Genomic DNA, 43375 nt, shown 5'->3' on the forward strand with positions numbered 1-43375 from the left:
CGCAGTGATGAGTGCGGTTATCACGGTCCGGCTGTCGCGGATGAATATGATCAGCCGACGTCCGATATCACGAAGGATAAATGCAGCAAATGCCTGAGTGGCTGTAAGTTCCGCAATAATGTCGGCAACTTTGGCGGCTTCCTTTCCATTAACAAACTTTCGCAGTAAATCCCATGACAGAGACAGAATCAGCGATTCTGGCGCACGCCCGGCGATGTGCGCCAGCGGAGTCGTGCGGCTTCGTGGTGAGAACGCCGGAAGGGGAAAGATATTTTCCCTGCGTGAATATCTCCGGTGAGCCGGAGGAGTATTTCCGGATGTCGCCGGAGGACTGGCTGCGGGCAGAGATGCAGGGTGAGATTGTGGCGCTGGTCCACAGCCACCCCGGTGGTCTGCCCTGGCTGAGTGAGGCTGACCGGCGGCTGCAGGTGCAGAGTGATTTGCCGTGGTGGCTGGTCTGCCGGGGTGAGATTCATAAATTCCGCTGTGTGCCGCATCTCACCGGGCGGCGCTTTGAGCACGGGGTGACGGACTGTTACACGCTGTTCCGGGATGCTTACCATCTGGCGTGGATTGAGATGCCGGATTTTCATCGTGAGGATGACTGGTGGCGTCACGGTCAGAATCTCTATCTGGATAATCTGGAGGCAACTGGGTTATATCAGGTGCCGTTGTCAGCGGCGCAGCCGGGCGATGTGCTGCTGTGCTGTTTTGGTTCATCGGTGCCGAATCATGCCGCTATTTACTGCGGCGACGGCGAGCTGCTGCACCATATTCCTGAACAACTGAGCAAACGAGAGAGGTATACCGACAAATGGCAGCGACGCACACACTCCCTCTGGCGTCACCGGGCATGGCACGCATCTGCCTTTACGGGGATTTGCAACGATTTGGCCGCCGCATCGACCTTCGTGTGAAAACGGGGGCCGAAGCCATCCGGGCGCTGGCCACACAGCTCCCGGCGTTTCGTCAGAAACTGAATGAGGGCTGGTATCAGGTGCGCATTGCCGGGCGTGATGCAGGCGAAAATGAATTATCTGCCCGTCTTAATGAGCCGCTGGCAAATGGTGCCGTGATCCACATCGTGCCGCGTCTGGCGGGAGCTAAAAGTGGCGGTGTGTTTCAGGTGGTGCTTGGGGCGGCGCTGATTGCGGTGGCATGGTGGAATCCTGTGGGTTGGCTGGGTGCCGCGGCTGTATCGGGCATGTATGCGGCAGGGGCCAGTATGATCCTGGGCGGAGTGGCGCAGATGCTGGCACCGAAAGCCAGGACGCCCACGGCAGCCAGTACAGATAACGGCAAACAGAACACGTATTTCTCCTCACTGGATAACATGGTTGCCCAGGGCAATGTTCTGCCCGTTCTGTACGGTGAAATGCGCGTGGGGTCGCGGGTGGTTTCTCAGGAGATCAGCACGGCAGACGAAGGGGATGGTGGTCAGGTTGTGGTGATTGGTCGCTGATACAAAATGTTTTATGTGAAACCGCCTGCGGGCGGTTTTGTCGTTTATGGAGCGTGAGGAATGGGTAAAGGCAGCAGTAAGGGGCATACCCCGCGCGAAGCGAAGGACAACCTGAAGTCCACGCAGTTGCTGAGTGTGATCGATGCCATCAGCGAAGGGCCGATTGAAGGTCCTGTGGAGGGATTAAAAAGTGTGCTGCTGAACAGTACACCGGTGCTGGACAATGAGGGGAATACCAACATCTCCGGCGTCACGGTGGTGTTCCGGGCCGGTGAGCAGGAGCAGTCACCGCCTGAGGGATTTGAATCCTCCGGCTCCGAGACGGTGCTGGGTACGGAAGTGAAATATGACACGCCGATCACCCGGACCATCACGTCGGCAAATATCGACCGTCTGCGCTTTACCTTCGGTGTACAGGCACTGGTGGAAACCACCTCAAAGGGAGACAGGAATCCGTCGGAAGTCCGCCTGCTGGTTCAGATACAGCGTAACGGTGGATGGGTGACGGAAAAAGACATCACCATTAAGGGCAAAACCACCTCGCAGTATCTGGCATCGGTAGTGGTGGATAACCTGCCGCCGCGCCCGTTTAATATCCGGATGCGCAGGATGACGCCGGACAGCACCACAGACCAGCTGCAGAACAAAACGCTCTGGTCGTCATACACCGAAATTATCGATGTGAAACAGTGCTACCCGAACACGGCACTGGTCGGCGTGCAGGTGGATTCGGAGCAGTTCGGCAGCCAGCAGGTGAGCCGTAATTATCATCTGCGCGGGCGCATTCTGCAGGTGCCGTCGAACTATAACCCGCAGACGCGGCAATACAGCGGTATCTGGGATGGAACGTTTAAGCCAGCATACAGCAACAACATGGCCTGGTGTCTGTGGGATATGCTGACCCATCCGCGCTACGGCATGGGGAAACGTCTTGGTGCGGCAGATGTGGATAAATGGGCGCTGTATGTCATCGGCCAGTACTGCGACCAGTCAGTGCCGGACGGCTTTGGCGGCACGGAGCCGCGCATCACCTGTAATGCGTACCTGACCACACAGCGCAAGGCGTGGGATGTGCTCAGTGATTTCTGCTCGGCGATGCGCTGTATGCCGGTATGGAACGGGCAGACGCTGACGTTCGTGCAGGACCGGCCATCGGATAAGGTGTGGACCTATAACCGCAGTAATGTGGTGATGCCGGATGATGGCGCGCCGTTCCGCTACAGCTTCAGCGCCCTGAAGGACCGTCATAATGCCGTTGAGGTGAACTGGATTGACCCGAATAACGGCTGGGAGACGGCGACAGAGCTTGTGGAAGATACGCAGGCCATTGTCCGTTACGGTCGTAACGTCACGAAGATGGATGCCTTTGGCTGTACCAGCCGGGGGCAGGTACACCGCGCCGGGCTGTGGCTGATTAAAACAGAACTGCTGGAAACGCAGACTGTGGATTTCAGCGTGGGGGCCGAAGGCCTTCGCCATGTGCCGGGCGATGTTATTGAAATCTGCGATGATGACTATGCGGGGATCAGCATCGGCGGGCGCGTGCTGGCGGTGAACAGCCAGACCCGGACGCTGACGCTCGACCGTGAAATCACGCTGCCATCCTCCGGCACCACGCTGATAAGCCTGGTTGACGGTCAGGGTAATCCGGTCAGCGTGGAAGTTAAGTCCGTCACCGACGGCGTGAAGGTGAAAGTGAGCCGTGTTCCTGACGGCGTTGCAGAATACAGCGTGTGGGGGCTGAAGCTACCGACGCTGCGCCAGCGCCTGTTCCGCTGCGTGAGTATCCGTGAGAACGACGACGGCACGTATGCCATCACCGCCGTGCAGCATATACCGGAAAAAGAAGCCATCGTGGATAACGGGGCGCACTTTGACGGCGACCAGAGCGGCACGGTGAATGGTGTCACGCCGCCAGCGGTGCAGCACCTGACTGCCGAAGTCACCGCAGACAGCGGGGAATATCAGGTGCTGGCGCGCTGGGATACGCCGAAGGTGGTGAAGGGCGTGAGCTTCCTGCTTCGTCTGACCGTGACAGCGGAAGACGGCAGTGAGCGGCTGGTCAGCACAGCCCGGACGACGGAAACCACATACCGCTTCACGCAACTGGCGCTGGGAAACTACAGGCTGACAGTCCGGGCGGCAAATGCCTGGGAGCAGCAGGGCGATCCGGCATCGGTATCGTTCCGGATTGCCGCACCGGCAGCACCGTCGCGGATTGAGCTGACGCCGGGTTATTTTCAGATCACCGCCACGCCGCATCTTGCGGTTTATGATCCGACGGTACAGTTTGAGTTCTGGTTTTCGGAAAAGCGGATTACCGATATCAGGCAGGTTGAAACCAGCGCGCGTTATCTTGGTACGGCGCAGTGCTGGATAGCTGCCAGTATCAATATCAGGCCGGGCCATGATTATTATTTTTATGTTCGCAGTGTGAACACCGTCGGCAAATCGGTATTTGTGGAAGCTGTTGGCCAGCCGAGTAATGATGCGTCCGGCTATCTGGATTTTTTCAAAGGAGAGATAGGGAAAACACATCTGGCCCAGGAGCTGTGGACACAAATTGATAACGGTCAGCTTGCCCCGGATCTGGCTGAAATCAGGACATCCATTACGAATGTCAGCAATGAAATCACCGAGACCGTTAACAAGACACTGAAAGACCAGAGCGCAGCAATCCAGCAGATACAGAAGGTTCAGGTTGACACCAGTAATAACCTGAACAGTATGTGGGCTGTGAAGCTGCAACAGATGAAGGATGGACGCCTTTATATTGCGGGTATCGGTGCCGGTATTGAGAATACCCCGGACGGCATGCAGAGTCAGGTGCTTCTGGCTGCAGACCGGGTGGCATTTATTAACCCGGCGAATGGTAACACCACTCCTGCACTGGTCACACAGGGCGGACAGACGTTTATTAATGAGGCGCTGATCAAGTTCCTTATTGCTCCCACGATTACCAGTGGTGGTAATCCTCCGGCATTCTCCCTGACACCTGACGGAAAGCTGACTGCTAAAAATGCGGATATCAGTGGCAGTGTGAATGCGAACGCCGGGACGCTCAACAATGTCACGATTAATGAGAACTGTCTGATAAAAGGAAAACTGTCTGCCAGTCAGATTGAGGGCGATATTGTCAAAGCGGTGGGAAAGGCTTTTCCACATGATCCGCGCGAATCAGAATTTAAACCGTGGCCGTCAGGTACGATTACTGTGAGGATAGATGATGATCAAAAATATGACAGACAAATTGTCATTCCTGCTGTTGCGTTTCGTGGGGCGAAGCACCGGCAGGCATCCACAAACAGTGAATATTATTCATCCTGTCGTCTTGTTGTAAAAAAGAATGGTTCTGTAATTTATGACAAATCGACCAACGATGTTACAGCCATTTACACAGGCATCATGGATATGCCAGCCGGTTCTGGAGGAATAACTCTTGAGTTTTCAGTTTCTGCGTCAAACGGGAATTATTATCCTTCAGCGACTATCAGCGATTTGCTTGTGGTCATTATGAAAAAATCCACAGCTGGTATCAGTATCAGCTGAATGTTTAAAACCCAAACCGGGCGCCAGAAATGGCGCCTTTTTTATTGCAGAAAAGTGAGAGGTAATTATGCGTAAAGTATGTGCAATTCTTTTGTCCGCAGCAGTATTCCTGACCGTATCGGGTACGACAGTGAGTGCAGCAGAACACCATAGCACATTAAGCGCAGGATATATTCATGCTCATACGAAAATGCCAGGCGGTGATGATCTGAATGGTATTAACGTGAAATACCGTTATGAATTTACGGACACGCTTGGGATGGTGACGTCATTCAGTTATGCCAACGCCGAAGATGAGCAAAAAACGCATTACAGCGATACCCGCTGGCATGAAGATTCCGTTCGTAACCGCTGGTTCAGCGTGATGGCGGGGCCGTCTGTACGCGTGAATGAATGGTTCAGCGCATATGCGATGGCGGGTGTGGCTTACAGCCGTGTTTCGACTTTCTCCGGGGATTATCTCCGCGTAACTGACAACAAGGGGAAAACGCACGATGTGCTGACCGGAAGTGATGATGGTCGCCACAGTAACACGTCTCTGACGTGGGGGGCTGGCGTGCAGTTTAACCCGACCGAATCCGTGGCCATTGATATTGCTTATGAAGGCTCCGGCAGTGGTGACTGGCGCACTGACGGTTTCATCGTGGGTGTCGGTTATAAATTCTGATTAGCCAGGTAACACAGTGTTATGACAGCCCGCCGGTTCAGGCGGGCTTTTTTGTGGGGTGAATATGGCAGTAAAGATTTCAGGTGTACTGAAAGACGGAACAGGGAAACCGGTACAGAACTGCACCATTCAGCTGAAGGCAAAACGTAACAGTACCACGGTCGTGGTGAACACGCTGGCCTCAGAAAATCCGGATGAAGCCGGGCGTTACAGCATGGACGTTGAGTACGGTCAGTACAGCGTTATTCTGATGGTGGAAGGATTCCCGCCGTCACATGCCGGGACCATCACCGTGTATGAGGATTCAAAGCCGGGGACGCTGAATGATTTTCTCGGTGCCATGACGGAGGATGATGCCCGTCCGGAGGCACTGCGCCGTTTTGAACTGATGGTGGAAGAGGTGGCGCGTAACGCGTCCGTAGTGGCACAGAACACGGCAGCCGCGAAGAAGTCAGCCAGCGATGCCAGCACATCTGCCAGTGAGGCGGCAACCCATGCGACTGATGCCGCAGGCTCAGCACGCGCAGCCAGCACGTCCGCCGAACAGGCCGCATCGTCTGCTCAGTCAGCATCTTCCAGCGCAGGAACGGCATCAACAAAGGCCACGGAAGCGTCAAAAAGTGCTGCCGCTGCAGAGTCCTCAAAAAGCGCGGCGGCCACCAGTGCCGGTGCCGCGAAAACGTCAGAAACGAATGCGGCAGCGTCACAACAATCAGCAGCCACTTCTGCATCCACTGCGACGACGAAAGCGTCAGAAGCCGCCACTTCAGCCAGAGATGCGGCTGCCTCCAAAGAGGCGGCAAAATCATCAGAAACGAACGCCTCCACAAGCGCCAGCAGTGCAGCCTCCTCGGCAACGGCGGCAGGAAATTCCGCGAAGGCGGCAAAAACGTCAGAGACGAATGCTAAGTCTTCTGAAACGGCAGCGGAACAGAGCGCCTCAGCTGCGGCAGGCTCTGAGACAGTAGCTGCATCATCGGCCCGTGAAGCATCCATTAAGGCAGAGGAGGCAGCCGCCAGTGCCACCGCCGCCGGGAAATCGGCAGAAAGCGCCGCATCGTCCGCTTCAACAGCTACAACGAAGGTTACTGAAGCCACTGAACAGGCCAGCGCAGCAGCGAGGTCTGCTTCCGCAGCGAAGACATCCGAGACGAACGCGAAAGCGTCGGAAACCAGTGCAGAATCCTCAAAAACGGCAGCCGCATCGTCAGCCAGTTCGGCGGCGTCATCGGCATCATCTGCGTCTGCTTCAAAAGATGAGGCGACCAGACAGGCGTCAGCGGCGGGAGAGAGTGCGTCAACGGCATCCACGAAGGCGACAGAGGCGGCAGGAAGTGCGACGGAGGCAGCTCAGAGCAAAAATGCGGCAGAATCCGCGGCAACGCGCGCCGAGACAGCTGCAAAACGGGCAGAGGATGTTGCATCTGCCGTGGCGCTTGAGGATGCGAGCACGACGAAAAAGGGGATAGTACAGCTCAGCAGTGAGACCAGCAGCGAATCTGAGACGCTTGCAGCAACACCGAAAGCGGTCAAGTCTGCATACGACAACGCTGAAACACGCCTTCGGAAAGACCAGAACGGCGCAGATATACCTGATAAAGATAGGTTCCTGAGCAACATTAACGTCTACAGCAAAGGTGAAGTTGATCAAAAAAGGGGGATGCGTAAGTATTCCTTTTCTGCGCCAGCGAATGTTGTTGACGGGAAATGGTATCCGATTGTATTGCGCCGTTCAGCCGGATATAACGATGAACTTGCCAGCCGGGTGGTCATATCAACAAGACAGAATGCTGGTAATGATCCCATGAATAACTGCGAATTTAATGGCATCGTTACAAGTGGTGGTTGGTCGGACAGAGGATCATATGCTGCGGGTTATTTCTGGGCATATCAGTCTGAGGAACGGTCTATTCACTCAATTATCGCAAGCACTAAAGATGATGATGTTTGCAGTGTATTTTATGTTGAGGCCAGAGCTTTTCCGATTAAAGTATTTGCTGAGGAAGGGTTAAGTGTCATTGTACCGACAACTGATTATACAGCAGGTCAAACTACATATAAGTGGGGTGTAACAGAACCTGCTACTGAATGTATAAATGCCCGTACTGTAATTGATTTTAACCAGGGGCGTGGTTATTACTGCTCGCATCAGTTTATTGGTGCCTTGCCTCTGTCTGGGGGGCAAATGTCCGGTGCATTGACTTTAGCAAATATGGCGCAACCATTAAGAACTCCAGGTGGTGGCATATTTGCCAATGATGGCAACTTGTATATCAATAAACCGGGTTTCGCTGGATGGATTGATGCACTCTTTTTGAAATTAACAGGAGGCACAATAACCGGGTCGCTTACCGTTAATGGCGGCATTAAGGGTAATGCTTCAACGGCTACGAAGCTTCAAACGCCAGTAAATATTAATGGTGTTAAGTTTGATGGCTCAGGTGACATCAACATTAATACCTTAGTGTCCAGAGGTATGGTGGCCGCATTAAGTGGCAATACACAAGGCACCCCAGGCGTTCAGATGTATGAAGCGTATAAAAATGGCTACCCCACGACTTACGGCAATGTGCTTCATATGAAAGGTGCGAATGCTGCAGGAGAGGGTGAATTGCTTATCGGCTGGAGTGGTACAAGCGGTGCCCATGCTCCGGCATTTATTCGTTCACGACGGGATGCTACCGACGCAAACTGGTCGCTATGGGATCAGCTTTACACAACGGCTTATCCTCCTTCAGAGCTTTATCCTGCAGGGGCACCGATACCGTGGCCATCAGACACAATTCCATCTGGTTATGCTCTGATGCAGGGGCAGACTTTTGATAAATCAGCATATCCGAAACTTGCAACCGCTTACCCATCTGGTGTGATCCCTGATCTGCGTGGATGGACAATTAAGGGCAAACCCGCCAGTGGTCGCGCTGTATTGTCTCAGGAACAGGATGGTATTAAATCGCATACCCACAGTGCCAGTGCATCCAGTACGGATTTGGGGACGAAAACAACCAGTTCGTTTGATTATGGTACTAAGTCCACGAATAACACCGGGGCGCATACACATAGTATTAGCGGGACAGCAAATAGTGCAGGTGGGCACCAACACCAGAGTTCTGGACCATATGCGAATTCTAATAGAACTGCACTCTTTCCTAACGGTTATACCCAGGTTTCAGTCACAAACGTACCAGTTGTACCACAGGAATCTGGCTCAGGTACGAGCCGTATATCAGGGAAGACATCATCAGATGGAGCACATACCCACTCATTGTCTGGTACTGCCGCATCTGCAGGGGCACACGCACATACTGTCGGTATTGGTGCCCATGCACACACTGTGGCGCTGGGTGCACATGGACACACCATCACCGTTAACGCTGTTGGTAACGCGGAAAACACCGTCAAAAACATCGCATTTAACTATATTGTGAGGCTTGCATAATGGCATTCATAATGAGTGAACATCCACAGACCATAAAAATTTATAATCTGCTGGCCGGAACCGGCGAATTTATTGGTGAAGGTGATGCATATATTCCACCCCATACAGGTCTGCCTGCAAACAGTACCGATATTGCACCGCCAGATATTCCGGCTGGCTTCGTGGCTGTTTTTAACAATGAGGATACATCATGGCATCTCGTTGAAGACCACAGGGGAAAAACGGTCTATGACGTGGCATCAGGGGACGCGTTATTTATTTCTGAACTCGGCCCGTTACCAGAAAATGTCACCTGGTTGTCGCCGGATGGGGAATATCAGAAGTGGAACGGCACAACCTGGGTGAAGGATGCGGAAGCAGAAAAACTGTTTCGGATACGGGAAGCGGAAGAAACAAAAAATAGCCTCATGCGGGTAGCCAGTGAGCATATTGCGCCACTTCAGGATGCTGCAGATCTGGAAATTGCAACGGAGGAAGAAATCTCGTTGCTGGAAGCATGGAAAAAGTATCGGGTATTGCTGAACCGTGTTGATACGTCAACTGCACAGGATATTGAATGGCCAGCACTGCCGTAGGGTAAAACATATAAATTCTATAATTAGATGTATCTTTCCATTTACGGCAAGGAAGGGGGCTTGGAAGACGTAAAGCATCTCACACCGAGATTATTTTTTATATGTCAGGTGTCTGAAGTTTTGCTTTGGCTCTTAAAATGGTTTGCCGCGAGGTTTTGAATTCCCGGGCAATGGCACTTATACTTACACCTGACTTAATTCGTTCGAATACCACCTGTTTCTGTTCTTCATTTAACACAGGTGGTCGACCAAAACGTTTCCCTGCGCCCCGGGCTCTTACTATCCCGGAATGAGTGCGTTCAAGTAAAAGGTCTCGTTCAAATTCAGCGACTGCTGAAATTACTTGCATCATCATTTTTCCTGTTGGACTGGTCAGGTCAATGCCCCCCAATGCTAAGCAATGCACTCTGATACCTGTTTCGGTCAGTTGTTCCACTGTTTTCCTGATATCCATTGCATTACAACCAAGGCGATCCAGTTTTGTCACAATCAATTGATCACCACATTTCAGGCGAGCAAGCAACCGGTTAAAACCAGGACGCTCACTGGTTGCTGCTGAGCCGCTAATGTGTTCTTCGATTATTTGCTGAGGTTTGATTTTAAAACCTGCACTTTCGATTTCCCGGCGTTGATTTTCGGGGGGCTGATCCAGCGTTGATATCCGACAGTAAGCAAAAATTCGAGACATAGTGAGACTCTATACGAAATTGGTGTACATATCATAATGCATATCCAAAAATTATTTCGCTTATTATTGTACATATTTGTATGTATACGTTCGAAAATAAACGAATTCGGATGCAGTCCCGTAATTTTGGTGTAACCAAAAATCGATTTTTTGAAAAATGGCTTTAACTCGGTTTGTTTTTCGAACTCCGGGCGGACTCGAGGAAGACGAATAATAGTGTTGTATGTTATTTTAACCAGATTTTAAGTTGTTTGGTCGTGGAAAAGTGGAGCAAAATGTTGTTAAAGTGGAAAAATGGTAAAAAAAGTAGGTTGTTGCGGAATAACGTAGTTGTTGATATTTTTTTAATGCATTGAAAAATTATTTTTCAGGGGAGGTATTACACTTTACCATTTAAATTTTGGTTGTCTTTAAGAACTGATATCGCTGTTTGTAATAATTCTTTGTTATCCAGCCATGACTTTTTCTTTATGTTTCCTTCAATGTAATCAAGCAATGTTCTGGTATTGATAGGTCTTCCCTGTTTTGCTACTTCCACGACAGCATCTCCCAGGATAATTCTGACTTCAGGAAGCTGCGCAGGGAACCACTTTAGGGTGTCTTTTGATTTCATGAAGATATTCCTTAAAATATTATTGGTTTTCATTGCAATATTGTATGTCTGATTCAGGATATGTTGACTTATACATCGGTTTTGTCCGGGTTATTGGATATGCCAATCCCTAATTTTATTAGAGCATGACCAAAAATGCTGAATATGATAAGTAGTGAAGTGATTATCAGTATGCTGTTCATATAGCCTCGAATTAGTATGGTGTTATATATAATATAGTTGACAATTTTTATCCTGGGTGTTCTTAAAGTTCGTAGATGAACACTGTAGTTTCAGGTATACAGGAATGCTTACAGATAGAGGCAAAAGTCAGGAGGTTAATGGCGCAAACTGAAGGGGTAGCTGCGAACTAACTTAGGTAGAGACTCTACACGGATTCGGTTTAAAAGTATACATAGATAACAATTTTTATCTGAAGAAGAAAAATATTAAGGTGATATGGTCATATATACTTTAATGCGGAAGAATGAATGTGATGAGAGTGCTGTATCTGAATGGTTGAAAAACCGCAGACACGTCGTATGCAAGAACGTGCTGCGGTTGGCTGGTGAACTTCCGATAGTGCGAGTATTGAATGATTTCCAGCCGTTACCGATTTTACGTGTTAATTAGTGAACAAACCACTCGTCAGCAGACTCCCAGGTATCTTTCAGAGTTTCCTGAACAAAAGTTTTAGCTGAATCTTTATCGGCGGTGCGCGTAACAGAAAGGCCATCGTTGCTGGTGGCTTTTACGATCACCTCTACATCGTCATAACGCTTACTGATGCGTCGAGTTAATTCTTCCTTTAACGCATCCACAGCACCGTTTGGCATTTTAGTCATTTTCTCTTTGGCTATGCAGATCTCAATACGCATAAAAATCCCTCTACACTGTGTTTGTATACAGTGTTATTTTTAACTGTATGAATAAACAGTGTCAATAGAACAAAGATTGCTGCATGTACAAATGTTCTTTGGCTACAAATACACCTACTGATCATGTTCTGCTATGCTCTGATACCTCCAAAATGTACAATCAGCGGCATGAATTTTTCTTTGTACATATGATTGTACATAATCAAAGAGACAACAATTATGACAAGCCTTTTGGCCGCAGAGGTAGCGAAAAGAAGAACCTTTGCAATTATTTCTCACCCGGACGCCGGTAAAACGACCATCACCGAGAAGGTGCTGCTGTTCGGACAGGCCATTCAGACTGCCGGTACAGTAAAAGGCCGTGGTTCCAACCAGCACGCTAAGTCGGACTGGATGGAGATGGAAAAGCAGCGTGGGATCTCCATTACCACCTCTGTGATGCAGTTTCCGTATCACGACTGCCTGGTTAACCTGCTCGACACCCCCGGGCACGAAGACTTCTCGGAAGATACCTATCGTACCCTGACGGCGGTGGACTGCTGCCTGATGGTTATCGACGCTGCAAAAGGTGTTGAAGATCGTACCCGTAAGCTGATGGAAGTTACCCGTCTGCGCGATACGCCGATCCTTACCTTTATGAACAAACTTGACCGTGATATCCGCGATCCGATGGAGCTGCTCGATGAAGTTGAGAACGAGCTGAAAATCGGCTGCGCACCGATCACCTGGCCGATTGGCTGCGGCAAGCTGTTTAAAGGCGTTTACCACCTTTATAAAGACGAAACCTATCTCTATCAGAGCGGTAAAGGTCACACCATTCAGGAAGTCCGTATTGTTAAAGGGCTGAATAACCCGGATCTCGATGCTGCGGTTGGTGAAGATCTGGCACAGCAGCTGCGTGACGAACTGGAACTGGTGAAAGGCGCGTCTAACGAGTTCGACAAAGAATTGTTCCTTGCGGGCGAAATTACTCCAGTGTTCTTTGGTACTGCGCTGGGTAACTTCGGCGTCGATCATATGCTGGATGGCCTGGTAGAGTGGGCACCTGCGCCGATGCCGCGTCAGACTGATACCCGTACCGTAGAGGCGAGCGAAGATAAATTTACCGGCTTCGTATTTAAAATTCAGGCCAACATGGACCCGAAACACCGCGACCGCGTGGCGTTTATGCGCGTGGTATCCGGTAAATATGAAAAAGGCATGAAGCTGCGCCAGGTGCGCACCGCGAAAGATGTGGTGATCTCCGACGCGCTGACCTTTATGGCGGGCGACCGTTCGCATGTTGAAGAAGCGTATCCGGGCGACATCCTTGGTCTGCACAACCACGGCACTATTCAGATCGGCGACACCTTTACCCAGGGTGAGATGATGAAGTTCACCGGTATCCCGAACTTTGCGCCGGAACTGTTCCGTCGTATCCGCCTGAAAGATCCGCTGAAGCAAAAACAGCTGCTCAAAGGGCTGGTACAGCTTTCCGAAGAGGGCGCGGTGCAGGTGTTCCGTCCGATCTCCAACAACGACCTGATCGTTGGTGCGGTTGGTGTGCTGCAGTTTGATGTGGTGGTAGCGCGCCTGAAGAGCGAATACAACGTTGAAGCAGTGTATGAGTCAGTCAACGTTGCCACTGCACGCTGGGTAGAATGTGCGGACGCGAAGAAATTCGAAGAGTTCAAGCGTAAGAACGAAAGCCAACTGGCGCTTGATGGCGGCGATAACCTCGCTTACATCGCTACCAGCATGGTCAACCTGCGCCTGGCGCAGGAACGTTATCCGGACGTTCAGTTCCACCAGACTCGCGAGCATTAATTCTTGCCTCCAGGGTGCGGCAGCCGCTGCGCCCTGTCAATTTCCCTTCCTTATTAGCCGCTTACGGAATGTTCTTAAAACATTCACTTTTGCTTATGTTTTAGCGGATATCCCGAGCGGTTTCAAAATTGTGATCTATATTTAACAAAGTAATGACATTTCTGACGGCGTTAAATACCGTTCAATGCGTAGATATCAGTATCTAAAGCCGTCAATTGTCATTCTACCGATATTAATAACTGATTCAGAGGCTGTAATGGTCGTTATTCATCACCCATCGCTTTTGTGATGGCGACCATTGACTTCTGTAGAGGGTGAAGTCTCTCCCTATTCAGCAATGCAACCTCGTGTTGCCAGGCTCAAATTACGAGCAAACATACAGGAATAAATCGATGACTATGACAAGACTGAAGATTTCGAAAACTCTGCTGGCTGTAATGTTGACCTCTGCCGTCGCGACCGGCTCTGCCTACGCGGAAAACAACGCGCAGACTACCAATGAAAGCGCAGGGCAAAAAGTCGATAGCTCTATGAATAAAGTCGGTAATTTCATGGATGACAGCGCCATCACCGCGAAAGTGAAGGCGGCCCTGGTGGATCATGACAACATCAAGAGCACCGATATCTCTGTCAAAACCGATCAAAAAGTCGTGACTCTGAGCGGTTTCGTTGAAAGCCAGGCTCAGGCCGAAGAGGCAGTGAAAGTGGCGAAAGGCGTTGAAGGCGTGACCTCTGTCAGCGACAAACTGCACGTTCGCGACGCTAAAGAAGGCTCTGTGAAGGGCTACGCGGGTGACACCGCCACCACCAGTGAAATCAAAGCCAAACTGCTGGCGGACGATATCGTCCCTTCACGTAAAGTGAAAGTTGAAACTACCGATGGTGTGGTTCAGCTCTCCGGTACCGTAGATTCTCAGGCACAGAGCGACCGTGCTGAAAGTATCGCCAAAGCGGTAGACGGTGTGAAAAGCGTTAAAAATGATCTGAAAACTAAGTAATTCGTCGTAATTCGACCTCCCGAACTTTGTCGGGAGGCGCGATGTGCACCACACTAAAAATATCGCATTGAGTGATTTTCACGCTCATATCAAGCGGTGACATTAACTATGGTAAAGGAGACGCTTATGTTTCGTTGGGGCATCATATTTCTGGTTATCGCGTTAATCGCCGCCGCACTTGGGTTTGGTGGTCTGGCCGGTACTGCTGCAGGCGCAGCTAAAATTGTCTTTGTCGTCGGGATTATTCTGTTCCTGGTGAGTTTGTTCATGGGCCGAAAACGACCCTAGATTTCAGACCATTAAGAAAATTTTATCCAAAGCCAGTCCAACGGACTGGCTTTTGCGGTTTTAGCGAATAATAAATTGCGTTACTTTGTCATTCTTTCACAACAAAAACAGGAAGGCAGAGGTGGGGCAGCGAATACCTGTAACGCTTGGTAATATTGCGCCGTTGTCGCTAAGGCCGTTCCAGCCTGGACGGATTGCTCTTGTGTGCGAAGGCGGCGGACAGCGTGGAATTTTCACAGCTGGCGTGCTGGATGAGTTTATGCGCGCGCAGTTTAATCCTTTCGATCTTTATCTTGGCACATCTGCCGGAGCGCAGAACCTCTCGGCGTATATCTGCAATCAGCCCGGTTACGCGCGCAAAGTCATCATGCGTTACACCACAAAACGCGAATTTTTCGATCCATTGCGCTTTGTCCGTGGAGGAAATCTTATCGATCTCGACTGGCTGGTGGAGGCCACCGCAAGCCAGATGCCGTTGCAAATGGACACCGCAGCGCGGCTATTTGACAGCGGCAAATCGTTTTATATGTGCGCTTGTCGTCAGGATGACTATGCGCCGAATTACTTTTTGCCAACCAAACAGAACTGGCTGGATGTGATTCGCGCCTCCAGTGCAATACCTGGCTTTTATCGTAGCGGAGTGTCGCTGGAAGGCATTAATTACCTGGATGGCGGGATCAGTGATGCGATCCCGGTTAAAGAGGCGGCAAGGCAGGGAGCAAAAACGTTGGTCGTCATCCGCACTGTGCCGTCACAAATGTACTATACGCCGCAGTGGTTCAAACGCATGGAACGCTGGTTGGGTGACAGTAGCCTGCAGCCGCTGGTCAATCTGGTGCAGCATCATGAAACCAGCTATCGTGAGATTCAGCAATTTATTGAGAAACCACCGGGCAAGCTGCGGATATTCGAAATTTATCCGCCGAAGCCATTACATAGTATCGCGCTCGGCAGTCGGATTCCGGCGCTGCGTGAAGACTATAAGCTTGGGCGTTTATGCGGGCGTTATTTTCTGGCAACGGTCGGTAAGTTATTGACTGAAAAAGCGCCGCTGAGCCGCCATCTGGTGCCAGTGGTGACGCCGGAGTCGATTGTTATTCCTCCTGCACCAGTCGCCAACGATACGCTGGTTGCCGAAGTGAGCGACGCTCCGCAGGCGAATGACCCGACATTTAACAATGAGGATTTGGCTTGATTTGCCGTTATATCGACACCCACTGCCATTTTGATTTCCCGCCGTTTAGTGGCGATGAAGAGGCCAGCCTGCAACGCGCGGCACAAGCGGGCGTAGGCAAGATCATTGTTCCGGCCACCGAGGCGGCAAATTTTGCCCGCGTGCAGGCGTTAGCGGAAAATTATCAACCGCTGTATGCCGCTTTAGGGTTGCATCCGGGGATGTTGGAAAAACATAACGATGCATCGCTGGATCAGTTACAGCAGGCGTTGGGAAGACGTCCGACGAAGGTGGTGGCGGTGGGGGAGATCGGCCTGGATCTCTTTGGTGACGATCCGCAATTTGAGAGGCAGCAGTGGTTGCTTGATGAACAACTGAAACTGGCGAAACGCTACGATCTGCCGGTGATCCTTCATTCACGGCGCACGCACGACAAACTGGCGATGCATCTTAAACGCCAAAATTTGCCACGCACTGGTGTGGTTCATGGTTTTTCTGGCAGCCTGCAACAGGCCGAACGGTTTGTGCAGCTGGGCTACAAAATTGGCGTAGGCGGTACTATCACCTACCCACGCGCCAGTAAAACCCGCGATGTCATCGCAAAATTACCGTTGGCATCGTTGTTGTTGGAAACCGACGCACCGGATATGCCGCTCAATGGTTTTCAGGGGCAGCCTAATCGCCCTGAACAGGCCGCCCGTGTGTTTGCCGTGCTGTGCGAGTTACGCCCGGAACCCGCGGATGAGATTGCCGAAGTGTTGCTTAATAACACGTATGCGGTGTTTAACGTTCGTGGGTAGTCTGCCCTTCGTAAGCCGGATAAGGCGTTCACACCGCATCCGGCAGTCGGCGCACAATGCCTGATGCGACGCTGACGCGTCTTATCATGCCTACAAGTCTGTGCCGAACCGTAGGCTGCATCCGCCATGTCACAAATACAGCGCCGGAAATATTAATCGGCTCACCCCGTGCTCCCGTAACGCATCAGCCAATTGCTCAACGTCTTCCGGCGTGGCGCTCGCCCAGCTTTGCGCCTCGCCATACACGCCGTGAGCATGAAACGCGTTCAGGCGTACCGGAACATCGCCAAGTTGCCTGATAAACTCCGCCAGCTCATCGATATGCTGCAAATAATCCACGTGGCCTGGGATTACCAGCAAACGCAGTTCTGCCAGTTTGCCGCGCTCGGCAAGCAGACTAATGCTGCGCTTGATCTGCTGATTATCGCGTCCGGTTAGCTGTTGATGACATTCGCTTCCCCACGCTTTGAGGTCGAGCATCGCGCCGTCGCACACCGGGAGTAATTTTTCCCAGCCGGTTTCGCTCAACATGCCGTTACTGTCCACCAGACAGGTGAGATGACACAGTTGTGGATCATTTTTGATAGCAGTAAACAGCGCCACCACAAACGGTAACTGGGTCGTGGCTTCGCCGCCGCTTACCGTTATCCCTTCAATAAACAGCACCGCTTTGCGGACGTGACTAAGCACCTCGTCCACGTTCATGGATTGCGCCATCGGCGTAGCGTGTTGTGGACACATCTTCAGGCAGGTATCACACTGCTCGCAGACGGCTGCATTCCACACTACTTTGCTGTTAACAATCTGCAACGCCTGATGCGGACACTGTGGCACGCACTCACCGCAATCATTACAGCGCCCCATTGTCCACGGATTGTGACAGTTTTTGCAGCGCAGATTACAGCCCTGTAAAAACAGAGCCAGACGACTGCCTGGCCCGTCAACGCAGGAGAAGGGGATAATCTTACTGACTAAAGCGCATCTGCTGTTCATGGCTTATAACGCGCGGCTGGCGTTCCAGAATACGAGTGTTGCGTGCGGCTTCTTCTCCCAGCCAGGTGGTATTGGTACGTGAACCTTCGGCACGATATTTTTCTAAATCCGACAAACGCACCATATAACCGGTAACGCGAACCAGATCGCTACCGCTGACATTGGCGGTAAATTCACGCATTCCGGCTTTAAAGGCACCGAGGCAAAGCTGTACCAGCGCCTGCGGATTACGTTTGATGGTTTCGTCGAGCGTCAAAATGTCGCTGATGCCGGAATAATAATAAGCATGATGCGGGGCGACAGTTTGCAGATGGGTGATCGGATCTGGCTCATCGCCATATGGCAAACGTGCGCCCGGCGTGGTGCCGATATCGGAACTTATCCCCGACTGTGCGTGTAACATGGCGCGTTTTTGCCAGCCATATTTCACGGGGGTATTGGCGACAAACTCCGCCAGTTGCGCGCTAATGCGATAACCCACTTCATTTGCGGCGGCTTCTTTACCGTAACGCGCGGCAACTCCTTCTTTTTCACACAGCAAGTTAACCGCTTCCGCCAGCCCATACATGCCAAACATTGGCACAAAACGTTCAGGGTTAATCAGCCCTTCTTTCACCAGGAAGCTATTCTCAAAGAAGTGTGATTGTTGATAGAGGAATTCACACCGCGCATCGATGATGGCGATCTGCTGTTGGCAGTAGTGCGGTAGAGTGCGCGTAAAGAAGTCATCCAGCGATTCGCTGCGCTCGGCAATGGCTTTCAGGTTAAGGCGTACCAGCGTGCTGCCACCACCCGCCAGCGGCAGTGAGTTGTAACAGCTCACAATCCCGTAGCCCCCTTTTGTGAAAATTTTATCATGCACGGGACCGTTGGCGATGTGCGGTTTGCTACATTCACAGATGTTTTTCGCCACTTCCAGCAGCAGGTCATCAGGGGTGATTTCAGGATCGTAGATAAAAGTCAGGTTCGGTGAAACCTGCTTCAGCTCTGCGTCTGCGCGTAAAATCGCACGGGTAATGGGTGAATCAGATGGGCCAATATTGGCGTGCATAAAGGCGTCTGGCAGGGTTCTGTCGAGATAACGCCAGAAACGTTTTATTCGAATATCGATCTCGTCTTGTGTTAGAATTCTAACATACGGTTGCAACAACGCATCCAGTTGCCCCAGGTAGACCGGCATCGATGTGACCGAAGGAACGTGGTGGTAAAGAATGGTCAGCAGAGAGAGTGCGTCATCAAGATCTTTTGCGCCTTCCAGCTCCAGCCATTCTGAACCGTTGGCCAAAAAACGGGCGTAATCGGGTAAGACATAGCGCGGTTTATACGGCGCATGACCTTCAAACATATCGCAGATTACACCTTCATCCAGCGCGCGGCGGGCTTCGGCAGGCAACGCCGGGTAAGGCAGATTGTTTTCTGCTTCCAGTGCCAGAAAATGGCGTTTCTGCTCCGGGCTAAGTACCGGGCTGGTGACAATTTGCTGGCAACGTTGTTGCAGTGCATTTTCATGAGAAGTGGGCATCTTCTGTTCCTTTTATGCCGAAGGTGATGCGCCATTGTAAGAAGTTTCGTGATGTTCACTTTGATCCTGATGCGTTTGCCACCACTGACGCATTCATTTGAAAGTGAATTATTTGAACCAGATCGCATTACAGTGATGCAAACTTGTAAGTAGATTTCCTTAATTGTGATGTATATCGAAGTGTGTTGCGGAGTAGATGTTAGAATACTAACAAACTCGCAAGGTGAATTTTATTGGCGACAAGCCAGGAGAATGAAATGACTGATCTGAAAGCAAGCAGCCTGCGTGCACTGAAATTGATGGACCTGACCACCCTGAATGACGACGACACCGACGAGAAAGTGATCGCTCTGTGTCATCAGGCCAAAACTCCGGTCGGCAATACCGCCGCTATCTGTATCTACCCTCGCTTTATCCCGATTGCTCGCAAAACGCTGAAAGAGCAGGGCACCCCGGAAATCCGTATCGCTACGGTAACTAACTTCCCACACGGTAACGACGACATCGAAATCGCGCTGGCAGAAACCCGTGCGGCAATCGCCTACGGTGCCGATGAAGTTGACGTAGTGTTCCCGTACCGTGCACTGATGGCGGGTAACGAGCAGGTTGGTTTTGATCTGGTGAAAGCCTGTAAAGAGGCTTGCGCGGCAGCGAACGTACTGCTGAAAGTGATCATCGAAACTGGCGAACTGAAAGACGAAGCGCTGATCCGTAAAGCGTCTGAAATATCCATCAAAGCGGGTGCTGATTTCATCAAAACCTCTACCGGTAAAGTGGCTGTGAATGCGACGCCGGAAAGCGCGCGCATCATGATGGAAGTGATTCGCGACATGGGCGTAGAAAAAACCGTTGGTTTCAAACCGGCGGGCGGCGTGCGTACTGCGGAAGATGCGCAGAAATATCTTGCCATCGCAGATGAACTGTTCGGTGCTGACTGGGCTGATGCGCGTCACTACCGCTTTGGTGCTTCCAGCCTGCTGGCAAGCCTGCTGAAAGCGCTGGGCCACGGCGACGGTAAGAGCGCCAGCAGCTACTAAGGCTTGATTTGCCGGATGACGCAGCGATGCTCATCCGGTTCCCCGATTACCTCGTCTCTTTTCCACGGGAGGTTACCTTGTTTCTCGCACAAGAAATTATTCGTAAAAAACGTGATGGTCATGCGCTGAGCGATGAAGAAATTCGCTTCTTTATCAACGGTATTCGCGACAACACTATCTCCGAAGGGCAGATTGCCGCCCTCGCGATGACCATTTTCTTCCACGATATGACAATGCCGGAGCGTGTCTCGCTGACGATGGCGATGCGAGATTCAGGAACCGTTCTCGACTGGAAAAGCCTGCATCTGAATGGCCCGATTGTTGATAAACACTCGACCGGCGGCGTCGGCGATGTGACTTCGCTGATGTTGGGGCCGATGGTCGCTGCCTGTGGCGGCTATATTCCGATGATCTCCGGTCGCGGCCTCGGCCATACTGGCGGTACGCTCGACAAGTTGGAATCCATCCCTGGCTTCGACATTTTCCCGGATGACAACCGTTTCCGCGAAATTATTAAAGACGTCGGCGTGGCGATTATCGGCCAGACCAGCTCACTGGCTCCGGCAGATAAACGTTTCTACGCGACCCGCGATATTACCGCAACCGTGGATTCCATCCCGCTGATCACTGCCTCGATCCTGGCGAAGAAACTTGCGGAAGGTCTGGACGCGCTGGTGATGGACGTGAAAGTGGGTAGCGGCGCGTTTATGCCGACCTACGAACTCTCTGAAGCCCTTGCCGAAGCGATTGTTGGCGTGGCTAACGGCGCTGGCGTGCGCACCACCGCGCTGCTCACCGATATGAATCAGGTGCTGGCCTCCAGTGCAGGTAACGCGGTTGAAGTTCGTGAAGCGGTGCAGTTCCTGACTGGTGAGTATCGTAACCCGCGTCTGTTTGATGTCACGATGGCGTTGTGTGTGGAGATGCTTACCTCCGGCAAACTGGCGAAAGATGACGCCGAAGCGCGCGCGAAATTGCAGGCGGTACTGGACAACGGTAAAGCGGCAGAAGTCTTTGGTCGTATGGTAGCGGCACAAAAAGGCCCGACCGACTTCGTTGAGAACTACGCGAAGTATCTGCCGACAGCGATGCTGACGAAAGCAGTCTATGCTGATACCGAAGGTTTTGTCAGTGAAATGGATACCCGCGCGCTGGGAATGGCAGTGGTTGCAATGGGCGGCGGTCGCCGTCAGGCATCTGACACCATCGATTACAGCGTCGGCTTTACTGATATGGCGCGTCTGGGCGACCAGGTAGACGGTCAGCGTCCGCTGGCGGTTATCCACGCGAAAGACGAAAACAGCTGGCAGGAAGCGGCGAAAGCGGTGAAAGCGGCAATTAAACTTGCCGATAAAGCACCGGAAAGCACACCAACTGTCTATCGCCGTATCAGCGAATAACGGTATACTGATCTGATCATTTAAATTTGAAGCACTGAGTACGGAGAACATATGAAACGTGCATTTATTATGGTGCTGGACTCATTCGGCATCGGCGCTACAGAAGATGCAGAACGCTTTGGTGACGTCGGGGCTGACACCCTGGGTCATATCGCAGAAGCTTGTGCCAAAGGCGAAGCTGATAATGGTCGTAAAGGCCCGCTCAATCTGCCAAATCTGACCCGTCTGGGGTTGGCGAAAGCACACGAAGGTTCTACCGGTTTCATTCCGGCGGGAATGGACGGCAACGCTGAAGTTATCGGCGCGTACGCATGGGCGCACGAAATGTCATCCGGTAAAGACACCCCGTCTGGTCACTGGGAAATCGCCGGTGTCCCGGTTCTGTTTGAGTGGGGATACTTCTCCGATCACGAAAACAGCTTCCCGCAAGAGCTACTGGATAAACTGGTCGAGCGCGCTAATCTGCCGGGTTACCTCGGTAACTGCCACTCTTCCGGTACGGTCATTCTGGATCAGCTGGGCGAAGAGCACATGAAAACCGGCAAGCCGATTTTCTATACCTCCGCTGACTCAGTGTTCCAGATTGCTTGCCACGAAGAAACCTTTGGCCTGGATAAACTCTACGAACTGTGCGAAATCGCCCGTGAAGAGCTGACCAACGGCGGCTACAACATCGGTCGTGTTATCGCTCGTCCGTTTATCGGCGACAAAGCCGGTAACTTCCAGCGTACCGGTAACCGTCATGACCTGGCTGTTGAACCGCCAGCACCGACCGTGCTGCAGAAACTGGTTGATGAAAAACACGGCCAGGTGGTTTCTGTCGGTAAAATTGCAGACATCTACGCTAACTGCGGCATCACCAAAAAAGTGAAAGCGACCGGCCTGGACGCGCTGTTTGACGCCACCATCAAAGAGATGAAAGAAGCGGGTGATAACACCATCGTCTTCACCAACTTCGTTGACTTCGACTCTTCCTGGGGTCACCGTCGCGACGTTGCCGGTTATGCTGCGGGTCTGGAACTGTTCGACCGCCGTCTGCCAGAGCTGATGTCTTTGCTGCGCGATGACGACATCCTGATCCTCACTGCTGACCACGGTTGTGATCCGACCTGGACCGGTACTGACCATACCCGTGAACACATTCCGGTACTGGTTTACGGCCCGAAAGTAAAACCGGGTTCGCTGGGGCACCGTGAAACTTTCGCGGATATCGGCCAGACTCTGGCAAAATATTTTGGTACTTCTGATATGGAATATGGCAAAGCCATGTTCTGATGGATTTGGGCGGAGCAGTGACTCCGCCTTTAATATGTCACAAAAAGGATAAAATGATGGCTACTCCACACATTAATGCAGAAATGGGCGATTTCGCTGACGTAGTTTTGATGCCAGGCGACCCGCTGCGTGCGAAGTATATTGCTGAAACTTTCCTTGAAGATGCTCGTGAAGTGAACAACGTTCGCGGTATGCTGGGCTTCACCGGTACTTACAAAGGCCGCAAAATTTCTGTAATGGGCCACGGTATGGGTATCCCGTCCTGCTCCATCTACACTAAAGAACTGATCACCGATTTCGGCGTGAAGAAAATCATTCGCGTTGGTTCCTGTGGCGCAGTTCTGCCGCACGTAAAACTGCGTGACGTAGTGATTGGTATGGGTGCCTGCACCGATTCCAAAGTTAACCGCATCCGTTTTAAAGACCATGACTTTGCAGCTATCGCTGACTTCGACATGGTGCGTAACGCAGTAGATGCAGCTAAAGCACTGGGCATTGATGCTCGCGTTGGTAACCTGTTCTCCGCTGACCTGTTCTACTCTCCGGACGGCGAAATGTTCGACGTGATGGAAAAATACGGCATCCTCGGCGTGGAAATGGAAGCGGCTGGTATCTACGGCGTGGCTGCAGAGTTTGGCGCGAAAGCCCTGACCATCTGCACCGTGTCTGACCACATCCGCACTCACGAGCAAACCACTGCCGCTGAGCGTCAGACTACCTTCAACGACATGATCAAAATCGCACTGGAATCCGTTCTGCTGGGCGATAAAGAGTAATTGTGTTTCGCTGAAAGGCGATTGTCGTGTGAAGCCGGAGCGGGAGACCGCTCCGGCTTTTTAGTATCTATTCATCAATAGCGACTGATTTATAGATTTACTATTATTTTTCATATGGATAGAAAATTAAATCCATTCGAGTATCTATTCACGAATCTATTCATTTATGTTCAGCCGTCATCCAGTAAGGGCATATCAGCAACTCTGGCGGACAACCATAAATTCCTGCCATTTTGTTTTTGATGTTTGAACTAAGCCGTTCCGTCTTTTCGATTTGTTTTAGAGAATTAATCGAGATACCCAACATTTTACTAACTTCAGCAAGTGATAGTTTATGCCTGATACGCACGGCGGTTAGCCAGGATATACCCTGGCTGAACATTAAATTGATAATCTCCCGTTCCTGGTTCTTCAGATCGATCATATTTCCTTCCCTGGATATTTTAATCAGCGAGTTACCGCACCGCCCCTGCCATCCACGCCGATAATTCCCTTAGCTCTTTTTCCTGTTCAGGGAAGTCGACCAACAGAGCTTCACACTCTTGTTGCAGCATATCCGCGCGGTACAGGCAGCCTTGCAGTCGTCCGGCGAGAGCTTCCAGAGGTGCGGGGTTGAGGCTATCGGTAAACACCTGGGCGCGGGTGATATGGCCTTTTTCGACGTCGAAATGCAGTTCTACGCCGCCCCAGGTAAAGCGTTCATCCAGCAGATGCGAGAACGCTGGAGCCTGTCCGAAATTCCATTCCCAGCTACTCTGGCGGGCAAAGGTTTCGGCGAAGTTCGGCAAGTCCGGCGTTTTGTCCGGGGAGATAATTTCCGCTTCTACACGCTCGCCATAATGGGCGAAAAAGGCCTCGGTTATGGCTTCGCAAACCTGCTCATGGGTAATTCCCGGCAGCAATTCGGTCAGATTGGTCACGCGGGAACGTACCGACGTAATGCCTTTCGCCGCCAGTTTCTTTTTATCCGGGTTGAGATAGTTTGCCAGGCGGCTAAGGTCGGCATTGAGTAGCAAGGTGCCGTGATGGAAGCCACGATCTTTGGTTTCGCGATAGGCCGAGCCTGAGACTTTACGGTCGCCTTCGGCGGTTTTCACCACCAAATCGTTACGTCCGGACGCTTCGGCGCTGACACCGAGCGCGTTCAGTGCATTGAGCACAATCGAGGTGGAGATCGTTTTATCGTATTCCGGCTTGCCAGCCATGAAGGTAAAACAGGTATTGCCGAGATCGTGGAACACCGCGCCGCCACCGCTACTGCGCCGTGCCAGGCGAACGTTATCTTCTTCCATTCGCCGGGTATTACACTCTTTCCACGGGTTCTGCGCGCGACCAATCACTACCGTGTCGGCATTGCGCCAGAGAAACAAAACGCGCTGCGTGGCGGGCATCTGGCGAAAAATACACTCCTCTACCGCCAGGTTAAACCACGGGTCGTAAGAGTCAGAGATGAGCAGGCGTAATGTGGACATAACGATTTCCTTTCTTGTAGTAATGGGTCACTCTTTTTTCTCGCTTTCTTCCTCTTCCGGCACCGGTTTGCTGGCGGTTAACAGGAAGGGGGATTGCTGCCAGCGGGTGCGTTTACCCTGTAGCAGCGTGCGGGTCAGCACTACGCCGATTGCCAGCGAGAGCAACAACATCAGGCGTAAAATGTTAGTGGTGTTATCCACCTGTTGAGCTTCGGTGGCGAGCGTATGGGTGTCGAGCGTCAGGCGCAGATAGCCGAGCGGTCCGTTTTTACCCGCAATTGGCTCGACAATCTGCTGGTTAAAATAGCCGCCCGCTTTTTTACCGTCGAGCGCCAGTCGGTCACGCACTTCGACGCTTTCGCCAGAACGGGCGATAAGATCGCCTTGATCGTCATACACGCCCGCGTCGAGGATGCGGCTTTCATCCGTTAACTGATCGAGGATCGCCTGAATGCGTTTTTCATCCGGCGAGTCGGTGCGCATCAGCGGCGCAACGTTCAGCGTTACCTGCCGCGCCAGGGTGCGGGCCAGTTCTTCCAGCTGTGGATTACGCTGTCGCTGGTGGTTTTGACTAAACCATGATGCCCCCTGCATCAGCGCCACTAACAAGGCAAGACAGAACAGGACAATCACTGCCCGATGCAGCCGGAATTTCAGTTTTGTGCGAGCCATCTTCCACCCTTTGAAAATTTGAGACTTAATGTTGCCAGAAGCAATGGATACAAGGTAGCCTCATGCGTTATTTTCCCTGCTTCGAACGATTTTACAGGAGCCTTAATGCCTAACATTACCTGGTGCGACCTGCCTGAAGATGTCTCTTTATGGCCTGGTCTGCCTCTTTCATTAAGTGGTGATGAAGTGATGCCACTGGATTACCACGCAGGTCGTAGCGGCTGGCTGCTGTATGGTCGTGGGCTGGATAAACAACGTCTGACTCAGTACCAGAGCAAACTGGGCGCAGCGATGGTGATTGTTGCCGCCTGGTGCGTGGAAGATTATCAGGTGATTCGTCTGGCAGGTTCGCTTACCGCCCGGGCTACGCGCCTGGCCCATGAAGCACAACTGGATGTCGCGCCGCTGGGGAAAATTCCGCATCTGCGCACGCCAGGTCTGCTGGTGATGGACATGGATTCCACCGCCATTCAGATTGAATGTATTGACGAAATTGCCAAACTGGCCGGAACCGGCGAGATGGTGGCGGAAGTAACCGAGCGGGCGATGCGCGGCGAACTCGATTTTGCTGCCAGCTTGCGCAGTCGAGTGGCAACGCTGAAAGGCGCTGACGCCAATATTCTGCAACAGGTGCGGGAAAATCTGCCGCTGATGCCAGGTTTAACGCAGCTGGTACTCAAGCTGGAAACGCTGGGCTGGAAAGTGGCGATTGCCTCCGGCGGCTTTACTTTCTTTGCTGAATACCTGCGCGACAAGCTGCGCCTGACAGCCGTGGTAGCCAATGAACTGGAGATCATGGACGGTAAATTTACCGGCAATGTGATCGGCGACATCGTTGACGCGCAGTACAAAGCGAAAACTCTGACTCGCCTCGCGCAGGAGTATGAAATCCCGCTGGCGCAGACCGTGGCGATTGGTGATGGAGCCAATGACCTGCCGATGATCAAAGCGGCAGGGCTGGGGATTGCCTACCATGCCAAGCCAAAAGTGAATGAAAAGACGGAAGTCACCATCCGTCACGCTGACCTGATGGGGGTATTCTGCATCCTCTCTGGCAGCCTGAATCAGAAGTAATTGTCCGCCCGTCATCCTGCGGGCGGCACAGCATTAACGAGGTACACCGTGGCAAAAGCTCCAAAACGCGCCTTTGTTTGTAATGAATGCGGGGCCGATTATCCGCGCTGGCAGGGGCAGTGCAGCGCCTGCCATGCCTGGAACACCATCACCGAGGTGCGTCTTGCTGCGTCGCCGACGGTGGCGCGTAACGAGCGTCTCAGTGGCTATGCCGGTAGCGCCGGGGTGGCAAAAGTCCAGAAACTCTCCGATATCAGCCTTGAGGAGTTGCCGCGTTTTTCAACCGGATTTAAAGAGTTCGACCGCGTATTAGGCGGTGGGGTGGTGCCGGGAAGCGCCATTCTGATTGGCGGTAATCCAGGCGCAGGGAAATCCACGCTGCTACTGCAAACGCTGTGCAAACTGGCCCAGCAGATGAAAACGCTGTATGTCACCGGCGAAGAGTCGCTGCAACAGGTGGCAATGCGCGCTCATCGCCTCGGCCTGCCGACTGACAATCTCAATATGTTGTCGGAAACCAGCATCGAACAGATCTGCCTGATTGCCGAAGAAGAGCAACCGAAGCTGATGGTAATTGACTCCATCCAGGTGATGCATATGGCGGATGTACAATCATCACCTGGCAGCGTGGCGCAGGTGCGTGAAACGGCGGCTTATCTGACGCGCTTCGCCAAAACGCGTGGCGTGGCGATTGTCATGGTGGGGCACGTAACCAAAGATGGTTCGCTGGCAGGCCCTAAAGTGCTGGAACACTGTATCGACTGCTCGGTGCTTCTGGACGGCGATGCCGACTCCCGTTTCCGCACCCTGCGCAGCCATAAAAACCGCTTCGGCGCGGTAAATGAACTGGGCGTATTTGCGATGACCGAGCAGGGGCTGCGTGAAGTCAGTAACCCTTCGGCAATTTTCTTAAGTCGCGGCGATGAAGTGACCTCCGGCAGCTCAGTGATGGTGGTGTGGGAAGGAACGCGTCCGCTGCTGGTGGAGATCCAGGCGCTGGTCGATCACTCGATGATGGCGAATCCGCGCCGCGTGGCAGTGGGGCTGGAGCAAAACCGTCTGGCAATCCTGCTGGCGGTGCTGCACCGTCACGGTGGGTTGCAAATGGCCGATCAGGATGTATTTGTGAACGTGGTCGGCGGCGTGAAGGTGACGGAAACCAGTGCCGATTTAGCGTTACTACTGGCGATGGTTTCCAGCCTGCGCGACAGACCGCTACCGCAGGATCTGGTGGTGTTTGGTGAAGTCGGGCTGGCAGGGGAGATCCGCCCGGTGCCCAGCGGCCAGGAGCGGATTTCTGAAGCGGCGAAACATGGTTTTCGGCGGGCGATTGTTCCGGCAGCCAACGTGCCGAAAAAAGCGCCGGAAGGGATGCAGATTTTTGGCGTTAAAAAACTCTCCGACGCGCTTAGCGTGTTCGACGACTTATAATGAGAGATACGGAGGGAGATATGTCGTCATTTGATTATCTGAAAACTGCCATCAAGCAACAGGGCTGTACGCTACAGCAGGTGGCTGATGCCAGCGGTATGACCAAAGGGTATTTAAGCCAGTTACTGAATGCCAAAATTAAAAGCCCCAGCGCGCAAAAGCTGGAGGCGTTGCACCGTTATTTGGGACTTGAATTTCCCCGGCAGAAGAAAACTATTGGTGTTGTATTCGGTAAGTTTTACCCGCTGCATACCGGACATATCTACCTTATCCAGCGTGCCTGTAGTCAGGTTGACGAGCTGCATATCATTATGGGCTTTGACGATACCCGCGACCGCGCGTTGTTCGAAGATAGCGCCATGTCGCAGCAGCCCACGGTGCCGGATCGTCTGCGCTGGTTATTGCAAACTTTTAAATATCAGAAAAATATTCGCATTCATGCCTTCAACGAAGAGGGCATGGAGCCGTATCCGCATGGCTGGGATGTGTGGAGCAACGGCATCAAAAAGTTTATGGCTGAAAAAGGGATCCAGCCGGATCTGATCTACACCTCGGAAGAAGCCGACGCGCCGCAGTATATGGAACATCTGGGGATCGAAACGGTGTTGGTCGATCCGAAACGTACTTTTATGAGTATCAGTGGTGCGCAGATCCGCGAAAATCCGTTCCGCTACTGGGAATATATTCCTACCGAAGTGAAGCCGTTCTTTGTGCGCACCGTGGCGATCCTTGGCGGCGAATCGAGCGGTAAATCCACCCTGGTAAACAAACTTGCTAATATCTTCAACACTACCAGTGCATGGGAATATGGTCGCGATTATGTCTTTTCGCATCTTGGCGGCGATGAGATTGCATTGCAGTATTCCGACTACGATAAAATCGCGCTTGGACACGCTCAATATATTGATTTTGCAGTAAAATATGCCAATAAAGTGGCGTTTATCGACACCGATTTTGTGACAACTCAGGCGTTCTGCAAAAAGTACGAAGGGCGCGAGCATCCGTTCGTACAGGCGCTGATCGATGAATACCGTTTTGATCTGGTGATTCTGCTGGAGAACAACACGCCGTGGGTGGCGGATGGTTTACGCAGTCTCGGCAGTTCGGTGGATCGCAAAGAGTTCCAGAACTTGCTGGTGGAGATGCTGGAAGAGAACAATATCGAATTTGTGCGGGTTGAAGAAGACGATTACGACAGCCGTTTCCTGCGCTGTGTGGAGCTGGTGCGGGAGATGATGGGGGAGCAGGGATAATCATCTTTATAAGATGTTGAGTGATATTACTGATTCAAAAGTGTACTTAGTACTCCATTTTGGTGTACAATGTACCTGCCAGGGAGGGGTAATGGGCAAGGCGATAATATTTATAGAGACGCCAATGTTTACGCGTCAGATCAAGCAGATTGCAACCGATGATGAATTAAAGGAATTGCAAAAAGAACTCATCGGAACTCCCGATAAAGGTGATCTCATTCAGCAGACTGGTGGATTGCGTAAAGTCCGAATGGCTGCGGGTTCACAGGGAAAAAGTGGCAGTGTCAGAATAATTTACTTTCTGGCGACGGAAGAGATTATTTATTTGATTATGGCCTATCCGAAGAATGCCAAAGACAGTCTGACAGATACGGAAAAAGCTCAACTAAAGAAGTTGACGAAACTGCTCAAAGGTGAGGTATAAAATGAGTTTTTTTGATGAGTTGAAAACCTCTCTGGAAGAGGCTGTCGAGATTAAACAAGGTTTAAAAGAACCTGCACGGGTGACCCGCTACGAAATTGCGGATGTTAAAGCTATTCGTGAGCAACTCAACGTTTCGCAAAGTGAGATGGCAAAAGCTCTGGGAACCAGTGTGGATACCATTAAAAGCTGGGAATCGAAGCGAAGAAATCCTACGGGATTGGCTGCAAAAGTACTTGCCACAATTAAAGAAAATCCTGCCTTTTTCCGGGAACTTGCCTCCCATTAATCATTTAACTATTACCGGATGCGATGCTGGCGCGCCGCATCCGGCATTTTACGCATTACTTCGCAATACGCTTGTACTTGATACGCTTCGGCTCCAGCGCGTCTGCGCCCAGCGTGCGTTTCTTGTACTCTTCGTACTCGGTAAAGTTACCTTCAAAGAACTCAACTTTACCTTCATCCTGGTAGTCCAGGATGTGCGTGGCGATACGGTCGAGGAACCAACGGTCGTGCGAGATAACCATCGCGCAGCCCGGGAACTCCAGCAGGGCGTTTTCCAGTGCGCGCAGGGTTTCGATATCCAGGTCGTTGGTTGGTTCGTCGAGCAGCAGCATGTTGCCGCCAACCTGCAGCAGCTTCGCCAGATGCAGACGACCACGCTCACCACCGGAGAGTTCGCCAACGCGTTTACCCTGATCAACCCCTTTAAAGTTAAAGCGGCCAACGTAGGCGCGGCTTGGCATCTCGGTGTTACCGATCTTCATGATATCCAGCCCGCCGGAAACTTCTTCCCAAACGGTTTTGCTGTTATCCATTGAGTCACGGAACTGATCGACAGATGCCAGTTTCACCGTTTCACCTAAAGTGATGGTGCCGCTGTCTGGCTGTTCCTGACCAGAGATCATACGGAACAGGGTTGATTTACCCGCGCCGTTCGGACCGATGATCCCGACGATCGCCCCTTTAGGGATCGAGAAGCTCAGATCATCAATCAGCAGACGATCGCCGTAAGATTTACGCAGGTTGCTGACTTCCAACACTTTATCGCCCAGACGCGGTCCAGGTGGAATAAACAGTTCGTTGGTTTCGTTACGTTTCTGATATTCGGTGCTGTTCAGCTCTTCAAAGCGCGCCAGACGTGCTTTACCTTTCGACTGACGGCCTTTAGTTCCCTGACGTACCCACTCCAGCTCTTTCTCGATCGACTTACGACGCGCTGCTTCTTGTGAAGCTTCCTGCGCCAGACGCTGATCTTTCTGCTCCAGCCAGGAGGAGTAGTTACCTTCCCACGGAATACCTTCACCGCGGTCAAGTTCGAGGATCCAGCCTGCAACGTTATCGAGGAAGTAACGGTCGTGGGTAATTGCCACCACGGTGCCCTCGAAGTCGTGCAGGAAGCGTTCCAGCCATGCTACGGATTCGGCATCCAGGTGGTTGGTCGGTTCGTCGAGCAGCAGCATGTCTGGTTTTTCCAGCAGCAGGCGGCACAACGCCACGCGACGACGCTCACCACCGGAAAGGTTAGCGATTTTCGCGTCCCAGTCCGGCAGACGCAGCGCATCAGCCGCACGCTCCAGCTGAACGTTCAGGTTATGACCGTCATGAGCCTGAATGATCTCTTCCAGACGGCCTTGTTCAGCGGCCAGCTTGTCAAAATCGGCATCCGGATCGGCGTACAGCGCATAGACTTCATCCAGACGTTTCAGAGCGTTAACCACTTCAGAAACCGCTTCTTCAATGGATTCACGCACGGTGTGTTCCGGGTTCAGCTGAGGTTCCTGTGGCAGGTAACCAATCTTGATGTCTGGCTGCGGACGCGCTTCACCTTCGATGTCTTTATCAATGCCCGCCATAATGCGCAGCAGGGTAGACTTACCCGCGCCGTTCAGACCCAGGACACCAATTTTTGCCCCAGGGAAGAAACTCAGAGAGATGTTTTTCAAAATATGACGTTTCGGCGGAACAACTTTGCCGACACGATGCATGGTATAAACGAATTGAGCCACGTTGGACTTCGCCTCTATGTTTATCGTGATGATGAGTTTTCAAAGGCGAAGTGTAGCCTGTTTCCTTATCTAATCCCAGCCGGTCGATCACCCTCGCAGTAAAAGTAAAAAAGTGTCCGTAACGTGGCGTAAACGGCAATGACTGGTTAGCATAAATCTATTACGCGGCATGACGCTGTATTGATGTATTGACACTTAGAGGATGCGCTTGTGGAAAAAGCCAAACACGTTACCTGGCGGCTGTTGGCTGTCGGTGTCTGTCTGCTGACGGCCAGCAGCGTGGCGCGAGCCGACTCACTGGATGAGCAGCGTAGCCGTTACGCGCAAATTAAGCAGGCCTGGGATAATCGACAAATGGATGTGGTCGAACAAATGATGCCTGGACTGAAGGATTATCCACTTTATCCCTATCTGGAATACCGCCAGATCACCGATGATCTGATGAATCAACCGGCGGTCACTGTCACTAACTTTGTTCGCGCTAACCCCACGCTTCCTCCCGCTCGCACGCTACAATCTCGTTTCGTCAATGAACTGGCGCGGCGTGAAGACTGGCGTGGTTTGTTAGCCTTTAGCCCGGAAAAGCCAGGAACTACCGAAGCGCAATGTAATTACTACTATGCGAAATGGAACACCGGGCAGAGTGAAGAAGCCTGGCAAGGGGCGAAAGAGTTGTGGCTAACCGGCAAGAGCCAGCCTAACGCCTGTGACAAGTTATTTAGCGTCTGGCGTGCGTCAGGTAAACAAGATCCGCTGGCGTATTTAGAGCGTATCCGTCTGGCGATGAAAGCGGGTAACACAGGCCTGGTGACAGTACTGGCAGGGCAGATGCCTGCCGATTACCAGACTATCGCCTCGGCAATCATTTCACTGGCGAACAACCCTAATACAGTACTGACCTTCGCACGTACAACCGGCGCGACCGATTTTACCCGTCAAATGGCGGCGGTGGCGTTTGCCAGCGTGGCGCGGCAGGATGCTGAAAATGCACGGCTGATGATCCCGTCGCTTGCCCAGGCACAGCAGCTTAATGAAGATCAGATTCAGGAACTGCGCGATATCGTCGCCTGGCGTTTGATGGGCAACGATGTCACCGACGAGCAGGCGAAATGGCGCGATGACGCCATTATGCGCTCGCAATCCACCTCGTTGATTGAACGCCGAGTACGGATGGCGCTTGGCACTGGCGATCGGCGTGGACTGAATACCTGGCTGGCGCGTTTGCCGATGGAAGCGAAAGAGAAAGATGAATGGCGTTACTGGCAGGCCGATTTATTGCTGGAACGCGGACGTGAAGCTGAAGCGAAAGAGATTCTGCATCAACTCATGCAACAGCGTGGTTTCTACCCAATGGTTGCTGCACAGCGCATCGGCGAAGAGTATGAGCTGAAGATTGATAAAGCGCCGCAGAATGTTGACAGCACCCTGACTCAGGGGCCGGAGATGGCGCGCGTGCGCGAGTTGATGTACTGGAATCTCGATAACACCGCGCGTAGCGAGTGGGCCAATCTGGTGAAGAGCAAGTCAAAAACAGAGCAGGCACAGCTGGCACGGTATGCTTTCAACAACCAATGGTGGGATCTCAGCGTTCAGGCGACGATCGCCGGGAAGTTGTGGGATCATCTGGAAGAACGATTCCCGCTGGCCTACAACGATTTTTTCAAACGTTACACCAGCGGTAAGGAGATCCCGCAAAGCTATGCGATGGCGATTGCCCGTCAGGAGAGCGCCTGGAATCCGAAAGTGAAGTCACCGGTAGGGGCCAGCGGGCTGATGCAGATTATGCCTGGTACGGCGACCCATACGGTGAAGATGTTCTCTATTCCTGGCTACAGCAGCCCTGGGCAATTGCTGGATCCGGAAACGAACATCAACATCGGCACCAGTTACCTGCAATATGTTTATCAGCAGTTTGGCAATAACCGTATTTTCGCCTCAGCAGCTTATAACGCCGGACCTGGACGAGTGCGCACCTGGCTTGGCAACAGCGCTGGTCGAATCGACGCAGTGGCATTTGTCGAGAGTATTCCGTTCTCTGAGACGCGCGGTTATGTGAAGAACGTGCTGGCTTATGACGCTTACTACCGCTATTTCATGGGGGATAAACCAACGTTGATGAGCGCCACGGAATGGGGACGTCGTTACTGATCCGCACGTTTATGATATGCTATCGTACTCTTTAGCGAGTACAACCGGGGGAGGCATTTTGCTTCCCCCGCTAACAATGGCGACATATTATGGCCCAACAATCACCCTATTCAGCAGCGATGGCAGAACAGCGTCACCAGGAGTGGTTACGTTTTGTCGACCTGCTTAAGAATGCCTACCAAAACGATCTCCATTTACCGTTGTTAAACCTGATGCTGACGCCAGATGAGCGCGAAGCGTTGGGGACTCGCGTGCGTATTGTCGAAGAGCTGTTGCGCGGCGAAATGAGCCAGCGTGAGTTGAAAAATGAACTCGGCGCTGGCATCGCGACGATTACGCGTGGATCTAACAGTCTGAAAGCCGCGCCTGTCGAGCTGCGCCAGTGGCTGGAAGAGGTGTTGCTGAAAGATCACTGATACACGGAATTATGAAACGGACTCAGCGCCAGGATCACCGCCTGGTGATAGACGCTGGCGCGAGTGAGCTTCCCGGCGGTAAATACGCCGATTGCACCTTCTTTACGGCCAATTTCATCAATGCCGGTATAACGCGACATCACGGGGCCGAGCGCCTCGCCTTCACGCACTTTCTCCAGAATCACCTCAGGCAACGGCAAAGTTGCCGAACGCGCTTCGCCACGCTGGCTGGCGTTTTCAATCACCACCCAACTGAAGGTGCTGTCGCCATCAATCCCCGCTTCAATCGCCACCCAAAAATCAGCCTCTGGATGTAAACAGCGAGCATTTGCCACCCGATTTCGTGCGCCAGCGCGCGTTTCCTCACTGCCAAAGGGCTGTTCCGGTACACCGCTCTCGACGGCAACGGATGCAATATGGCAGGATCCTTCGCCGAAGATCTCGTGAAATGCCTGCAGAATGGCCTGAATTTTAGCGGGATTGGTGGTCGCACAGACAACTTGGTGCATAATCAGCATTACTCAGAAAATTAACGTTACAGCAGTATACGGAAAAAAAGCATGTTACAGGTATACCTAGTCCGCCACGGTGAAACGCAGTGGAACGCCGAGCGACGTATTCAGGGCCAGTCTGACAGCCCGCTGACTGCCAAAGGTGAGCAACAGGCGATGCAGGTGGCGACCCGTGCCAAAGAGCTTGGCATTACGCATATCATCAGTAGCGATTTAGGGCGCACCCGCCGCACGGCGGAAATCATCGCCCAGGCCTGCGGCTGCGATATTCTCCTTGATCCTCGTCTGCGTGAATTAAATATGGGTGTACTGGAAACAAGAAATATCGATTCACTCACCGAAGAAGAAGAAAACTGGCGTCGCCAGCTGGTCAATGGCACCAAGGATGGCCGGATCCCACAAGGGGAATCAATGCTGGAATTAAGTGAGCGTATGCATTCCGCACTGGCGTCTTGCCTGGAGCTGCCGCAGGGAAGCCGACCTTTACTGGTGAGTCATGGTATCGCGTTGGGATGTCTGGTGAGTACCATTCTGGGTTTACCTGCATGGGCAGAGCGTCGCTTACGTCTGCGTAACTGTTCTATTTCGCGCGTGGACTATCAGGAAAGCCAGTGGCTGGCGTCAGGTTGGGTAGTAGAAACCGCAGGGGACGTCTCACATCTGGATGCCCCTGCGTTAGATGAGTTACAGCGTTAACGACGGACAGGAATCAGCAATTCGCAGCGTAGATTCATCGGGCGATCCCCCGCTTTGGCATCTTCTGCCGGGTAGTATCGCTCAATATCCTGACCTTTACGGCGCGTGAGATTCAGTGTAGGCATACAAGTGCCGTAAACCGTCAGGATAAATTCCTGTACGCCTGTTCCCAGACCTTCGTAGGTAAACATTACATATTCGCCGCCCTGCAACAGTACCGGATACCCCGCCTGCACATAGCCGTTTGCTTGATCCTGAGGCAAAGCAGTGGTGTAAAACACTTCCTGTTCGTCATCTCTCTCCTGGCTTGGACGCGTTTCGTTCAGACCGTAAAGCACTGGCGGAATCGCCGGAGCATTACCCAGGAAATCGTGCCAGAACTGATAGCGCATTTCGTGGCGGAAATCGGAGATTTCTTCCAGCGAGCAGGAGTAACTTTGCGTGACGCCGATCAGTGGCGTGTCATCCAGCGTCACAAATTTGTGCTCTGGCATGGTGAATTCACCTAAACGCAGCGGTGGGCGAATACCAAACGCACTCCATTCTGGAGAACGACGATACAGCGCAGGAGTCTGGGCAAACTGCTTCTTGAATGCGCGGGTAAAAGTTTGTTGAGAGTCGAAACGGTATTGCAGTGCGATGTCCAGAATCGGACGTGCAGTCAGGCGAAGCGCAACAGCAGATTTCGATAAACGACGGGCACGGATATACGCGCCAATCGCATGGCCCGTGACATCCTTAAACATTCTTTGCAGATGCCACTTGGAATAACCTGCTTTCGCCGCCACATTATCGAGTGACAACGGTTGATCCAGGTGACCTTCCAGCCAAATTAAGAGGTCGCGAATAATGCCGGCCTGATCCATAAAATATCCTCATCCTTTAAACAACGAGTACCTGACATCAGGTAAATGGATAATAGCATTTTTTGCTATTTTAGCATTCAGTGTTTTTTTTGCTTTTAAATGCTCTTGCTGATTCATCACAAGATAATTCTGGTAATTATGTGATCTATAAAAAATTTCTTTTAAAATGGCGTGAATTTATTCATTCAGATTTTTAGAGATGGTAACAATATGAAATATAAGCATTTAATCATGGCGTCTTTGCTGGCTTTTATCGGCCACGCAGCACATGCAGAACAAATTGGTTCAGTTGATACAGTGTTCAAGATGATCGGCCCGGATCACAAAATTGTTGTCGAGGCGTTTGATGATCCGGAAGTGAAAAATGTCACTTGCTATGTCAGTCGGGCGAAAACAGGGGGAATTAAGGGAGGGCTGGGGCTGGCGGAAGATACATCTGATGCAGCAATCTCCTGCCAGCAGGTCGGGCCGATTGAGTTGAGCGACAGAATTAAAAACGGCAAAGCCCAGGGCGAGGTAGTGTTTAAGAAACGCACATCGTTACTGTTTAAATCCTTACAGGTGGTGCGTTTCTATGACGCCAAACGTAATGCGCTAGCTTATCTGGCCTACTCCGACAAAGTGGTCGATGGCTCACCAAAAAATGCGATTAGCGCAGTACCTGTGATGCCGTGGCGGCAATAAGCGAGTAATGCGATGCAACAAGTCCGGGTCTGGTTAGTGGAAGATGAGCAAGGGATCGCCGACACGTTGATCTACATGCTTACTCAAGAAGGATTTCTTGTTGAGGCTTTTGAGCGGGGATTGCCTGCTCTGGAAAAAGCGCATTTTCAAGTGCCGGATGTCGCTATTCTCGATGTTGGTTTGCCCGATATCAGTGGATTTGAGTTATGCCGTCAGCTGCTGGAGCGCCATCCGGCGCTGCCCATTCTTTTCCTGACCGCCCGTAGTGATGAAGTGGATCGCCTGCTGGGGCTGGAAATCGGTGCCGATGATTATGTTGCAAAACCATTCTCACCCCGCGAAGTCTGCGCCAGAGTGCGAACGCTGCTGCGGCGGGTAAAGAAATTTTCTGCACCTTCGCCTGTTATCCGCTGTGGTCAGTTTGAGCTGAACGAACCCGCTGCACAGATAAGCTGGTGTGATACTCCATTGCAGCTCACGCGCTATGAATTTTTACTGTTAAAAACACTGATTATGTCGCCAGGCCGTGTCTGGTCACGCCAGCAGTTGATGGATAAAGTCTGGGCGGATGCACAGGATACTTTTGACCGAACGGTAGATACCCATATTAAAACGCTACGCGCTAAGTTACGGGCAATTAACCCGGCACTTTCACCAATCAATACACATCGCGGAATGGGATACAGTCTGGGGAGCGCCTGATGCGCATTGGAATGCGATTGCTGCTTGGCTACTTTCTCATTGTTGCCGTTGCCGCGTGGTTTGTGTTGTCGATTTTCGTTCAGGAAATAAAACCTGGCGTGCGGCGGGCTACCGAAGGAACACTGATAGATACCGCCACACTTCTGGCAGCACTTGCGAAAGAGGATATTCTTTCCGGTGATCCGGCACATGGGCAGCTGGCACAGGCTTTTACCCAACTGCAGGATCGTCCGTTTCGCGCCAGTATTGATGGTATCAACAAGGTACGTAATGAGTACCATGTTTATATGACCGATGCACAAGGTCGTGTGTTATTTGATTCTGCCCGTAAAGCGCAAGGTGAGGATTATTCCCGCTGGAATGATGTCTGGCTGACGTTGCGAGGGCAATACGGCGCGCGTAGCACCCTGCAAAATCCTGCTAATCCCGAAAGTTCAGTGATGTATGTCGCCGCACCTGTTATGGATGGTACGCGGCTCATTGGTGTACTGAGTGTAGGCAAGCCAAACGCGGCAATGGCGCCTGTCATTAAGCGCAGCGAGCGCCGCATCCTCTGGGCGAGTGCACTATTACTGGGGATTGCGCTGGTGATAGGGGGCGCGATGATCTGGTGGATAAATCGCTCAATTGCCCGGCTGACAAATTATGCTGACTCTATTACTGAAAATAATCCCGTGCCTTTACCGGAATTAGGCAGTAGTGAATTGCGAAAACTGGCACAGGCACTGGAAAGCATGCGCGTGAAGCTGGAGGGGAAAAACTATATTGAACAATATGTTTATGCATTAACACATGAGCTAAAAAGTCCGCTGGCAGCCATTCGTGGCGCGGCAGAAATTTTGCGTGAAGGGCCACCACCAGAAATAGTGACTCGCTTTACAGAAAACATTCTGACGCAAAATGCCAGAATGCAGACGTTGGTGGAGACCTTACTGCGTCAGGCACGGCTGGAAAATCGGCAGGAGGTGACTTTTTCCCCGGTCAATGTCGATGCTCTGTTTAAGCAAGTTACTGAGGCGCGTGCGGTGCAACTGGCGGCGAAGAAAATCACTTTAGAAATACTTCCATCTGATTATTGGGTGTTAGCAGACCCCGCTTTGCTGGAGCAGGCAACGGGGAATTTGCTGGATAATGCTATCGATTTTACGCCAGAAAACGGCACTATCATTCTTAGCGCTTTCGCCCAGGAAAATAGTGTGACATTGAATATACAAGATACGGGGTACGGCATTCCTGACTACGCATTGCCCCGTATTTTCGAGCGTTTCTACTCATTACCGCGTGAAAATGGCCTGAAAAGTAGTGGGTTGGGGCTGGCATTTGTCAGAGAGGTTGCCCGCTTACTGAAAGGTGATGTCACTCTGCAAAATGTGGCTGAAGGTGGCGTACTGGCTTCGTTATCACTTCACCGTTACTTCACATAACTTCAAATTCTCTGCACATAACCTTTTTATTCTGCAAGCCTTGCAAAGGAGAAGGTTATGTTGAGATCCCCATTGTTGTGGAAAATTGTCACGTTAAGTGGCGCTATTTTGTTGTTACTGATTCCGTTGTCGATGATCCGCCTGGTGGTCACTGAACGAGCCCATTACCTGAGTAATGTTGAAGATTCGATTCGACAAAGTACCAGTGGTTCGCAAAAAGTTGTTGGTCCGCTCATCGCGATTCCGGTTACAGAGTTGTACACCGTACTTGAGGATGACAAAGAGGTTGAACGCAAGCGTAGTTTTATACATTTCTGGTTACCTGAATCGTTGATGGTTGATGGCAATCAGAATGTTGAAGAACGCAAAATTGGTATTTATTCCGGGCAAGTATGGCACAGCGATTTATCGATGAAAGCAGACTTTGACACGGCGCGGTTAAGTGAACTGAATAAACCCAATATTACTCTTGGAAGACCATTTATTGTGGTTGGTGTGGGCGATGCCAGGGGAATAGGCCTTGTTAAAGCACCGCAGATCAATGGTAATACCTTGAGTGTTGAACCTGGCACTGGATTGCAGGATCACTCGTCTGGCGTACATATTCCGTTGCCAGAGGGGTTTTCGCTTGATGAGAACCTCAGTTTGGCAATGTCGTTGAGCCTGAGTGGAACGGGCAGTTTCTCCGTTGTGCCTACCGGGCGCAATAGTGAAATGACGCTAACCAGCAACTGGCCACACCCCAGTTTTTTAGGCGATTTTTTACCTTCACAACGTGAAGTCAGTGCATCAGGATTCCACGTACAATGGCAAAGTAGTTGGTTTGCCAATAATCTGGGGGAGCGTTTATCAAAAGCCGATAAAATTCAATGGCTTCAATTACCGTCATTTAGTGTTGCCGTCGCAACACCTGCAGATCAATATCAGCTAACTGACCGGGCAACAAAATATGCCATTTTGTTGATTTCTCTTACCTTTATGGCTTTTTTCGTATTCGAAACCACAACGGAACAGCGATTGCACCCGATGCAATATCTGTTGGTTGGTTTGTCGTTAGTCATGTTCTATCTGCTGTTGCTGGCGTTAGCAGAACATATTGGATTTACTCTGGCGTGGGTTGTCGCAAGCCTGGTCGGAGCATTGATGAATGGCGTTTATCTTCAGGCAGTGCTGAAAGGTTGGCGCGTTAGTCTGGTATTTACACTGGCGCTATTAATGCTCGATGGTGTTATGTGGGCGCTATTACGTTCTGAAGACAGTGCGTTATTGCTCGGAACCAGCGTACTGTTATTAGCCTTAGGGGGGATGATGTTTGTAACACGGCATATCGACTGGTATGCACTTTCTCTGCCCAAAATGAAGAATGCGAAAATCGCACACACAGATATGAGCGATGAATTACGGATCTGGAAATAGATTTTTTCAGGCAATAAAAAACGGCGCCGGGAGCGCCGTTTTTACTGATTCAAAAGGAAGGTCATTAATCTTCCAGGTCACCGCAGAAGCGGTAGCCTTCGCCGTGGATAGTGGCGATGATTTCCGGGGTATCCGGCGTAGATTCGAAGTGCTTACGAATACGACGAATTGTCACATCTACGGTACGGTCGTGCGGCTTAAGTTCACGGCCGGTCATTTTCTTCAGCAGTTCAGCACGAGACTGAATTTTGCCAGGGTTTTCGCAGAAGTGAAGCATGGCGCGGAACTCGCTACGCGGCAATTTGTACTGCTCGCCATCAGGGCCGATCAAGGAGCGGCTGTTGATATCGAGTTCCCAACCGTTGAACTTGTAGCTTTCAACGCTACGACGTTCTTCGCTGACAGTACCCAGATTCATGGTACGAGACAGCAGGTTGCGAGCACGGATAGTCAGTTCGCGTGGGTTAAACGGTTTGGTGATGTAATCGTCTGCACCGATTTCGAGGCCGAGAATTTTATCGACTTCGTTATCGCGGCCAGTCAGGAACATCAGAGCAACGTTAGCTTGCTCACGCAGCTCACGTGCTAACAGAAGACCGTTCTTCCCGGGTAAATTGATATCCATGATCACCAGGTTGATGTCATATTCAGAGAGGATCTGATGCATTTCCGCGCCATCTGTCGCTTCGAAAACATCATAGCCTTCCGCTTCGAAAATACTCTTCAACGTGTTGCGTGTTACCAACTCGTCTTCAACGATAAGAATGTGCGGGGTCTGCATGTTTGCTACCTAAATTGCCAACTAAATCGAAACAGGAAGTACAAAAGTCCCTGACCTGCCTGCTGCATGTCGCAAATTAACATGTCAGGCGTAACATGACTAAAGTACGTAATTGCGTTCTTGATGCACTTTCCATCAACGTCAACAACATCATTAGCTTGGTCGTGGGTACTTTCCCTCTGGACCCGACAGTGTCAAAAACGGCTATCATCCTAACCATTTTAACAGCAACATAACAGGCTAAGACGTAGCGGACACTCAATAAAACTACGCTTCGTTGACATATATCAAGTTCAATTGTAGCACGTTAACAGTTTGGTGAAATGCTTGTAGCTAAATGTTAGCTTTCATCACAATTTTTCAATATTCCAACTAGTTGCACGTACTAACTAATAAATGCAGTGAATCCAATTAGTGCGATTCATTCTAAATTAAATTATCCTAAATAAACATGAGGATATACAGCTTTTGTTAACATAAAAAGCGGTGGTAACGTCAAGAAACAGTTTAGCGTTTTTTACTAAATGTGAAATGCTTTTAACGTGTTTTTCGTTAAAATTTTGTAAATTCGCGCTGCGTAATAAGCTGACATTTACGCTTGTTTGCCAGGGCAAAGAGTAAAAGAGCAACACTATGCGATTAACAATTATTCTGGTTGCGCCTGCCAGAGCGGAAAATATTGGTGCGGCAGCACGGGCGATGAAAACGATGGGATTTCATGAGATGCGTATCGTCGATAGCCAGGCTCATCTCGAACCCGCCACGCGTTGGGTTGCTCACGGCTCGGGAGATATTATTGATAATATTGCGGTTTTTTCGAGTCTTGCTGAAGCGTTACAGGACGTGGATTTTACTATTGCAACCACGGCACGAAGCCGGGCGAAGTTTCATTACTACGCGACGCCAACAGAACTGGTGCCTTTGTTGGAGGAAAAATCGTCATGGATGAATCATGTAGCACTGGTTTTTGGCCGGGAAGATTCAGGTCTGACGAATGAAGAGTTGGCTCTGGCAGATATTCTCACTGGTGTGCCAATGGTGGCAGATTACCCTTCGTTAAATTTGGGTCAGGCAGTAATGGTCTACTGCTATCAATTAGCAAACTTAATGCAACAACCCATTAAAGCCCTCGACATGAGTGATGAACATCAGCTGACTGCATTACGCACGCGTGTGATGCGGCTTTTATCAACATTAGACGTGGCTGATGACGTAAAACTGGTGGAATGGTTGCAACAGCGACTGGGGCTATTAGGACAACGAGATACAGCAATGTTGCATCGTTTACTGCACGATATTGAAAAAAACATCGCCAAATAAAAACGCATATTTTAGGATTTTTTTAGCTTTATACCCTGCCTGCAAGTAGTGATTGTTGCTTTTGTTGGTTGAATGTCGCAGAACACCCAGCATGTTGTGAACTAATTACGTAAAGTGACAAAACTAAAAAATTATTGACTTAGGTCACTAAATACT

The 43375-nt window shown here is 51.3% G+C and carries 43 protein-coding genes (1 of these 43 cut by a window edge); 30 read left to right on the forward strand and 13 right to left on the reverse strand.

Going from position 1 to position 43375, the window contains the following annotated elements; genetic code table 11:
* The 7 genes from EFER_RS22235 to EFER_RS22275 all read left to right on the forward strand — a co-directional run.
* Positions 1–168 carry the final stretch of a phage minor tail protein L gene (locus EFER_RS22235; protein WP_001152389.1) on the forward strand. It extends 531 nt beyond the left edge of the window, so only the last 168 of its 699 coding nucleotides appear in the window; its start codon lies beyond the left edge, outside the window; the stop codon is at positions 166–168.
* Between the two features lie 5 nt (positions 169–173).
* Positions 174–917 carry a C40 family peptidase gene (locus EFER_RS22240; RefSeq protein WP_000140749.1) on the forward strand — a complete coding sequence of 248 codons (744 nt, stop codon included), beginning with the start codon at positions 174–176 and terminating at the stop codon, positions 915–917.
* The gene (locus tag EFER_RS22245) at positions 815–1462 is read left to right on the forward strand and encodes a tail assembly protein (protein ID WP_000741577.1); all 648 of its coding nucleotides are present in this window, start codon (positions 815–817) and stop codon (positions 1460–1462) included. The genes EFER_RS22240 and EFER_RS22245 overlap by 103 nt, the downstream gene beginning before the upstream one ends.
* A 60-nt stretch (positions 1463–1522) precedes the next feature.
* Entirely contained in the window at positions 1523–5011 is a 3489-nt protein-coding gene (gene gpJ, locus EFER_RS22250) for a phage attachment tail tip protein J (RefSeq protein WP_000515509.1), read from the forward strand.
* 67 nt (positions 5012–5078) lie between these two features.
* A complete protein-coding gene (locus EFER_RS22255) occupies positions 5079–5678 on the forward strand; it encodes an Ail/Lom family outer membrane beta-barrel protein (protein WP_001233184.1) in 600 nt (199 codons plus the stop codon).
* A gap of 64 nt (positions 5679–5742) precedes the next feature.
* Positions 5743–9117, forward strand: a complete 3375-nt coding sequence (locus EFER_RS24365) for a prophage tail fiber N-terminal domain-containing protein (protein ID WP_000279178.1) — start codon at positions 5743–5745, stop codon at positions 9115–9117.
* Positions 9117–9692, forward strand: a complete 576-nt coding sequence (locus EFER_RS22275; RefSeq protein WP_000874134.1) for a tail fiber assembly protein — start codon at positions 9117–9119, stop codon at positions 9690–9692. The genes EFER_RS24365 and EFER_RS22275 overlap by 1 nt, the downstream gene beginning before the upstream one ends.
* Before the next feature lie 97 nt (positions 9693–9789).
* Here EFER_RS22275 and EFER_RS22280 read toward each other — a convergent pair whose 3' ends face one another.
* From EFER_RS22280 to EFER_RS22290, 4 genes are all read right to left on the reverse strand, one after another.
* Positions 9790–10380, reverse strand: coding sequence for a recombinase family protein (locus EFER_RS22280; protein WP_000086511.1), 591 nt, complete (start codon positions 10378–10380; stop codon positions 9790–9792).
* A gap of 379 nt (positions 10381–10759) precedes the next feature.
* Positions 10760–10993 (reverse strand): cold shock protein YdfK, encoded by a 234-nt coding sequence (gene ydfK / locus EFER_RS22285; protein WP_000836769.1) that lies wholly within the window; start codon positions 10991–10993, stop codon positions 10760–10762.
* Positions 10994–11061: 68 nt separating this feature from the next.
* Positions 11062–11175, reverse strand: a complete 114-nt coding sequence (locus EFER_RS24375; protein ID WP_001372053.1) for a YnaM/YnfT family protein — start codon at positions 11173–11175, stop codon at positions 11062–11064.
* A 426-nt stretch (positions 11176–11601) separates the two neighbouring features.
* A complete protein-coding gene (locus tag EFER_RS22290; RefSeq protein ID WP_001217539.1) occupies positions 11602–11850 on the reverse strand; it encodes a DinI-like family protein in 249 nt (82 codons plus the stop codon).
* A gap of 219 nt (positions 11851–12069) precedes the next feature.
* On the opposite strand from EFER_RS22290, the gene prfC reads away from it, so the two are divergent.
* From prfC to EFER_RS22315, 5 genes are all read left to right on the forward strand, one after another.
* Positions 12070–13656 (forward strand): peptide chain release factor 3, encoded by a 1587-nt coding sequence (gene prfC / locus EFER_RS22295; RefSeq protein ID WP_000202563.1) that lies wholly within the window; start codon positions 12070–12072, stop codon positions 13654–13656.
* A gap of 392 nt (positions 13657–14048) precedes the next feature.
* Positions 14049–14654, forward strand: a complete 606-nt coding sequence (gene osmY / locus EFER_RS22300) for a molecular chaperone OsmY (protein ID WP_001295410.1) — start codon at positions 14049–14051, stop codon at positions 14652–14654.
* Positions 14655–14780: 126 nt separating this feature from the next.
* Positions 14781–14942, forward strand: coding sequence for a DUF1328 domain-containing protein (locus EFER_RS22305; protein ID WP_000490275.1), 162 nt, complete (start codon positions 14781–14783; stop codon positions 14940–14942).
* A gap of 121 nt (positions 14943–15063) precedes the next feature.
* Positions 15064–16137: a patatin-like phospholipase family protein gene (locus tag EFER_RS22310; protein ID WP_002431697.1), complete on the forward strand. Its 1074-nt coding sequence runs from the start codon at positions 15064–15066 to the stop codon at positions 16135–16137.
* Positions 16134–16916 carry a metal-dependent hydrolase gene (locus EFER_RS22315; protein WP_000563098.1) on the forward strand — a complete coding sequence of 261 codons (783 nt, stop codon included), beginning with the start codon at positions 16134–16136 and terminating at the stop codon, positions 16914–16916. The genes EFER_RS22310 and EFER_RS22315 overlap by 4 nt, the downstream gene beginning before the upstream one ends.
* Positions 16917–17045: 129 nt before the next feature.
* Here the strand turns inward: EFER_RS22315 and EFER_RS22320 are convergent, their stop codons facing one another.
* Both EFER_RS22320 and EFER_RS22325 read right to left on the reverse strand, forming a co-directional pair.
* A complete protein-coding gene (locus EFER_RS22320; protein WP_001088432.1) occupies positions 17046–17909 on the reverse strand; it encodes a YjjW family glycine radical enzyme activase in 864 nt (287 codons plus the stop codon).
* Complete coding sequence (locus EFER_RS22325; protein ID WP_001143213.1) at positions 17881–19431, reverse strand: YjjI family glycine radical enzyme; 1551 nt, start codon at positions 19429–19431, stop codon at positions 17881–17883. The genes EFER_RS22320 and EFER_RS22325 overlap by 29 nt, the downstream gene beginning before the upstream one ends.
* Before the next feature lie 257 nt (positions 19432–19688).
* Here EFER_RS22325 and deoC point away from each other — a divergent pair, with 257 nt between their 5' ends.
* The 4 genes from deoC (at position 19689) to deoD (ending at position 23919) form a co-directional block, all read left to right on the forward strand.
* A complete protein-coding gene (gene deoC, locus EFER_RS22335) occupies positions 19689–20468 on the forward strand; it encodes a deoxyribose-phosphate aldolase (protein WP_001295412.1) in 780 nt (259 codons plus the stop codon).
* A 77-nt stretch (positions 20469–20545) separates the two neighbouring features.
* Positions 20546–21868, forward strand: coding sequence for a thymidine phosphorylase (gene deoA / locus EFER_RS22340; RefSeq protein WP_000477829.1), 1323 nt, complete (start codon positions 20546–20548; stop codon positions 21866–21868).
* Between the two features lie 51 nt (positions 21869–21919).
* The gene (gene deoB / locus EFER_RS22345) at positions 21920–23143 is read left to right on the forward strand and encodes a phosphopentomutase (protein WP_000816471.1); all 1224 of its coding nucleotides are present in this window, start codon (positions 21920–21922) and stop codon (positions 23141–23143) included.
* Between the two features lie 56 nt (positions 23144–23199).
* Complete coding sequence (deoD, locus tag EFER_RS22350) at positions 23200–23919, forward strand: purine-nucleoside phosphorylase (RefSeq protein WP_000224877.1); 720 nt, start codon at positions 23200–23202, stop codon at positions 23917–23919.
* Positions 23920–24079: 160 nt separating this feature from the next.
* On the opposite strand, the gene EFER_RS22355 is transcribed toward deoD, so the two are convergent.
* The 3 genes from EFER_RS22355 to EFER_RS24385 are packed head-to-tail and all read right to left on the reverse strand — an operon-like array spanning position 24080 to position 26063.
* Positions 24080–24343, reverse strand: a complete 264-nt coding sequence (locus EFER_RS22355) for a helix-turn-helix domain-containing protein (RefSeq protein WP_000566247.1) — start codon at positions 24341–24343, stop codon at positions 24080–24082.
* Between the two features lie 31 nt (positions 24344–24374).
* Positions 24375–25391, reverse strand: coding sequence for a lipoate--protein ligase LplA (gene lplA, locus EFER_RS24380; protein ID WP_000105850.1), 1017 nt, complete (start codon positions 25389–25391; stop codon positions 24375–24377).
* Positions 25392–25418: 27 nt separating this feature from the next.
* A complete protein-coding gene (locus tag EFER_RS24385; protein ID WP_000124606.1) occupies positions 25419–26063 on the reverse strand; it encodes a YtjB family periplasmic protein in 645 nt (214 codons plus the stop codon).
* 105 nt (positions 26064–26168) lie between these two features.
* Here EFER_RS24385 and serB point away from each other — a divergent pair, with 105 nt between their 5' ends.
* From serB to nadS, 5 genes are all read left to right on the forward strand, one after another.
* On the forward strand, positions 26169–27137 hold the full coding sequence (gene serB / locus EFER_RS22370; RefSeq protein ID WP_001132947.1) for a phosphoserine phosphatase: 969 nt from the start codon (positions 26169–26171) through the stop codon (positions 27135–27137).
* A 48-nt stretch (positions 27138–27185) separates the two neighbouring features.
* Positions 27186–28568 (forward strand): DNA repair protein RadA, encoded by a 1383-nt coding sequence (radA, locus tag EFER_RS22375; protein ID WP_001029698.1) that lies wholly within the window; start codon positions 27186–27188, stop codon positions 28566–28568.
* A 20-nt stretch (positions 28569–28588) separates the two neighbouring features.
* Positions 28589–29821 (forward strand): multifunctional transcriptional regulator/nicotinamide-nucleotide adenylyltransferase/ribosylnicotinamide kinase NadR, encoded by a 1233-nt coding sequence (gene nadR / locus EFER_RS22380; RefSeq protein ID WP_000093833.1) that lies wholly within the window; start codon positions 28589–28591, stop codon positions 29819–29821.
* Positions 29822–29912: 91 nt separating this feature from the next.
* The gene (locus EFER_RS22385) at positions 29913–30245 is read left to right on the forward strand and encodes a type II toxin-antitoxin system RelE/ParE family toxin (protein ID WP_000513551.1); all 333 of its coding nucleotides are present in this window, start codon (positions 29913–29915) and stop codon (positions 30243–30245) included.
* A 1-nt stretch (position 30246) separates the two neighbouring features.
* Positions 30247–30531: a NadS family protein gene (gene nadS / locus EFER_RS22390; RefSeq protein WP_000007436.1), complete on the forward strand. Its 285-nt coding sequence runs from the start codon at positions 30247–30249 to the stop codon at positions 30529–30531.
* A gap of 55 nt (positions 30532–30586) precedes the next feature.
* Here the strand turns inward: nadS and ettA are convergent, their stop codons facing one another.
* The gene (gene ettA / locus EFER_RS22395) at positions 30587–32254 is read right to left on the reverse strand and encodes an energy-dependent translational throttle protein EttA (RefSeq protein WP_000046749.1); all 1668 of its coding nucleotides are present in this window, start codon (positions 32252–32254) and stop codon (positions 30587–30589) included.
* Positions 32255–32464: 210 nt separating this feature from the next.
* Between ettA and sltY the strand changes: the two genes are divergently transcribed.
* Positions 32465–34402 (forward strand): murein transglycosylase, encoded by a 1938-nt coding sequence (sltY, locus tag EFER_RS22400; RefSeq protein ID WP_000409424.1) that lies wholly within the window; start codon positions 32465–32467, stop codon positions 34400–34402.
* Between the two features lie 89 nt (positions 34403–34491).
* Complete coding sequence (gene trpR, locus EFER_RS22405; RefSeq protein WP_000068678.1) at positions 34492–34818, forward strand: trp operon repressor; 327 nt, start codon at positions 34492–34494, stop codon at positions 34816–34818.
* Here trpR and yjjX read toward each other — a convergent pair.
* The gene (yjjX, locus tag EFER_RS22410) at positions 34812–35327 is read right to left on the reverse strand and encodes an inosine/xanthosine triphosphatase (protein ID WP_024256584.1); all 516 of its coding nucleotides are present in this window, start codon (positions 35325–35327) and stop codon (positions 34812–34814) included. The genes trpR and yjjX overlap by 7 nt on opposite strands.
* A 51-nt stretch (positions 35328–35378) precedes the next feature.
* Here yjjX and gpmB point away from each other — a divergent pair, with 51 nt between their 5' ends.
* Positions 35379–36026 carry a 2,3-diphosphoglycerate-dependent phosphoglycerate mutase GpmB gene (gpmB, locus tag EFER_RS22415; protein WP_000942353.1) on the forward strand — a complete coding sequence of 216 codons (648 nt, stop codon included), beginning with the start codon at positions 35379–35381 and terminating at the stop codon, positions 36024–36026.
* Here the strand turns inward: gpmB and robA are convergent.
* Complete coding sequence (gene robA, locus EFER_RS22420) at positions 36023–36892, reverse strand: MDR efflux pump AcrAB transcriptional activator RobA (RefSeq protein WP_000371663.1); 870 nt, start codon at positions 36890–36892, stop codon at positions 36023–36025. The genes gpmB and robA overlap by 4 nt on opposite strands.
* 210 nt (positions 36893–37102) lie before the next feature.
* On the opposite strand from robA, the gene creA reads away from it, so the two are divergent.
* The 4 genes from creA to creD are packed head-to-tail and all read left to right on the forward strand — an operon-like array spanning position 37103 to position 41118.
* Positions 37103–37576, forward strand: a complete 474-nt coding sequence (creA, locus tag EFER_RS22425) for a protein CreA (protein WP_000875492.1) — start codon at positions 37103–37105, stop codon at positions 37574–37576.
* A gap of 12 nt (positions 37577–37588) precedes the next feature.
* A complete protein-coding gene (gene creB, locus EFER_RS22430) occupies positions 37589–38278 on the forward strand; it encodes a two-component system response regulator CreB (protein ID WP_001188059.1) in 690 nt (229 codons plus the stop codon).
* Complete coding sequence (gene creC / locus EFER_RS22435; RefSeq protein WP_001219549.1) at positions 38278–39702, forward strand: two-component system sensor histidine kinase CreC; 1425 nt, start codon at positions 38278–38280, stop codon at positions 39700–39702. Before creB ends, creC begins: the two co-directional genes overlap by 1 nt.
* Positions 39703–39759: 57 nt before the next feature.
* A complete protein-coding gene (creD, locus tag EFER_RS22440) occupies positions 39760–41118 on the forward strand; it encodes a cell envelope integrity protein CreD (RefSeq protein WP_000946445.1) in 1359 nt (452 codons plus the stop codon).
* Positions 41119–41182: 64 nt separating this feature from the next.
* Here creD and arcA read toward each other — a convergent pair whose 3' ends face one another.
* On the reverse strand, positions 41183–41899 hold the full coding sequence (gene arcA, locus EFER_RS22445) for a two-component system response regulator ArcA (protein WP_001194358.1): 717 nt from the start codon (positions 41897–41899) through the stop codon (positions 41183–41185).
* Between the two features lie 95 nt (positions 41900–41994).
* Here arcA and yjjY point away from each other — a divergent pair, with 95 nt between their 5' ends.
* A complete protein-coding gene (yjjY, locus tag EFER_RS22450; protein WP_048814551.1) occupies positions 41995–42135 on the forward strand; it encodes a YjjY family protein in 141 nt (46 codons plus the stop codon).
* A gap of 397 nt (positions 42136–42532) precedes the next feature.
* Positions 42533–43219 carry a tRNA/rRNA methyltransferase gene (locus EFER_RS22455; protein ID WP_001241206.1) on the forward strand — a complete coding sequence of 229 codons (687 nt, stop codon included), beginning with the start codon at positions 42533–42535 and terminating at the stop codon, positions 43217–43219.
* The last annotated feature ends 156 nt before the right edge of the window (positions 43220–43375 follow it).

Source organism: Escherichia fergusonii ATCC 35469, from assembly GCF_000026225.1.
GTDB lineage: Bacteria > Pseudomonadota > Gammaproteobacteria > Enterobacterales > Enterobacteriaceae > Escherichia > Escherichia fergusonii.

Coding starts and splice junctions, on each gene's coding strand:
- EFER_RS22240 (WP_000140749.1), top strand. CDS start 174: ATGACAGAGACAGAATCAGCGATTCTGGCGCACGCCCGGCGATGTGCG.
- EFER_RS22245 (WP_000741577.1), top strand. CDS start 815: ATGGCAGCGACGCACACACTCCCTCTGGCGTCACCGGGCATGGCACGC.
- gpJ (WP_000515509.1), top strand. CDS start 1,523: ATGGGTAAAGGCAGCAGTAAGGGGCATACCCCGCGCGAAGCGAAGGAC.
- EFER_RS22255 (WP_001233184.1), top strand. CDS start 5,079: ATGCGTAAAGTATGTGCAATTCTTTTGTCCGCAGCAGTATTCCTGACC.
- EFER_RS24365 (WP_000279178.1), top strand. CDS start 5,743: ATGGCAGTAAAGATTTCAGGTGTACTGAAAGACGGAACAGGGAAACCG.
- EFER_RS22275 (WP_000874134.1), top strand. CDS start 9,117: ATGGCATTCATAATGAGTGAACATCCACAGACCATAAAAATTTATAAT.
- EFER_RS22280 (WP_000086511.1), bottom strand. CDS start 10,380: ATGTCTCGAATTTTTGCTTACTGTCGGATATCAACGCTGGATCAGCCC.
- ydfK (WP_000836769.1), bottom strand. CDS start 10,993: ATGAAATCAAAAGACACCCTAAAGTGGTTCCCTGCGCAGCTTCCTGAA.
- EFER_RS24375 (WP_001372053.1), bottom strand. CDS start 11,175: ATGAACAGCATACTGATAATCACTTCACTACTTATCATATTCAGCATT.
- EFER_RS22290 (WP_001217539.1), bottom strand. CDS start 11,850: ATGCGTATTGAGATCTGCATAGCCAAAGAGAAAATGACTAAAATGCCA.
- prfC (WP_000202563.1), top strand. CDS start 12,070: ATGACAAGCCTTTTGGCCGCAGAGGTAGCGAAAAGAAGAACCTTTGCA.
- osmY (WP_001295410.1), top strand. CDS start 14,049: ATGACTATGACAAGACTGAAGATTTCGAAAACTCTGCTGGCTGTAATG.
- EFER_RS22305 (WP_000490275.1), top strand. CDS start 14,781: ATGTTTCGTTGGGGCATCATATTTCTGGTTATCGCGTTAATCGCCGCC.
- EFER_RS22320 (WP_001088432.1), bottom strand. CDS start 17,909: ATGAACAGCAGATGCGCTTTAGTCAGTAAGATTATCCCCTTCTCCTGC.
- EFER_RS22325 (WP_001143213.1), bottom strand. CDS start 19,431: ATGCCCACTTCTCATGAAAATGCACTGCAACAACGTTGCCAGCAAATT.
- deoC (WP_001295412.1), top strand. CDS start 19,689: ATGACTGATCTGAAAGCAAGCAGCCTGCGTGCACTGAAATTGATGGAC.
- deoB (WP_000816471.1), top strand. CDS start 21,920: ATGAAACGTGCATTTATTATGGTGCTGGACTCATTCGGCATCGGCGCT.
- deoD (WP_000224877.1), top strand. CDS start 23,200: ATGGCTACTCCACACATTAATGCAGAAATGGGCGATTTCGCTGACGTA.
- EFER_RS22355 (WP_000566247.1), bottom strand. CDS start 24,343: ATGATCGATCTGAAGAACCAGGAACGGGAGATTATCAATTTAATGTTC.
- lplA (WP_000105850.1), bottom strand. CDS start 25,391: ATGTCCACATTACGCCTGCTCATCTCTGACTCTTACGACCCGTGGTTT.
- EFER_RS24385 (WP_000124606.1), bottom strand. CDS start 26,063: ATGGCTCGCACAAAACTGAAATTCCGGCTGCATCGGGCAGTGATTGTC.
- serB (WP_001132947.1), top strand. CDS start 26,169: ATGCCTAACATTACCTGGTGCGACCTGCCTGAAGATGTCTCTTTATGG.
- nadR (WP_000093833.1), top strand. CDS start 28,589: ATGTCGTCATTTGATTATCTGAAAACTGCCATCAAGCAACAGGGCTGT.
- EFER_RS22385 (WP_000513551.1), top strand. CDS start 29,913: ATGGGCAAGGCGATAATATTTATAGAGACGCCAATGTTTACGCGTCAG.
- nadS (WP_000007436.1), top strand. CDS start 30,247: ATGAGTTTTTTTGATGAGTTGAAAACCTCTCTGGAAGAGGCTGTCGAG.
- trpR (WP_000068678.1), top strand. CDS start 34,492: ATGGCCCAACAATCACCCTATTCAGCAGCGATGGCAGAACAGCGTCAC.
- yjjX (WP_024256584.1), bottom strand. CDS start 35,327: ATGCACCAAGTTGTCTGTGCGACCACCAATCCCGCTAAAATTCAGGCC.
- gpmB (WP_000942353.1), top strand. CDS start 35,379: ATGTTACAGGTATACCTAGTCCGCCACGGTGAAACGCAGTGGAACGCC.
- robA (WP_000371663.1), bottom strand. CDS start 36,892: ATGGATCAGGCCGGCATTATTCGCGACCTCTTAATTTGGCTGGAAGGT.
- creA (WP_000875492.1), top strand. CDS start 37,103: ATGAAATATAAGCATTTAATCATGGCGTCTTTGCTGGCTTTTATCGGC.
- creB (WP_001188059.1), top strand. CDS start 37,589: ATGCAACAAGTCCGGGTCTGGTTAGTGGAAGATGAGCAAGGGATCGCC.
- creC (WP_001219549.1), top strand. CDS start 38,278: ATGCGCATTGGAATGCGATTGCTGCTTGGCTACTTTCTCATTGTTGCC.
- creD (WP_000946445.1), top strand. CDS start 39,760: ATGTTGAGATCCCCATTGTTGTGGAAAATTGTCACGTTAAGTGGCGCT.
- arcA (WP_001194358.1), bottom strand. CDS start 41,899: ATGCAGACCCCGCACATTCTTATCGTTGAAGACGAGTTGGTAACACGC.
- yjjY (WP_048814551.1), top strand. CDS start 41,995: ATGACTAAAGTACGTAATTGCGTTCTTGATGCACTTTCCATCAACGTC.
- EFER_RS22455 (WP_001241206.1), top strand. CDS start 42,533: ATGCGATTAACAATTATTCTGGTTGCGCCTGCCAGAGCGGAAAATATT.